The following is a 57,671-nucleotide window of genomic DNA, read 5'->3' as shown; positions in this document are numbered from 1 at the left end:
TTATCAAAGCATGGAATGGCACAGGCAACAAATGGCAGTTCGTCAAAAATAAGCATTATTGGGACAAAAAAGTAGTTAAATTGCAGCAAATCAACTATACGGTGGTTGAAAATCCCACGACTGGGCATGAATTGTACCAGCAAAACAAATTGGATATGACTCCTTTGGCTAATCAGCAAGTTAAAAATTACCAAGGATCATCACAGTTTAAATCTTATCCCTATTCCTACATTTCTTATGTTGCATATAACTTCAAAGATAAAGATGCGGACAAGCGGAAAGCTTTGAATAACCGTAATATTCGCTTGGCAATGTCACTAGCCATTAATCGGCAAGTCTTGACGAAAAAAGTGCTCGGCGATGGCTCGTATACTCCAACAGGATTTGTAGCTTCAGGACTGGCAAAAGATCCTAAAACCAGTGAAGATTTTTCAAAACAACAAGAGGTTAAGGGCACAATCGCTTATGATGCGAAATTAGCGCGGAAGTATTGGGAGCAGGGATTAAAAGAAACAGGATTAAAAGGATTAAAACTGACATTGTTGGCTTCAAATGACGATAGTAGCAGTAAAATTGTTGCACAGTATTTACAGTCACAATATGCTAAAGTACTGCCAGGGCTTTCACTCACAGTACGTAGTATTCCAGGCAACAATGCATTGCAAAACGCGCAAACTGGAAATTTTGACTTGTATTTATCTGGTTGGGGCGGAGATTTCAATGATCCAATCACATTTCTTCAAATTCCATTAACAGGAACTTCTTACAATTACGGTGGTTATTCGAACTCACAGTATGATGCTTTAATACAGAAGGCACAAAATGAGGATGCAAATAATCCTAATAAGCGGTGGGCGGATTTGGTCGCAGCTGCTAAGATTTTTAATGCAGAGCAGGGCGTAACCCCTGTCTATCAGCAAGTTACTTCATATTTGCAAAAATCCAAGGTTAAGGGCATTATTCATAACACAGCAGGTACGCAGTGGAATTATAAGAATGCGTATATTAAATAATTAATGAAAACAATTAAAAAATAAATAATCAGGCTGGGATCAAGTTAATCTTTTGGTCCCAGCCTGATTATTTTATTCGCTGTTTAGAGCGAGTTAAACACATTTATCAATTTTGATACATGCTATTTTTTGTTTTATCTTGCGCACATCAATATAATGAGTTCTCAAAGTCAATTTTTCCGACTGATGTCATACTTTCTCTTACTAAGATGCGTGTTCAACCGGATTCATCAGTGCTTCATAAATATATAAAAATTATGCTTGTTTCACAAGGTCAACAAGTTTGACTTTGCGATTAATGACAGCAAAGATAACGTAGCCAATGATTTGTGAAATTAATTGACCAGCGAACAGGTAAGCATAGGTAAGCCAAAAGGGAACATGCGAGACCGCGTGCAATTCAAGTGCGACAAAAATCATCCCGCATGAGACACACAGACCGACTACCACAGACCGGACTAGTAAATTTTGGGTTCTTTGATTAATTAAAATTGCGACTGCTAAGCCAATACCGGTGACACCTAAGCCCACTAAAATATCAAGCAGCCCGAATGGACTGAAAAGCAGGTTTGCAACTACAACCCCTAAAACCATTCCCCAGTAGAATTTTTTGTCATAGGCTACCAGTTGATAGAGCGCCGTTGAGACTCTGACTTGAATGACTCCAAATGAAAAACTGGCAAACAAAGCCGTGATGACGACATAACATGCGGCTAAGACAGCATTGATAGTTAATATTTTTAAATTTTTATGCATGCTTTATAATTCCTTTTCTCTGTGAGTTATGACCAAGTAATTGAAGTTTGGTAGGCAATCGGATCTTTGAGCTTATTAGCCTTGAAAGCTGCAATCCGATCACGACAAGTTGCACATTTTCCGCAAGCAGCCTGTTGTCCGGCATAACAAGAACGCGTTAAGGCAAAAGGAACGTGCAACGCGATTCCAAGTTTGACAACTCCAGCTTTATTCAACTTGATTAAAGGTGCAGCCAGACTAACCTTTCCTGCTGTTCCAGCGCTAATTGCGGCATTCATTGCGTGATAAAACTCGGGAGTGCAATCCGGATAAGCCTGCCCAGCTGCATCATCTGCGTGCGCACCGTAACAGACTTGGGCAGCTTGTTGGCTGTAAGCTAGGGCAGTAGCTTGTGACAGCATTAGCCCATTGCGAAAGGGAACATAGGTATCAACAGTGCCACTGCCTTGTTCTGCAATGATTGCGGCATAACTCTGCTGTGCGATCGCACCATTACCTGTTAGCAGTGTTGAAGTGGAACCGTTAAATAACTGGTGATCAATGTGAGCAACTACATACTCAACTTGATAATAAGCAGCAACTTTCCGTGCGTTTTCCAGTTCTAATTGGTGTTTTTGACCATAAGCAAATGATAACGCTAAGACATTGTTTTTTCCGTGAGTTGCGACTGCTTGAGCTAAACACACCGCGGAGTCTAATCCGCCTGAAAGTAAAATAATTTCATCCATTAAAAAAGACCTACCTTACAAAATTTTTATACTGCGGTAACTGATTTAAAACATTGACTTTGCGTTGGAAGGCCAGTTCTTTAAGTTCAGGGGTTTCGAACTCCGGGTTAACGCGATTTACGAATGGATAGATTGAAATTCCGCCACGTGGCGTGAATAATCCTAAAACTTCAATATACTTTGGATTCATTAATTGATAGAGATCATTTAAAATAATATTCATGCAGTCTTCATGAAAATCACCGTGATTTCGAAAACTGAATAAATAAAGTTTTAAACTTTTGCTTTCAACCATGTTTTGTGTCGGAATGTATGAAAGATAGACTTTAGCGAAGTCTGGCTGACCGGTCTTAGGGCACAGACTGGTGAATTCATATGCATCAAATGAGACTAAATAATCATTTTCTGGATGTTTATTAACGAAGGTTTCAAGCAGCGTTGGATCATAATCTGCTGCATAAGCGGTGTGGGTGCTGCCCAGGTGAGAAACGTGACCGAATTCGGTTTTAGTGCGAGAGGATTGTGTTGTAGTGTTTTTAGACATAAAAAAACTCCCTTTGTTTTTTTTCGGAGGTTTAAGGATGTACCATACTCCAATATTTTATTTTAACTGTGCTATTCTACTGCAAATAAGAGCACAAAACAATTAAAAATCAAAAATTGTCAAACTTTGAATTCACTAAAGCCTAATCTTAATGCCCAAATGTGCTCGAAGTAAAAAGCTGCCACGACTCTGAGCAAAGGAATGGGAGCTTTTGTTTTTTTTAGCCAAAAGATACAACCGACTGTATAATGAAAAGTATAAAAGGAACTTAAAAGCCTAGGGGGAACCACAATGTTATTTTCTCCAATCATCTCTTTGATAATCGTTATATATTTTGTGTATGATCAGTTCGAATTCTCCAGAGTAACCAAAATCAGATTCTTGTTTCTGCCTTTTTTTTGTTTATACCAATTCATCACTAAGTTTAATTTCACTCATATAATTGATCTTATTAGCATTATTATCATCCTTTTGTTGGCCATTGGAATTGGATTTTACCAAAGTCGCAGCTTTAAAGACAAAGTAATGAAAATAGAGTCCAGGTACTTTTTCACTGATCAGAATGGACAGGAAGTGAATGCTTATCAAAAGGCATTGTATGCTAGAGGTGGAAGAACGTATTTAGTTGGCTGGATACTGATATTTTTGATTTCTTTGTTTTTGAATGGCGATTTTAATGAGAATTTTAATTTTTATAAGTTTGCGCATGCATTAGTCAAAGAAATAATAGCCGATTTAGCTATTTTCACGAAGCTCACTGAGACGGGTGATGATTGGCGGACCTGGGAATTACTAGGTTTTGCCAATCTTGCATACCTGATGTTCATCAGACGCAAGTCAACTGCGATGAATTCTTTCTTTAAGCGCAGGGCTCATGAAGAAATTAAGTCATAATTACGGTCAAAATAATTTTGGGAATCAAACGGGAGCCGAGGAGGTTCTCTTTTTTTTGCTTGAATTTTAAAAATCCTGTTTCAGAAGAAATGCAATAACAGGCGCCGATGAGCGCTAATTATTTATTAAAATTTGCAATTCTGTAATGAAATTTTCTTTTTGAGCGGAATTGTAGTTGTTAGGTAAGGAGACTTCATAAACAAGTGCATTTGGGGGGAGCTTTCTTTTATTGGCAGCCGTTAATAGTTTGGAATAGTACCGATAGTAATGCTCACTTGACCATTCAAAGGCAATACAAAGATACTTTCCGGCTGGGATCAACCCACTGCTAATCTTTGAAGATAAGGGGATGAGCGGCTGGGTTACAACTGAGGTGTAGACGGCCTCGTAATGGATCGCAGCACTGCTTGAATAAGGTTTTAACGGGTAGATGCAGCCATAATGATTATCCACCAGACTACCCGCTTTTTCTAAGAAAGCTGCTAATTCATGCATATAAAGATCTGGTTCATCATAAGGTGTAATCCGCGCGCATGCGACTTTTAGAATCGGGCGTTCTGGGATGGTGCGCGTATACACTTTCCCAAGTTCTTGTTTTTTTAGCAGCAATTGCGCCGCAAGCTGACTTTTTCTCATATTGATCAGTTGTTGACTTCTTTGTAATTTGTCGACTTTTGCACGAATAACAGCTTCTTGAGCATCCAGAAAGGAATACATAGTCTCAGGGCCGCTGTTAATGATGCTTTTTATCTCTGCTAGCGGGGTGTTAATGTACTTTAGATACTTGATAATGTCCAGATAAAAAAATTGTTTGATGTGATAGTAGCGGTAGTGATTTTTAGGATTTATATAATTGGGTTTAAACAGATCAATTTGGTCATAGTAACGCAAGGCTTGAATGGAAATATTATTTATTTTGGACATTTCACCAATTGAAAAATAAGTTTTCATAGTGACCCACTCCTTTGCAGCAGTTGCGAATTTAAGTTTTTTTGAGAGAAAATGTTAATTTTCAAAATATATGTCACTAAATATAACATATAATGCTGTTTATTGCTTTTCAAGCTTGACCCTCTAGGAACTATAGGCTTTATTATACGCCTATAAGTTGTTGGTTGGGTCTTTTTTTTATAATTTCAATGTTGTATGTAACTTAATATAACATTTAGTGGACAACGAAATTCAAACGTCACAGAAGCCAAGGTTGGATCAGGCTTAAAGAAAGGATGTAAATTATGATGAACAGAGGACATATTTTTATTATTTTGCAGGCAGTTTTGTTTGGGATTAGCATTCCGATTGTCCAAGTTTCAGTGGCTACGATTCCCGTGTGGCTATTTACTGCAATGACATTTGGGATTGCTTGTATCGTGATGGTCCCTTTGGCAAGGCACGTAGATGGGATAAAACTAACTGACATCGGTCGGAAAAATATGGTTGGGATTCTGATGTCAAGTTTGTTAGGGGTTGTTTTGTACACCTTGTTCTTACTATATGGATTAAAATACTCAAGTGCAGTTTCTGTTGCAGTGATTAACAGCTTAACGCCAGCGGTGACCTTAATTCTTTCGTTTTTTATTTTACGTGAATCTTTGATTTGGCAGAAAGTATTAGCGATTGGGTTTGCAGTTGCTTCAGTTCTTGTGATGAATGTAAATGGCGCATCCAGTCATGGAGGCAACATTATCGGTTTACTGCTGATGATTTTGGCAGTTGTTTGTGTTTCGCTGTTCTTTATTTATGCAAAACGGTTTTCAGTCGAACTCCCGCCGTTTACGTTAACTGCCGGTTTATTCACCATCAGTTTTATCATCACACTTCCGATCGGGATCTACCAGGCTTTTTCCTTCAACTGGAGTGTAATGAATTTCTCGTTATGGGCGCAGGTGTTTTATTATGGAATTGGAGCAATTTTGCTGCCATACTTATTAACATATATCGGAATTACACAGGTTCCAGCAAGCTTTGCGGGCATCTCAATGGCAGTTGTTCCAGTGGCTTCAACATTAGTCGCAGTGCTTTTTTATCACACCGCGTTAAAAGTGACAGATGTGCTCGCCTTGATATTGGTCATTATTTCCATCGTGGTTTCTGAGGCAAGACGCAAAGCAATTCAAACCCAAACCGAAGTCCTTGAAAAATAAAATATTACTAATAATGCAATTTTTGGAGAACACACAATCAATGCACAAACGTGTAAGTTAAGCTCCTTAGTGTCAGTAACCCTGAAAGTTTTTAAAACAATAAAATTGAAAATGACTCTTAGCTGAATTTTTTCCATGAAGTTTGTTATTGCAGTTTGCATGGAAAGGACTCAAGCTGCGAGTCTTTTTTAGTATTTTCAATGTTAATCTTGGAAGATAAAGCCAGTCGAGAATAATTTGAAGGGCTTTAAAAATTATAATGTTCAATTAGGCAGCACAGTCGGACTTAATGCAACAGTTAAAATGATTTATCAAGTATACTAGGCAGTGAAAGGGGGGGACAACATGACTCTGATTTCAGAGTATATTGAGGCTGCTCCAGCAGAACAAAAACCGCATCTTGAAGCACTTTATCGTCTTGCAAAAGAATTATTACCGGAAGCAACTGAGAAGATCAGTTATGGGATACCTACTTTTTATCAGCATGAAAACCTGCTTCATTTTGCAGGGATGCAAAAACATCTCGGATTTTATCCAACACCAAAAGTAATTGAGCACTTTGCAGCGCAGCTAGTTAGCTATAAAACCAGTAAAGGAGCTGTTCAATTCCCGTACCAAAAGCCGTTACCGGAGGCTTTGATTAGGAAAATGATCTTGGAACGAAAAAAGGAATTACGGTTGAAATGATCAGCATTGCTGAATAATCAGGTTTTAGTTTTTAATTAATAATTATGTGGACAAGTTGTGGGTTAAAATGGTGAAGGGGCTGGGCCAAAAGTTAAATTTTGACTCAGCCCCCTATTTTACTTCGGATAAACGTGTTTCATGAGTCAAAATACTCTGTTTAACTGCGAATGACTCAGCGTAAAAGGCGCATGTTGTTTGTAATTCCATGGTAGTACTCAAGTTTTACTGCTTTATGGAGCATACTCTTTTTGAATCCGTATATCTGTATGCGCTATCAAAAAGATGTTGACGGTTCCACTAAGATACTATATAATCCTGTTGAAACGTTTCAATGAAATGAAAGGAGACTTTTTATGACCGTTAGAATTACCGAGCTAATCGACAAAATGAGCTTGCTGGAAAAGGTTGAACAGCTTTCGCAACTAAGTGCGGATTATTTTCAAGGAGACGAAGTTGCATTGACCGGCCCAACGGATAAAACCAAGGTGACTACTGAAGAATTGTACTCAGTAGGTTCAGTATTGGGAATTTCCGGCGCTGACCGGGCCCGAAAGATTCAAACAGATTATTTGCAGCATAGTCGGTTGAAAATTCCGTTGTTATTTATGGCAGATGTCGTTCATGGATATAAGACGATCTTTCCAATTCCATTGGGACTTGCCAGTTCTTTTGATCCTGAATTAGTGGAACAGGCAGCTAAAATTGCTGCCAAAGAAGCAGCAGCTTCGGGCTTACACGCAGTTTTTGCACCTATGGTTGATTTGGTTCGTGATCCACGATGGGGGCGTGTAATGGAAGCTAATGGTGAAGATCCATTTTTGAATGGTTCTTTAGCTGCAGCAAGTGTTAGGGGCTTTCAAGGACGAGGGGAATCATTGGATGAAAACCACGTTGCGGCTTGTGTGAAACATTTTGCAGCTTATGGTGCGGCTGAAGGTGGACGCGAATATAATACTGTAGATATTTCTGAATGGCAATTCAGAGATCAATACCTAGAAGGCTATCAACGTGCACTTGCAGCGGGCGTCCGCCTTGTGATGACATCTTTTAATACCTTGTTTGGGGTTCCGGCAACTGCTAATCAAGTTTTGATGCGCTCAATTCTTAGAAAAGAACTAGGATTTAACGGTGTTTTGATCTCTGATTGGAATGCGATTGGAGAGCTTAAGGAACATGGAGTAGCTTCTTCACAAACTGAGGCTGCGATAAAGGCTTTGAAAGCCGGAGTTGACATTGATATGATGTCGTTTGCATATCGTGAGCTAGGCCGACAACTCGAAAAAAGAGAACATGTACCGCAAGAATTGATTACTTTGCTTGATGAAGCAGTCTACCGTGTTTTGAAACTCAAAGAAGAGCTGGGATTATTTGCGGATCCTTTCCGTGGAATGGATGCTTTAAAAGAAGAAAAAAATGTTTTCACAGAAGATAATTTAGAAATTGCACAAAAAGCTGCTGAAGAGTCCACCGTGTTACTGGAAAACAAAGAAAATCTGTTGCCTCTATCACCAAATACTAAGATTACGTTATTGGGACCCTTGGCACGAGAAAAAGACCTGTTGGGTAGTTGGTCTTGGAAAGGTGATTCTCATGAAAACATGACGATCGCAGCTGCCTTGCAGAGTAAATTTAAAAAAATGACGGTACTTACAGAAAGTTTTACTGCAGAAGAATTGGATTTAGTTGCTTTAGCGCAAAAAACAGCAGCAAGTCAAATCGTGATTGTTGCGCTCGGCTTGACGAGTGATCAAAGCGGGGAAGCAACTAGCATGACGCACCTTGAGTTACCGGCAGAACAATTGGCCCTTTTGAAAGCGCTTAAAAAGATTGGCAAAAAAGTGGTGACGCTCGTGGTTACCGGCAGACCCTTAGTGCTTACTGAGGTTTCCAAACTGTCAGATGCGGTTTTATTACCTTGGTTTCCAGGAAGCAGAGGAGCTCAAGCGATAACCGAAATTATTGCGGGGGCAATCAATCCAAGCGGCAAATTACCAATGAGCTTTCCAAGAAGCATTGGGCAAATTCCTTTATATTACAACAGTCTGCGTACAGGACGGCCATTGACAGGTGAAGATAGCCTAGACAAAGAAAATAAATATTTGTCTAAATATATTGATGAACAAAACTCACCGTTATATTGTTTTGGCTATGGGCAAAGCTATGCCACGTTTGAAATTAAAGAAGTTGTTCTGGCAAACAATCAGGTAGCTAAAAACGATGAGCTACGTTTAGAAGTTACAGTCGCAAATGAATCGCAGATTGATGGACAAACGGTTATTCAGGGCTACACACATCAATGCGTTGCAGAGACTGCACGTCCTGTTAGAGAGTTAAAAATGTTTAAGAAAATTGCACTTAAAGCTAAGACTGTAAAGAAGGTTGAAATGAGGATTCCAACAGCTAGATTAGCGTACGTGCATCAAGATTTGACGAGCAGTGTTGATCGTGGAGCATACGAGTTATATGTAGGATTTGATGCTAATGCACAGAAAAAGATTTCTTTTGAAATCATTTAAGTTGGGGGAGAACAGAAGATGCATGAGATAAAGAGTAAGGATATTTCGATCAGTTTCCTTGATAATGGTTCGATTGAGCTTATTAAAGCTAAAGATACCATGATCAACCAGGTTAAAGGAAATACGCGTGATGGCAGTCTGATGAATCTATATTTGAGATTAATCGCTGAAGATGGCAGCACTAATTTTCTAGCGCTCACAGGTCCTAAATCCAAGAGTGATTTTTTTGTAGGCGAGCGCACAGCAATCTGGGAAGGAAAGTACGCTGCAGTTTCATATAAAGTAACGCTTACTCTAGTTGAAAGTATGTGGTTTTGGAAAATCAACTTAACAAGTGAAACTAACTGCAATGCCGATTTAACTTATGTGCAAGATTTAGGCTTAGGAGCAGAAGCCTTTGTAACCGCTAACGAAGCCTATTCTTCACAATATATTGATAATTACGTAGTACAAGATGAAGCACACGTGACTGTCTGCTCGCGGCAAAATCAATCTCAAAATGGAAAATTCCCCTATTTGCAGCAAGGTTCTTTGGAACCGCTAGCGAGTTATGCGACTGATGGTTTTCAATTTTACGGCACTGAGTACAAAGCAACAAATATCCCTCAGGGCTTAATCGAAAAAGATTTACCTTCCTGCAACTATCAGTACGAGTTCACGCTGACGGCGCTTAGGACACCAAGTTTTGAAATTGGTAAGCAAGCAGTGACACGGGTCTTCTATGCGGCTTATGTTAATTCTAGGGAGAGCGCAAATACATCAATTTTGCTTGATCTCAACGAACTTAAAGAAAAATATGTTGCGACTGATTCTTTTGGAGGACGTGTTGAAAAGGTTTCTGTCAAGCAACATACTATGGAGCGGCCGCTAGCGGGTGAATCTTTAACAGCTACCGAAATTAATTATTTCTATCCACATAAAAAGCAAGTTGAAGAAAGCGAAGCAGGCGAACTACTCTCGTTTTTCGATGAACGAGATAGACATATTGTCTTACCAACAAAAGAAAAACGGCAGGAACGAATGACAGGCAATATTGTGATGGCTGGAGCAACCTCTAAACCTGGGACAGCTGTGATGGCGACAACTCAGTATATGTGCGGAATCTTTGAGTCTCAAACTGTTTTTGGCAATACCAATATGAACATCTTAACGACTAACGTTCGCAATTCTTTAAACTATTTCAAAAACAGCGGGACACGTATTTTAATTAAAATAAACGGGGAAGACCGTTTGCTAACAATGCCTTCACTTTTTGCGATGAGCTTTAATGGAGCAGATTGGATTTACAAACTTGAAGATGATTTTTTACTTATCAAAGGTGAAGCCGCAGCAGATTCAGATCAATTGAAACTTGAATTCAGTTCGCTGCGCCAAAAAAAGTATGAGCTTAAGATCAGGACACAACTTGAGCTTGCAACTCTTGGGAAAGATGCAGTTGTCACGATTCAAGGAACCCATGTGAAAGTTAAACCTGCCGGTAAATTAGCGGAGAAGCTTCCATATCTACAATATGCGTTATCTTATGAATGTGCAGACTCACCGGATGTCAGACTTGAAAGAAATGGCACGGAGGAGTATCTGGTAGCCGAATTTCAAAGTTGTGCAAACTTAAGTGTGATCACTGGCCTGCAAGGACAAGCTGCTAAGATGCAAGATGTTGAAAATGAGCGGCGTAAAAATGAAGAATTCATTACCAGTTTTGTACGGAAGCTGGAATTAAAGCAGGCTAAAGACCTGCTCCCTGAGTACCTGCAACCTACAGAATTGATCATCAAATGGTACATTCATGATGCCTTGGTGCACCTGCTGTCACCTCATGGACTTGAACAATATGGCGGAGCTGCTTGGGGAACAAGAGATGTTTCTCAAGGACCAGCGGAACTATTCTTGGCTTTGGGAGATACTCAACCGGTGGGGACGATTATTAAAATGATGTATGAGCATCAATTTATAGAAAATGGAAATTGGCCGCAGTGGTTTATGTTTGATGAATATGCCGAACAATTTGCTGCAGAAAGTCATGGAGATATTATTGTCTGGCCGTTGAAAGTTGTTGCTGAATATTTGAAAGCTTCACAGGATACAGCAATCTTGAATACGTCTTTAAGGTATATGTCGCTGAAAGATAAAAAATTCACTTCAAAAAAAGAAAAATTAATCGACCATATTAAAAGGCAAGTTGAGTATCTGAAAAACCATTTTTTGCCGCAAACCTATGTTTCTGCTTATGGGGATGGTGACTGGGATGATACGCTGCAGCCTGCTAATAGTGAACAAAAAAAGACGATGGCAAGTACTTGGACGCAGGAGTTAACCCTTGAAACACTTGAACTAACGGCTGAAGTGACCGCAGATTTTGACCATGAATTTTCACAAGAAATTTTTGAATTGAAAGAAAAGATGAATGCTGATTTTAGAAAGTATTTTATGAAAGACACTGTTTTACCAGGCTTTATTCGCATGGATTCTAAAAATGAAATTCATTATATCATTCATCCAGAAGACAAAATCACACAGATTAAATATAGACTACTTCCCTTACAACAAGGGATTCTCAGTCATGTATTTAATGAACATGAAAAGCAAAGAGCACTTTCTTTAATTAAAGAGCACTTACTCTTTCCTGATGGGGTGAGATTGATGGATCGTCCTGCGACATATCAAGGTGGGATCAGCAAGATCTTCAAAAGGGCAGAACAATCAGCCTTTTTTGGAAGAGAGGCCGGTCTGTTATATGTGCATGCGCATATTAGATATGCGGAAGCTCTAATTGAATGTGGTGATTTACGTGCAGCTTGGGATGCACTGTTACAAATCAATCCGATTGGGATCAAGAAACGGGTTCCTAATGCGGTTTTAAGACAAGCAAATACGTATTTTTCAAGTTCTGATGCTGCATTTTCTGATCGCTATCAAGCACAACAGGAGTTTAGTGAATTGAAACATGGAACAATCCCAGTTAAAGGCGGCTGGAGGTTGTATAGCAGTGGGCCTGGAATTTATGTGGCTGCGGTTAAAAAGCTGCTCACTCATAAAAAGGTTTAACCTGTAAAAAAAGAGTATAAAAACTTTTTTTATAAATTAAAATGCTTTAATTTAAGTATTGTAATCGCTACCAAAAAAGTTATAATACTTATAGAAACGTTTCACAAAAGGGGGATTTATCATGAAAAAATTAAAAAGAACGGTTCTGCTGGTTGGAAGTCTTTTAGCACTATTTTTATTTTTAACAGGGTGTGGCAGTAATAAAGCGGCTGCCAACAAAACTCTAACATTTTGGTATGCAGGTGATGGAGACACGGCAGTTAAGCCGATTATTAATAAATTTACAAAGGAAACAGGGATCTCAGTTAAAATTCAAAGTATTCCATGGAGTCAATATAATGATAAATTATTGACAGCGGCCTCATCTAAAAATGGCCCAGATATCATGTTGATGGGTACGACCCAGATGGCAAATTTTGTCAGTTCTAAGTCGTTGTTGGACATTTCTAAATATGTTAAAAATGACAAAACTTTAAATCCTAATAATTATTTCAGCAGTTCCGAAAAGACAACTAAATTTGGCGGTAAATATTACGCGGTTCCATGGTATGTTGAAACACGTGTTTTGTATTACAGAAAAGATATTCTTCAAAGTGTAGGGTATGACCATGCTCCGAGGACTTGGAGTGAACTTTATGAAGTAGCTGCAAAGCTTGCAAAACGTGGCAAAAATATGTACGGCTTTAACGTCGACAGTAGCGAACCGACCTTTGGGTTCATGTTTGCACGTCAAAATGGAGCACAATTAGTAACCAATGGAAAAACACAATTCAACAGTTCAGAAATGGTAGGATCATTGAAATATTTAAATAGTTTTATTCAAAATGGGCTTTCACCTAAACAAGATCAAAAGCTGACGATTGCGCAGTCATTTGGCGGAAAAGCTCCAATTCCAATGTTCATCTCCGGCCCTTGGATGCTGCCAACTATCGAAAAAGAAGCTGGATTGAAGAATAGTCAATGGGCGGTTGCTGAGCTGCCTAAGGGCAAAACAAGTAATTTATCAGTTACGGGAGGCGGTAATTTAGCAGTCTTTCAGTATAGTAAAAATAAGGCAAATGCGGTTAAACTTTTAAAATATCTTTCTAAGCGTGAAAATCAAATCACATATTACAAAAACAGTAATTCAATGCCGACTTTAAAATCTGCATGGACTGATAGTGCGCTTAAGAACGAAAAGATTCAAGTCTTCAGAAGGCAATTAAATAATTCTGAATCAATGCCATTATTAAAACAATGGGAAGAAATTGGACAGAACTACTTAAAAGCTTGGGAACCGGTGGCACTGGAAAACAGTGATATTCAAAAAGCAATGAATAAGTTTAATAAACAAACTCAGCAGTTGATTGATAAATAAGATCTTAAAACTGCCTTGCCAGTTGTTACCGGTAAGGCTCATTGTAAAGGAGGTAGTTAGATGCAAAGTAATTTTTTAAAAAAAATTGTTCCATATACATTTGTTTTTCCCGCACTGCTTCTTTTGGCAATTTTTTCGCTTGTTCCAATTGTCATCGCATTACTGATTAGTTTTACAGGTCTGGATATTACTGGGTTGGGCGACTGGTCACAGATCAAGTTTGTCGGGCTTTCAAATTATCTACAATTGTTTCAAGATAATGCATTTCTACAATCGATTCTAAATACAGTAGTTTATGTTGTAGTAGGGGTACCTTTGGTGATTATTGTTTCATTAACGATTGCAATTCTAATTAATAGTGGCAGAAATAGTTTCTTCAAAATGATGCGCTTAGTCTTTTATACGCCTTCAATAACTAATACTGTGGCAGTTGCAGTTGTCTGGACCTATCTTTATAATCCGAGTTTAGGGCTTTTCAATACTTTGCTGGCTAAAGTTGGAATTGCTCCAATCGGTTGGCTGACAGATCCCAATGTTGCTAAGTTATCATTGATTATTCTAGCTGTCTGGAAGGCTGTCGGACTTAATATGCTGATTTTTCTAGCTGCGTTGCAAGGGGTCCCACGTTCCTTATATGAAGCTGCTGAACTTGATGGCGCAAATTACTGGGAACAGACACGCCACATCACCTTGCCTTCGCTTAAGTTCTCAATCTTCTTTGTAACTGTTACTACACTGATAGCATGGTTCCAGTTCTTTGATGAACCATTTGTAATGACTAAAGGTGGTCCATTGAATAGTACTAATTCTGTTGCCCTATTTGTCTACCAAAATGGTTTTCAAAATAGCAATTTTGGCTATGCTGCTGCTGGGTCCTTTGTAATGTTTGTGGCGATCATTGTTGCTACAATAATTCAGTTTAAATTACAAGAAAAACAGCGTGGAGAATAGGGGGAAAACAGAATGGATACTGGAATGCAGGATATAAGTAAAATTTCTAAGGTATTGATTGGTGTTGTGTTAACGATCCTTGGTTTTTTAATGATTCTTCCATTTCTTTGGATGTTTTTGTCATCGTTCAAAACTAGTACAGAAATTTCATTATCGCAGAGCTTTTGGCCGCAGCATTGGACAATTGACAACTATAAGAATCTTTTTACAAATGGCAGTTTTGACATTTATGTTAAAAATACATTGATTATTACCGCAGCTTCATTTATCGGTCTGTTTCTAAACGCCATGGCGGGTTATGGTTTTGCTAAGTTTGATTTTAAAGGGCGCAAGTTTTTGTTCATGGCAGTGTTAGCAACCATGATGATTCCGGGGCAAGTAACAATGATCCCTGTTTACCTGATACTTAATCAGATGCAGCTTACGAATACTTTGCTGGGAATTATTTTACCAGGATTAGTTGGGGCTTTTGGCATCTTTCTTTTCAGGCAGTTCATGTCCAATATTCCTGACTCGATTGTTGAAGCTGCTAGACTGGATGGAGCTGGAGAATGGTATATCTTTTTTCACTTAATTTTGCCAATCTCTAAACCGGTTTTAGCGGTTCAAGGAATTTTGACCTTTATTGGCGGTTGGAACGCATTTTTGTGGCCCTTGATTATTGCAAATGATCAGAAGTATTATACATTATCAGTTGGGTTACAATTGTTGCAGGGACAACATACTTCCGATTATGGTTTGCAAATGGCTGGTTCTTCTTTTATGGTTATTCCTATAATAATAATTTTTATAATTTTCCAGAAATATATATTACAAGGGTTTAACATTCAAATGGATAAATAATAATGGGTGAGGAAGAGGATATTATGGCAGGTATTAAAGAAATAGCTGAAAAAGCGGGGGTCTCGATTTCAACAGTGTCATATGCTCTGAATAACAGTGATAAAATCACTAAAGAAACACGTGCGCGGATTTTAAAAATAGCTGATGAACTGCACTATACGCCGAATCTGGCAGGTCGGAGTTTGAAAAAGCAAAAAACCAAAGTAGTTGAGATGTACGTTCCAGATTTTGGCGGCTACTTTTATGGCCACCTGTTGGCAGGTGTTGCAGAAGTCCTGAAGAATAACGGGTATGAATTGATTGTTGCATCAGGGGGAAAACAATCACGAGCTTTTATTTCACAGGGATTAGTTGATGGCGCTATTATCCTCGATCCCACTTTTCCAAATGATTTGATCAAAGAATTGGCCGAAGAAGGCAATAAGTTAGTATTAATGGATAGAAAGTTGGAGCTGCCCTTGGTCAGCCATGTTCTTTTAGACAATGAAAAGGGTGCTAAAGAAGCAGTGGATGCTTTAATTGAGACTGGGACAGAAGTATTTGCAATTTTGACGGGGCCCAGCACGTCTTATGATGGGAAGAAAAGACTTGAGGCAGCTTTGGCTGAATTTCAATTAAAGGATAACCAAACAGTGGTTGTCATTCCGTGTGATTTTACGATCGAAGGTGGAGAAAAAGCAGCTGCTAAAATAGCCAAGATGAAGAGTCGGGATATCGGCGTTTTTGCACTGAATGACGAAATGGCTTTCGGTTTGTATAGAGGATTAAAGCAATATAAGCTTGTTCCTGGAAGAGATGTTAAGGTCGTGGGTTATGATAATGATCTTTTAGGGCAATATCTGACGCCGCAATTAGCGACCGTTGATTATTCAAAACATCAATGGGGCAAAAAGACAGCTGAGGTTCTCTTAGAGATGATTGAAAATGATGTTACGCGAAATGAGATTGTTACAACTAAATTGATTAGAAGGGACTCCCTAAAAATTTAATTTTGGGAGGAATGAAAAATGCTTGCACACATTGATTTTTATTCTAAGTGTTTGCAAATGAAGACGGGCATTAATGTTCTGTTACCTGATGAACCCAAGGAACCCATGGCAGTGTTGGTGTTATTGCACGGCTTAGGCGATGATGAAAATAGCTGGTTTACACAGACTGCACTTGAACGTTATGCAAGCCAGCAATCGCTGGTAATCATTACGCCTCGAGCTGAGCGGAGTTATTATCAAAATAACTTAGCGGGACAACGCTATTTTGACTACCTTTGCACAGAATTGTTGGTTAAATGCCGAACGTGGTTTAATTTGAATGCAAATGTTCAACAGACTTTTATTGGTGGATTATCCATGGGTGGGTTTGGAGCCGCTCAAGCAGCTTTACTACATCCTGAGATATACAACAGCGCTTTCCTTTTGTCAGCGGCACTCGATATGCCTCGAAGCTGGCGGAAAAACAAAGAACGTGAGCTGTGGTATCAAACACTTTTTGGCTCTTTGCAGAAGTTGGAGAATTCTGAAAGCGATTTATTTAATTTGGTTAGAGCCGGTAATCGTGAATCTGAAAAACCATATATTTGGCAACTATGTGGACGAGAGGATCAATTTTATCAAGAAAATTGTGATTTCAGCAGACTTCTTAAGCAAAACGGATACCAGAACCTATTAATTGAAGTTGAGGGTAGCCACACTTGGGATGTTTGGGATCGGGCAATTGTTAAAGTGATTGCAGAGATTAAGAGGCTAGTTTCTGATTCAGAACAATTAAGATAAAGGGCGTGAAAGAATGGTAGAAATAAAATTAGAACATATTTCAAAAAAGTATGTAGGTGCTAAAGGGTACTCAGTAACAGACTTTAACTTGAAGATAAAGGATAAAGAATTCATCGTTTTTGTTGGACCTTCTGGTTGTGGAAAATCTACCACATTGAGAATGATCGCGGGTCTTGAAGGAATTACTCAGGGAGGATTGTACATTGATGAAAAAAAGGTAAACGATGAAGCACCTAAGGACCGCGACATTGCAATGGTTTTTCAAAACTATGCACTTTATCCGCATATGACTGTCTTTGATAATATGGCATTCGGATTGAAATTAAGAAAATATAGTGAAGTAGAAATAGAAAAACGTGTGCAAAATGCTGCTCAGATCTTAGGTTTAGCAGACTTTTTAAAACGCAAACCAGCAGCATTATCAGGAGGACAGCGACAACGAGTTGCCTTGGGCAGAGCTATTGTGCGGGACGCACCGATCTTTTTGATGGATGAACCCTTATCCAACTTAGATGCTAAATTACGAGTGTCGATGCGCGCTGAAATTGCAAAATTGCATAGAAGTCTAAAGACAACAACGATCTACGTAACTCATGATCAAACTGAGGCAATGACGATGGCAGATAGAATCGTTGTAATGCGTGATGGTGAGATCCAGCAGGTTGGAACACCGCGGGAAGTCTATGAAAAACCGGTCAATGTTTTTGTGGCTGATTTTATTGGAGCACCGGCCACCAACTTCTTCGATGTAACTCTCCAAGATGGATATGTCAAGACCGAAGCAAGGACCTTTAACCTTGCTGTTCCAGAAGGAATTAATAAGGTTTTGAAACAGGCAGGTTACGAAGGAAAGAAGCTCATTTTGGGAGTTAGACCTGAACATATCCACACAGAACGAGCTTTTATTGAAACTTTCCCAAGTGCAACCGTTAAAGCCAAAGTAGTCGTTTCAGAATTACTAGGATCGGAATCAATTTTATATACCAAAGTCGGTGACAGTGAATTTGTTTCTAAAGTAGATGCACGTGATTATTTAGATCCTGATCAAATTGTGGAATTAGGATTTGATTTGAACAGATCACATTTCTTTGATCCGGAAACTAAAGAAAGCATCCTTTAGAAGGAAAAAGAAAATTCAAGTGAAATACTAATTTGAATATCAAACCGCAGATATTTAGTGAATATTAGCATGCCAAAAATGGGTTGGTAAGCTGGTATTCACTTTTTTTAAAATAAAAGCGAACATACGTTTGATGATCTTGAAATCCGGGCTTAAGATGAAATCAATCTTAAAGGAAAGGAAGTTTTTTAGATGGAACAATTAGAAATGGAAGCACAAGCTCAGTTTGATGAAGTCCACGCAAAAATAAGGAGGACTCGCGGAAGCGGTCAGCAGCCACATGAGCATAAACATATTGGCAAACGGCAGCAACGAGAAAATTCTACAAAAACCGTTTTTGCTGGAAATAGTCCTGATGTACCCATTATTTTTGGTGGCAGATATGTAGAAGTCAGCGGGACCTGGTTTTATCTCGACAGTCATGGAAACAAGCTCAAGGGGTTGAACAAAGTAGATGGAAACTTACAATACTTTGATCAGACTTCCGGTGCACAGCTTAAAGGTGAATTTGAAAAGGTTGGAGGGGTGACTTACTACTTTGATAAGTCCTCAGGTAATGCAATTCCGTATGTTTTGACAGTCGGCAGTCAAAAAACTGCTTATCAAAGCGATGGTACTCCAGCAGCTTCAGGATTTTTTACCGCTCAAGATGGACACATCTACTACTTCAATAGCATTGGGTCATACGTAACTGGATTACAAACAATTGCGGGGGCAACTTATTATTTTGATGAAGATGGATATTTAGCTAAAGATACACTCGAAACTGTTAATGGCAAAAGTTATTATTCTGATGTCCTAACGGGGCAGGTCGTTGAACTAGTTGCACAAACTATTCCAAGTCAGCCGAGTTCAGCAAAAGCAATCGCAGCCTTTGCAGCTCATAATGTTGCTTATTCTTACACTGCAAAGAGTTTTGAGAATATTGATGGATATTTGACAGCTGATTCATGGTATCGGCCCACAGAAATTTTAAGTGATGGACAGCGTTGGGTCAAAACAACTGAGACTGATTTTCGCCCGCTGCTAATGGCTTGGTGGCCAAGTAAGGCCATTCAAGCTGACTATTTGAACTATCTGGTTGCACAAGGAATTGTGCAAAGTAAGCAGCAATTTTCAGCTAATGATAGTTTCAGAGTACTCGCGAGCGCTGCGCAAAACGTACAAATTGCATTTGAAAAGAATTTGATGCTGACAGCAACCGCCAACTGGTTGCGCCAATTGCTGCATAACTTTATTAAAACAGAAGAGATTTGGAATAAATCTTCTGAAGATGTCAGTTCAGATGGCCTGCAGTCGCTTCAGGGCGGTTTCTTAGCTTATCAAAACAGTAAGCGTACTCCCAAGGCCAATTCCAAAGCTCGTATTCTAGGTTATGTGCCTTCATATATTAAGAATAATGAAAATAAAGGCTCGGAATTTCTCTTGGCCAACGATATTGATAATTCCAACCCGATTGTGCAGGCTGAAGAATTGAACTGGTTACATTATTTAATGAATTTTGGTACCATCACTGCCAATGATGCGACCGCCAATTTTGATGGAATTCGCGTAGATGCAGTTGATAATGTTGACGCGGACTTATTGCAAATCGCAGCGGAATACTTTAAAAACGCTTATCATGTCGATCAAAATGATCAGGCGGCTAATGCACATTTATCGATTTTAGAGGACTGGGGTTCAGACGATCCACAGTATATCTTTGATCAAGGTGCTAACCAGTTAACGATGGACGATTATGTTGTCGGTCAGATGAATTATTCTTTGGAAAGCGGTCCTGAAGCCAACGACAAGATGGCACGTTTCTTACAATGGTATTTGATTAATCGGGCAAATGATAGTACTGAAAATACTGCAATTCCAAACTACACGTTTGTGCGTGCACATGATTCTAATTCACAAGACCAGATTCAAAAAGCTGTTCAAGCAGCTACTGGCGGAGAATACGGAGCCTTTACCTGGGCACAATTACAACAGGGCTTGGAACTCTATTATGCAGATCAAGCCTCAACCACTAAAGAATATAATCGCTATAATATGCCAAGTGCTTATGCAATGCTTTTGACTAACAAGGATTCAATTCCGCGAGTTTATTATGGTGATATGTATCTGGAAGGTGGTCAATATCTGGCTAATAAGACAATTTACTATGACACAATTGCTAACCTATTAAAAACAAGAATCAAGTACGTGGCTGGAGGGCAGACGATGTCTGTTGACAGCAATGATATTTTGACCAGTGTACGTTTCGGTAAAGGAGCGATGACGGCCGCTGATCAGGGAACGGCAGAAACGCGGACTGAAGGAATTGGAGTAGTGATTGGCAATAATACTGCCTTAGAATTAAAAGATGGCGCACAAGTGATTTTGCATATGGGGGCTGCTCATCGCAAGCAAGCCTACCGGGCAGCTGTTTTGACCACCGAAACTGGAGTAATCAATTATCCAACTGATGAAGGTGCACCGTTAGCTTATACTAATGACGCAGGTGATCTGATTTTTACCAATCAGAATCTCGTAGTTAATGGGCAGACCGAAGCTAACACGAGTGTTCAAGGATATGCTAATCCAGCAGTGACTGGGTATCTAGCAGTTTGGGTGCCAGCAGGTGCAAGTGCGACTCAAGATGCGCGGACAACTGCGACAACACTTCCACAAGCTGATGGGAAAATTTTCCATTCAAACGCTGCGTTAGATTCAAATGTTATTTTTGAAGGCTTTTCGAACTTCATTTCTTATCCAGAAACACATGATGAAAATGCCAATGTCGTGATTGCCAAGAAGACAGCACTATTTAAAGCGTTAGGAATTACGAGCTTCGAACTGGCACCACAGTATCGTTCAAGTGGCGATCACACATTCTTGGATGCGACGATTGATAATGGGTATGCATTTACTGATCGCTATGATCTAGGTTTTGGTACACCTACCAAATATGGGACAGTTGATGATCTGCGCAATGCACTCAAGGCGCTGCATGCAGCCGGTATTCAAGCAATTGCTGACTGGGTCCCGGATCAGCTTTATAACCTGCCTACAAAAGAGCTTGTCACGGTTAATCGAACCGATGAACGCGGTAATCAACTGGCTGATTCTAAGATTCATCGTTTGCTCTATGTCGCCAACACAATTGGCGGTGGAGAGTACCAAAAACAATACGGTGGTGCTTTCTTAAGCTTGCTGGAAACCGAATACCCAGATTTATTTACTGCTATTCAAGCTTCAACGCATAAGCCGCTTGATCCGAGTGTTAAAATTACCAGTTGGTCTGCTAAGTATTTAAATGGAACAAATATCTTGGGCCGTGGAATTGGTTATGTGCTGCGTGATGCGCATAACAGTTACTTCTTTGTTGGGGAAGATTCCCCTGTTGCACAGCGACTCTTGCCGGAAACCTTAATCGCCGAGCCTGCGGAGTAATTATTTAACACAATGATGAGTTTACGCTCATAATTGAAAAATACAAAAAACTGGCACCTTTGACGCAGTCTGAGTCGAAGATGTCAGTTTTTTCTGAGATTAAGCTTAAAGCGCTGGATATTACTTAGATTTTAAAGGCATCTTTGATACTGATGGTCCCACCGCCGAGAGTGTAACTTTTACGAAACGTATTGCGATTATTAATAATTGCAGCAATTACCGCTGCGACATCATCTCTAGGAATACTTAAATCCGTTAAAGCGGCATTTTTTGAAACTAACTTAATATTGCCAGTTCCTTGAGAATCTGTGAGCGGACCTGGACGCACGATGGTATAATCTAAGTCAGTTTGAATAAGCGCTTTGTCAGCGTAGTATTTTGCGATCATATAGGGCTTAATACCAGTTTTGTCCCAAAGTTCACGTTGGTTGCTGGCTGCAGAACTGACCATAATATAGCGCGTAATTCCGGCAACTTGGGCAGCTTCCATGGTCTTGATTGCCCCATCTAGGTCAACAATCAGTGTCTGATCATCACCCGTATTGCCGCCAGAACCGGCTGAGAAAACGATCGTATCAGCGCCGCTTTGTTTGAATTGGTGTGCGATGGTTTCGGGTAAGGCTGTTAAATCAAAATGCTGTGGAATGACAAGCGGGCTATCAGGTAAAACGGACGCTTGTGCGAGGTCTCGCAGCCCAGCTGAGACCGTCAGTCCTTGATTAATCAACTTTGGAACTAGCAACCGTCCAACCTTGCCATGTGCGCCAACTAAGAAGACAGATGTCATGTTTAAACCTCCTCAAGATTAAGTGTTACCTAAAAAAAACTCATTCTATGCTTAGATTTTACACCACTTTAGCTTGGAATGAGTAGTTAGATCACTTGTTTGAAAACTGTGGCATTTCTCAATAAAAGGTTAAGTTAGCTGTTATTCAATCTTTTTACACATAAATTTAATATTTTGCTGGTATGGTGTATGATAGTACATTTCCAAATGTCAATGATGAAAGTTATCTACAAGCTGCGTTAAAAGAGAAGGTTTAACGTATAAAACATTTTTAGCGGTAAGCATGAGAGGAATTGAGCAAATTTTAATTTCTGACGCAATGCCCTTGTTTAGATAGCAATTGGCATGAAGACTGTTATAATGTTTAATTGATATAGATTAAAGGAATGACGATTATGGAAATATATGGGGAGTTCAAACCTTATCTCACAAAAATAAGGGACGATGTGTTGGGGAAATTAAACGCCCTTAACCAGAAAGAAATTGCTAATAATAAGACAAAGTTGTATGAACATTTAATTGGGCGTGTTAAGACCGAAGAAAGTATGACAGAAAAGTGTCAGCGTAAAGGTTTTCCACTGTCTCCGCAAGGCGCACTCTATGACTGCAAAGATGCGATTGGGGTCCGAATTGTCTGCAACTTTATTGATGATGTTTATCGTGCTATTGAACTTTTGAAGGCTGCAGATTGGTGTACAGTTGTCAAAGAAAAAGACTATATCACTCACTCCAAACCGAATGGATATCGGAGTTATCATCTTATTTTAAAAGTTGCAACTTCGTATCCAGCAATCGCTGAAGCTACGCCTGGCGGGTACTTTGTAGAGGTTCAGTTACGGACAATTGCCATGGACTCTTGGGCTAGCTTAGAGCATGAGATGAAATATAAACATACGATTGAAAATTCAAAACAAATTGTTAAAGAATTAAAACGGTGTGCAGATCAACTGGCTTCTTGCGATGTCCAAATGCAGACAATTCGGCAGTTGATTCATGAAAATCATTAAGGAGGCTTTTAGCATGCGAATATTACTAGCTGAAGACGAAAAACAACTTTCTAAGGTGCTGGTTACAGCATTAAACAGCAGAGGGTATAGCGTTGTTCCTGTCTATGATGGGCAAGAGGCTGTTGAAAAAGCTAGTCAAGGTGTTTACGATTTAATGATTTTTGATATCATGATGCCGCTTTTGACAGGGATTGAGGCGTTAAAAAGGATTCGGGCTGCGGGGGATCAAACCTATGTAATCATGTTAACGGCAATGTCAGAAGTTGACGATAAGGTCACTGGCCTTGATGCTGGTGCGGATGATTATCTGACTAAGCCGTTTTCACTAAAGGAACTGTTAGCGCGGTTGCGTTCACTCGAGCGAAGAACTGAAGACTATGGCAATGATGTTTTGAACTTTGGTGACATCACCCTTGATAGTAATGAACAGCGGCTTGAGAGTTTTAACTCTATCAGTCTTTCGGCCAAAGAAACGAGGCTGTTGAATCTGCTGATTTTGAATGCCAATAAAGAAATTGCCAGCGATGTTTTGATTGAGCATATTTGGGATAATGATGAAGATGTTGAACAAGAGACGTTATGGATCTATATTTCTTATCTGCGGCAAAAACTGCGTGCGGTGAATGCTCACGTCGAAATTCGGGGAGAAAAGGGTGGCCCTTACCAGCTAGTCAAGACTGATAAAGGGGGGCTTTAAATGATTCAGAAATTTCGATATCGCTTTATTGGACTTTCTACAGCCGCTTTGTTCATTGTTTTATTGACGGTCATTGGTAGCATAATCGGTATTTCAGCATATCGTGCTAAACAACAGATTAATAATGTACTGATTATTCTTTCTCAAAATGATGGACAGATAAATTCACAGATTAATACACAAAATGTAAAAAAACGGTTTGGACCTTCTTTTAACCAAGAAAGTTTGTATCAATACCGCTACTTCAGTGTTTCTTTTGATAAAAAAGGAAAACAAACGGCACTGGATGATACCCATATTATCAGCATTTCTAGAGATACCATTATGGATCTTGGTCGCCGAGTGTACCGCAGTGGACGAAAGGACGGGACAATTCGTTCTGTCATGTCAAATTATTCATATAAAGTTACACACAAACACGGCAAGACGAATATTGTTTTCCTAGATGAGTCAGTTATTATGGAAAGTACTAATAATATTATGGAAATTGGCTTGTTTCTCGGGGCGATCAGCCTATTGCTTTTTACCTTAATCTTAATTGCGTTTTCTAAACGAGCGATTAAGCCGATTGTGCAGGCCGAAAAGCGGCAGAAAGAATTTATTACAAATGCAGGGCATGAATTGAAAACGCCATTGTCGATCATTAAGGCTAACACTGAGCTGCAAGAGTTAATGAATGGAAAATCTGAGTGGACAACTAGCAACGAGCAGCAAGTGGATCGCTTGACCCGCTTGATTAACAATCTAATTTCATTAGCACGGATGGAAGAGCAGCCTAAAGTAACTTTAACTACAATCGATGCTTCCGCGACTTTTAAACGTGCAACAGATAGCTTTAAAGCAATTATAATGCAAGAAGATAAGACTTTTAAAGTTAAGGTCATGCCGGGATTAAAAATTAGGGCTGATGAGAACAGTTTCTACGAGCTATGTAACATTCTTCTCGACAACGCTAACAAATATTGTGATGACAAAGGAACCGTTACCGCATATTTAACAACTGATAAACGGCAAAGAAGAGTGACTCTTTTGGTTGGAAACACTTATGTTGCAGGAAAGAACAGCAACTACAGCCGCTTTTTTGAACGCTTTTATCGCGACGATAAATCACATAATAGTCAGAAAAAAGGGTTTGGAATCGGACTTTCAATGGCACAGAGCTTAATAGCGACTTTCAAGGCAAAACTAAGTGTGCGCTATCGTGACGATCAGCTTTTCTTTAGTGTAAGTTTTAAACCGGTTAAATAAAGTGGATGGATCGTTGGGTAAATGCCTAATGGCAATCAACAGTGTCCCTTTTTTAGAAGTGCTTCTAGCCGCCGCCTAAGCCTAAGCTCGAATTACGCATAACCCCAACCCAGGTTACTTTGTAATTCGCTGTATAGTCTTTGTAGGCTGGGCGCTGCAAGTCGCACTTCTATTTAACGTGTTCCTAGCAGCAGCCGCCTAAGTCTAAGCTCGAATTACGCGTAACCCCAACCCAGGTTACTTTGTAATTCGCTGCATAGTCTTTGTAGGCTGAACGCTGCAAGTCGCACTTCTATTTAATATGCTATGATTGTACATAGTTGAATTTATGTAGAAAATGAAACAGTTGGCGAGCCAGTGAAACTACTGTCTGCCAGCTTTTTTGGAGGAAGAACAAATGAAACAAAAGTCGAATAATGCGCCTGAACTCCAACGCTCCATGACTGCCGGGCAAATGGAGATGATCTCTCTGGGTGGAGCAATCGGAGTCGGCTTATTTATGGGATCAGCCGCAACGATCAAATGGACCGGACCATCCGTTTTGTTAGCTTATATATTTGTGGGACTCATTTTGTATGTTGTGATGCGCGCGCTGGGTGAGATGATCTATGTTAATCCAGGAACGGGGTCATTTGCTGATTATGCCACGGAATATGTGCATCCCTTAGCCGGTTATCTAGCTAAATGGGCAAATGTTTTTGAATACATAATTGTTGGAATGTCAGAGGTTGTTGCCGCAACTGAATATCTCAAATATTGGTGGCCGCAAATCAACCCCTTTGCAGCAGGAATAATCATTATCATATTTTTAGTTCTTGCGAATCTTGCCAGTGCTAAAGCATACGGTTCTTTAGAGTTCTGGTTTGCAATGATTAAGGTAATTACGATTATCTTGATGATTCTTCTAGGATTGATGGTCATCTTTTTTGGCTTTGGCAATGGAGGACACCCGGTCGGCTTTAGCAATCTTTGGCAACATGGGGGCTTCTTTACAGGAGGGTTCAAGGGCTTCTTTTTCTCAATGTCGATCATCGTTGGCTCATACCAAGGAATTGAGTTATTAGGAATTTCGGCCGGAGAAGTCGCCAATCCGCAAAAAGCAATTGTAAAGTCTGTTAAATCAGTGCTTTTTCGTATCTTGATTTTTTATGTAGGTGCAATTTTTGTGATTGTCACGATCTATCCTTGGAATCAATTGAGTGCAGTTGGCTCGCCATTTGTTTCGACTTTTGCAAAAGTGGGGATTACAGCGGCGGCTGCCATAATTAACTTTGTTGTTCTGACAGCCGCCTTGTCAGGAGCCAATTCTGGAATTTATTCTTCCAGCCGGATGCTTTTTAAGTTGGCACATGAGGAAAATGCCCCCAGAATTTTTGGACGATTATCTAAGCGAGTGGTTCCAGATGCTGCAATCTTAGGGATTGCTGGTGGTATCTTGGTTGGTTTTGCAATTAATATGCTTGCAACGATTTACAAGCAGTCAACTGCTGAGCTGTTTGTAGTGGTCTTTAGTTCCTCCGTTCTTCCAGGGATGATCCCGTGGTTTGTGATTCTTTTAGCGGAATTGCGTTTTCGGAGAGAAAATCCAGAATTGATGACAGCCCATCCTTTCAAATTACCGCTGTATCCGTACTCCAATTACTTTGCTTTCGGCATGTTAATTGTAATTGTAATTTTTATGTTCATTAATCCAGATACGCGAATTTCCGTGATCGTGGGGGCAGCAGTCTTACTGGTTGCCACTTTAGTTTATTTGCTGCGGCAGCGAGGTAAAACCATTCACTAAAAATCGTGCATTCTGATGAGGTGTTGGGCACATCGAAAGCTAAAGCTTTGCTATGGAAGTACTGCAGGATATGTTATTCTTATGTTGGAAAACGATTTCATGAAAATCAAAGACACTAAAATAGGATATGCGATTTGAGTGGGAGGGATAACGGTGCTAAGTAGCAGGGTTTTGAATATGCTAAGTACGTTTAATGCAATAGAAGCCGAGCAGCAAAAGAATCATAAGTATGTTGAAGAAATGCCCGCTAGTGCGATTAATAAGGAAGCATCAAAAAAGGATAAGCTGAAAGTCTTGAACGACTATTTTTTTAGGAATAAGGATATCTATATTAGTAAACACAATCGTTTTGCTGCCTACCCTAAACATACGCACATGTTTTTAGAAATTAATTACATGTTAAAAGGAAATGCTAGTCAAGTTGTAGATGGGAATAAGGTAAAACTTGTTCAAGGAGATTTACTATTATTAGATGTTGGTGCCGAACATGCGATAGCAGCTTTGGGTGAGGACGATTTGTTGATTAACATCCTTTTCAGAAATAGTAATATTAATATTGAACTGTTGAAGGATTTACGTAGAAGTCGCAGCGTATTGTATGACTTTTTATTAAAAAGTTCAATGGGTGAAAATAGCAGCAAACAGGATTATCTGATTTTCCGGACGGCGCACAATCATAAAATTTCTGAAATATTAGATGAAATAATAGAGGAATATTTCCGAAAAAGAGAATTTTCTGATTCTGTAATTAAGGCGTATCTGCAAATCTTGATTACTAATTTGGTGAGGGATTATCACATTGCGGATGTCAAAAAGAATAACAAATCACAAAAATTGGTGATAGCAATGTTGGCCGAAATTGATAAAAATTATGCAACAATTAGTTTGGATAAGGTAGCCGGAAAATACAACTATAATAAAAATTACCTTAGCAATATTTTCAAAAGGGAAGTTGGGAAGCCTTTTTCAAAAGTAATTTTACAAAAAAAAATGACTCAAGCACATACTTTGATTACTTCAACAACATTACCCATAAGCAGAATAATCGAGGCAGTTGGAATTACGAACAAAAGTTATTTTTACAAAAAATATTATGAATTTTATAAAGAAAAACCGTTGGCTGAGCGGCAATTCAATAACAATGTATTTTAAAAATAGGCGTGTGGGCAAACATTATTTTTAGTTGCAGCAAGGAATTAAAAAATTACAAGGATAGAAGAGTTTGGGACAAAAAGTCGCGAACTCTTTTTTTGTGTTCTTGGTTTCCAAACAGCTAGTGCTGAAATGTGCACCAAATGTTTTTTGTTACTCTCTTTTGTTAGTCTAGCAGCTGTTTTTAAAAAAATATTTTTGAGGATCAAAATTTTAGCAGATTAAATATGTAAATATGATAGAAAAAAGCTATTTATCTGTCATTGAAAGCGGATACACAAAATGGTGTAATCTATTTGTATACAAGATGGATATCCGAAAAATATGAAGAGGGGTGTCTAAATGGATAACAAGAATTCAACAGCATCTACTTGGGCGGTTTCACTTACAAATTTTTTAGATTCAGGTTCGATTGTTGCAGGTGCCTCAGGATTAACTTTATGGCAAAAATCTTTTGGGTTGAATAATTTTGAAGTTGGTTTATTAGGCGCATTAAGTGCGAATGCATTTGGATCAGCTCTTGGAGCAATTATTGGCGGGCGACTTTCAGACAAATTTGGAAGAAAAATGATTTATACGTATGACATGCTGATTTATATGCTGGGAACCTTAATTGTGGTTTTTTCATTGAATTTTGCAATGTTGCTATTAGGATTTTTAGTGACTGGAATTGCAGTTGGAGCGGGTGTGCCGGCTTCTTGGACTTATATTGGAGAAACTTCTGGAGATACAAGTCGGGCACATAACATTGGGATTTCACAGTTTGCGTGGTCAATGGGTCCAGTTATTATTTTTGTTGCTGGGACTTTGCTTGCGCCACTTGGCTTGGCTGGCAGTCGAATATTATTTGCATTTTTAACAATCGTTGCATTTATCGCCTGGAGCTTGCAAAGAAGGCTGCCAGAATCTCAGGATTGGATTGATCAGAAACAAAGAGAAAAAGAAGCTGCAGTTGAAGTTCACCCCTATCGGGATTTGTTTTCGAATCTTATCTCAGTCAAAAGCATTCTGTTTCTTTGCGGAGTTTACGTTTTTTGGAATTTAGTTGCTGGAGCAATGGGCTTTTTCATGCCATTTGTTTACGAGACTGTCGGAGGACTTAATAATACACAAGCCAATATGCTGCAGGCAGTGCTCTGGATTTTTACAGCACTTGCTGGATATTTTGGATTTGCATTGTTCGGCGATCGAATCAATCATCGTCTCTTCTTTTTTGTAGGAGCCGCAATGGCTGTGATTTCGTGGGTTATTCTAACCTACATCGGCTTTGGTTGGGTAGCTTTATGGTGCTTTGTAATTATTTGGGGTATTTCCGCTGGAATTGGTGCACAAGCATGGTATGCATTGTGGGCAGTGGAGTTATTTCCCACAAAGTTCAGGGCTGGTTCTCAAGGCTTCATGTTTTTTGTGGTTCGTGGCACAGCTGGAATTTGGTCAATTGTCTTTCCGATGATTTTGTCTGGCCTAGGATTTAAGACAGCAGGAACTGCAATGATTGCCTTGTTATTGGTATCCTTACTCGTCGGTTCGATTTGGACACCGAATACACGGCATAAAACATTATCCCAGATCACTAAAGAAAGATATGGTGAGGATCAGGATTAGGAACGATGTTGAGAGGATGAGTGGAATTTATGGAAAAGGTCTATGTGGCGGTTGATATTGGGGCATCAAGTGGTCGGTTAATACTTTCAAAGTTAGTTGATCATAAACTGAAATTGAAAGAAGTGCATCGTTTTAAAAACGGATTTGCGAATGTCCAAGGACATGATCGTTGGGATATTGATAAGTTAATTGCTGAAATTCTAATAGGTTTGGAGAAAATCAAAAAAGCTGGTTATAATGCTGTGACTCTTGGGATTGATACTTGGGCGGTCGATTACGTCTTAGTTGATAGTCAAGGAAAAAAGTTGCAGGATCCAGTCTCATATCGCGATGCTAGGACTGAAGGGAGCATTGAGCGATTGACTACAGATCTACCTAAAAAATATATTTATCAAAAAACAGGTATCCAATTTTTAGATTTTAATACTTTGTACCAACTTTTTGAAGAGGACAAAGAGCTGTTGGCTAAAACGGACAAAATAATGATGATTCCTGATTATATCGGGTATGTTCTAACAGGCACAGCGGTTACAGAAGTTACTAATGCATCAACAACACAAATGCTGAGTTTAAGAGAAGGTTTGTTTGATGACCATCTTTTATCCAAAGTGAATGTAAAGGAATCTCAATTCCCTAAGTTAGTCGAAGCGGGCACAGTACTAGGTAATCTTAAGGAAGAATTGAAGACTACTTACGATTTACCGGAAACAAAGATAATTACCGTTGCAACGCATGATACTGCTTCTGCAGTGGTTGGGACCCCTGGGATTGGGCAACGTTGGGCATATTTAAGCTCAGGAACTTGGTCGCTGATTGGCGCTGAGTTAAATACACCAGAAAATGGGGAACAGGCATTTCGTGAGAATTATACAAATGAATGGGGTGCTTATGGCACCTACAGATTCCTTAAAAACATTATGGGATTATGGATTATTCAAAGTATTAAGCGTGAACTTCACGATCAATACAGCTTTGTGGAATTGGCAAATTTGGCGGAACAGGAACCACCTTTTCAACAATTTATTGACGTAAATGATCAACGCTTTCAAAATCCTGCCAATATGATTAGTGAAATTCAGGCATATTGTCAAGAAACAGGGCAAAGAATTCCTATAACACCTGGCCAACTGACAATGGCAGTCTATTCAAATCTTTCACTATATTATGCAAACGAACTTGCAATTTTGGATACAATTCTTAACTATCGGATTGATAGTCTCAATATTGTCGGCGGTGGATCAAATGTAAAGCTGATGAATCAATTAACAGCAACGATTGCAGATGTAGATGTTTATGCTGGTCCCAGTGAAGCAACAGCAGTTGGAAATATTATTGTTCAGATGATCACGGAAGGTGATATCTTAAATGTTTATTTAGCACGAAGAATAATTAGTCATTCATTTGAGATTAAGAAATTTACTCCTGAGAAAAATAAGTATCCACAAATTTTGCAAAAATACCGTGATTTTTTAGCAAATAAAATTGATATGAAAGGGTGATTAACAGTGGCAATCCGAATTGGACAGTTAATGCATGTGTATCCTAATCAGTATACTGAGTACGAGCGGAGACATAACAATCTTTTTCCAGAAATGAAAGCAGCATTAAAGGATGCAGGGGCACATAACTACTCAATCTTCCTTGATAAAAAAACAGGTAATCTGTTTGCTTATTTGGAAGTAGACAACATTGAAAAATATAATAATATTGCTAATTCTGAAGCATGCAAAAAATGGTGGGCGTATATGGAACCAATCATGGATACTAATCCTGATCAAAGCCCTGTTACCCAGGATTTGCAGCAAGTATTTCATCTAGATTAAAGGAGGACTTTAAAATGGTTAAAACTGAAAATATTGAAAAAGCCTATGAAACAGCTAAGGCACGTTATGCAGAATTAGGGGTTGATACTGACAAAGCACTTGCGCAATTAAAGAATATCAAGTTATCAATTCATTGTTGGCAAGGGGATGATATTCATGGCTTTTTAAATCCAAACCAAGAATTAACGGGGGGAATTGGGGTCAGCGGAGACTATCCGGGGATTGCTCGGACTCCAGATGAATTAACAGCAGACTTGCATGAAGGATTGTCATTAATACCAGGGAAACACAAAGTGCAGTTGCATACACTTTACGCTGTGACAGATAAAAAGAAAGATTTCAACGAGATTGGACCAGAGGACTTTAAATATTGGGTAGATTGGGCTAAAGAAGAACAAATTGGGTTGGATATGAATCCCACCTTCTTTTCACATCCGAAAGTAAAACATAATTTTACGTTGGCAAGTCCTGAAAAGGAAATTCGTGACTATTGGATTCAAGTGGGGAAAAAATCACGTGAAATTTCGAATTACTTTGGTCAAGAGCTTGGACAAAAATCAATTAATAATTTTTGGATTCCAGATGGGTTTAAGGATAATCCAATCGATAAACAGACACCAAGATTGCGCTTATTGGAATCACTTGATGAAATATTTGCTAAAAAATATGATGAAAATAATACAATTGAGGCAGTCGAAGGTAAACTTTTCGGAACGGGGATTGAATCGTATACAGTTGGATCACACTTATTTTATAACAATTATGCGATTAGTCGGGGCAAACTTTGGACAATTGATGCTGGCCACTGGCATCCAACTGAAGATGTTTCCGACAAGTTCTCAGCCTTTATGCCTTTTGGTAAGGGATTAATGTTGCATGTATCACGCCCAGTTCGTTGGGATAGTGATCATGTAGTGATTTTGGATGATGCTTTAAGCAGAATTACCCGTACATTAGTACGTGATAATGAACTTTCTAAGACCAATATCGGCCTAGATTTCTTTGATGCAACGATTGACAGAGTTGCAGCCTGGGTGATTGGTGCACGCGCAACACAAAAGGCGTTATTACAAGCAATGCTTGCTCCAATTGCAGCATTGAAAAAAGCTGAACTAAACTATGATTTTACAACGCGATTAGCGGTAACAGAAGAATTGAAATCATATCCGTTTGGGGCAGTTTGGGACGAGTTCTGCCTTCAAAATGGCACTCCAGTTGGAACAGATTGGCTGGAGAATATTCATCAGTATGAAAAAGATGTGTTATTTAAGCGCAATTAAAACAAATAATTAAAAAATTAAGCTCTAAACAGCAGCGGGAGGAATTTTTGATGGCAGAATTTGGGACCTCGAAATTTGTAAAGAAAATTAGTGAAATCACTCACGAATCTTATGTACATGGTTGGGATGAACGAAATGGTGGAAATGTCTCAGTTCGAATTGACCGCGAAGACTTAACCGGGTTTTCTGATTTAGCTGAAGTTAAGCGGAGCTTTTCTTTAGGTTTTGATGCAAGGCCCTTAGCAAAACAATATTTTTTAGTAACAGGTACGGGGCGCTATTTCCGGAATGTCATTAATCAACCTCAAAAAGATCTTGGACTTGTTCAAATTACTGCAGACGGTCAAAAAGCTGATTTGTTGTGGGGATTTGAAGATGGTGGATTGCCAACTTCAGAATTTCCAAGTCATTTGATGACCCATATTGAACGATTGCAGGTTGACCAAACACATCATGTGGTAATGCACTGTCATCCGACGAATATTATCGCTTTATCATTTACACAGGAGCTTGATGAGGCCAAACTATCGCGATTACTGTGGAAAATGCAGGCAGAATCACTAGTCGTTTTTCCCGAAGGAATTGGTGTTATTCCATACATGACGCCAGGAACAACGAAAATTGGGCGTGCTACTGCGGACAAAATGCAGGAGTTTCGTCTAGTGATTTGGCCACATCATGGCATATTTGGTGCCGGGGCTGATTTGGACGAGACTTTTGGTTTAATTGAGACAGCGGAAAAAGCGGCAACAATTTATTCTCAAATTGGCGCACAAGGAGGGAAAATAAAGCAAGCAATTACTGACGATCAGTTAAGAAAACTTGCAAAAGCATTTGGAGTAGTGGCTAATCCAGAGTTCCTTTAAAAAGTTTATAAATAGCTCTTAAATAAACCGGATTGCATTTTACTGCTCTCCGGTTTATTTATATCTAGTCAACATAAGAATGATGAAGGTTGGTGAGGTTAAAGGATGTCTATTTTTGAAAGTGTAATGTTACCGGTAATCTTTATTTTTGCGACTGGTTTTGTTTTTCAGAAAATTTTCAATCTGGAGATTAAACCCTTATCAACGTTGGCGATATCTTTGCTGTTACCTTTCCTAACTTTTCAGACTTTTTATAAAAATGCAATTAATACCGCTTTTTATTTCATCATAGTTGTATTGCTTTTGAGTTTGATAGCATTGGTAATTTTAGGAATAATTGTTGGAAAAAGCCTGCATTTTAAACGGAGTCAAATAGATGCGCTATTATTGGCAAGCTGTTTTCCTAACAGTGGGAATTATGGAGTTCCAATCGTAATGTTTGCTTTTGGGCATAAGGGATTACTCTATGGGCTGCCAATTATGATTTTCCATAATCTTTTGATGGGAACAGTTGGAGTTTATATTGCTGCTGATAAGCAAGGCAACGTTCTAGGGCCTTTGAAGCAGGTTTTTAAACAACCGATGAATTATGTCATCCTGCCTGCAATTTTGATGAACAAATTTCAGCTAATCCTGCCTGTCAATTTTATGAAGAGCATTACTTTGATTGGCAATACAACAGTCCCTATTATTATGTTGATTTTAGGTATGCAGCTTGCAAGTGTCCAATTAGTCCGAAGTGACTGGAATAAAATTTGGCTGGCTAGTGTACTGCGTTTAATGATTTCACCGCTAATAGTATACTTTATTTGCCAACTGTTACCTATAAATGCCACTTTAACAGCAATTCTTGTTGTGATGTCAGCAATGCCTAGTGCAGCAAATACAACCTTATATGCCATTCAATTTGCAGTTGAACCTCAATTTGTCGCAATTAACACTTTGATAAGTACTCTGTTTAGTATTTTAACTTTAACCGTTCTGCTGAATTTCATAGGGTAGTACTACTTTTTCGTTTAGCGTGTGCACTCAGGTTAAAGTTGGCTAGTCAATTTAAAAGGTGTGATTTTGTTGTTTTTTTGATGTATTTATGATATTGAAAGCGCTTAAATTTGTGACCATAATAAAGTTAGTTAAGAATTTCACTAATAGGAGGAGGAACGTTCTATGAAGATCAGTGCAGCAGTAGTTGAGAAGATTGGTGACCCATTTGTGATTAAAGATGATATTGAATTAGCCAAGCTCGGAGTCACAGATCTACAAATTAAGATGGTAGCCAGTGGAATTTGTCATTCTGACGAGGCTATTCGAAAAGGAGATGCTTCATTAGGATATCCGGTTATCTTAGGACATGAAGGCTCTGGAATTGTTGAACAGGTGGGGGCACAGGTAACGGATTTTGCAGTTGGTGACCATGTGATTCTGTCATTTTACTCTGATGGAACCTGCGATAATTGTTTGAGAGGAATTCCTACGCAATGCAGAAACTACGCAAAGTATAATTTGAGCGGCGTTCGTGCAGATGGAACTGACCATTTTACTGAGGGCGGTCATCATATTAGTGATATGTTTAATCAGTCATCATTTACAACTCATACGGTTGTGAATCAGCGTAATGCAGTTAAAGTAGATAAAGAACTAGATTTACGTAAATTAGGTCCGCTGGGTTGTGGTTACGTAACCGGCAGTGGGACAGTATTTAACACACTTCAGCCTAAACCAGGACAGACAATTGCAGTTTTTGGAACAGGAGCAGTTGGTTTGGCAGCGATGATGGCAGGTAAAATAGCTGGATGTACGCAGGTAATTGCGGTTGATGTCGTTCCAGAACGGCTAAACTTGGCGCAAAATTTGGGCGCTACACACACAATTAATAGCAAAGAAGAAGATGCTGTAGAAAAGATTAAAGAATTAACAAATGGCTATGGCGTAGATTTTACGGTTGACACCACTGGGATTGAAACAGTAATGTTGCAGGCCATTAGTGCGCTGGCTCAGGGAGGAACAGCTGCTTTAATTGCGGTCACTTCTCAAAATATTGCTTTTAGTTCTTGGAATGATCTTTGTACCTCGGACAGAAAAGTGGTAGGTGTCAACATGGGAGATGCGATTCCGCAAATTGATATTCCCAGGTTGATTGAATTCTATAAACAAGGAATGTTTCCATTTGATAAAACTGAAAAATTTTATCAGTTTTCTGAGATAAATCAAGCAAATCAAGACTCTGTAAGTGGTAAAACAATCAAGCCAGTGTTAGTAATTGACACTGACTATCAAAATTAGGGCCAAAGAAGTGTTAGTGCAAGCTATTTAACAGTCGTGATGAATTTTAGAATTGCTTAGCTGACTTGGTCTCCTTGACTAGAAGTGATGTGACCATCAGTTTCAAAAAACGCTGTGGTCGCATTGATGCGGGTAAGCATTTTTCGTTATCTGCGTATTTAAGGGGATCGATCGTCTTTAACATGGAATTAGACCAGGCTTTTGAGCTTTTTTAACGAGGATTGAGCATAAGTATATCTAGGTTAGTAATCGCTATATCAATTAAGATGTCACTACGGCGTGGTTTGATGGGGAACATTGTTTGAAACAAAGAACTTTGTTTTACTTGTGAGCCTAGGCAAATTAAAAATGAAGCCCAAGTATTTCGAAAAATCATATTGGAAAAGCGGAAATGAGTATGCTAGGAGGTCCTAGGATGCCCATTTTTTGATTTGCGCTAAAGTTTTTTGGGGATAAGCTGCTGTCTATCAGCTTTTAATACAGCAATTCGATCTTGAATATAGCCAAATGTACAAATTAAGCAAGCCATTAATAGCGTAAAAAAGCAGCATGTTGGATCTCCTTGAGATTATAGAATCTTGCTGCAATTGCTTTGATGACAGAGTTCAAATGTAATGAATATTTCTTGGACCGTCAATTACAGGTAATTTTTGCAGCTAATAATCATGTGGTCACTCTAATATTACTTGTATCTTTAAAGTATTAGTGATATAGAAATTAAGAAGTGTTGTATTTTAAAAGCTGTGTGAAAAAATTGAGGTGATTGCTTTGATATTAGAAAAAATCAAAGAACATAAAAACTTTACGAAGACTGATGAGGCAATTGCGGCCTTTCTTTTGGAAAACTCTTTTGAGGTTAGCGAGTTGACCGCAAATGAATTAGGTAGAAAAACATTTACAAGCAAAGCTTCTGTATTTAGATTTTGTAAAAAAATAGGTGTGAATGGTTATGAAAATATGCGACGTCAATTTGAAAAAGAGATCACAGAAAGGTCTAGATTAAAAGAATTGTTGAAACAGGAACCGCTGGATAAAAAAAGTTCTCTTAAAGAAGTAGTAAATGGGGTGCATTCTCTATATGAGGCATCTATTAGTGAGACTAAAATGAAATTGGATATGTACTCTTTAAGTCGAATTGTAAGCAAATTGCGTCTGGCAGATACGATTGACATCTATGGCAGTGGGATCACAGAAAGCATTGCCAGCGCCGCAAAGTTTAAGTTTTTGTCAATTGGAAAGGACTGCAATGTCCACACTGGTGTCAATGAACATTATATAATGGCAAATAAGAATAAGCGTACAATCGCTATTTTACTTTCTTTTACAGGTCAAAATCCGGGAGCAATCAGAATAGCAAAATATTTAAAAAAAGTTGGAGTTTTTTTGTTAGGAATTGGAGGAACTGAATCAAGCGATTTTAAAGATTTGTGTGATGAGTATATAGAAACTTTTAATAAGGCTTTAGTAATGAGTATGGAAGTTATCTCACCATACACATCAATGATGTATATTTTTGATATGCTTTTCGCTGCAGTGCTTATTAAGGATTACGAAAGAAATTTTAATAATTCTATCGATGTTATTCAGAATAAGTTTATTGAACAACCAGATAAAACATTCTATAAAGAATATTTAGAAAAAAATACGTCCGCTAAGTAATTAAAAATGATTGGTTTTAAAATTCGAAATGTGCAAGAAGTACCACTAATTGCAGAAATAGGTTACTTCTTTATAAATACCAGCAATAGCTGATTATTTTTTGCTGCAACATGCAAAATAGTCAGCTATTTTTATTATATTATGTTTTTTTGATACTATACTCTGACTTTTAAGAAAATAATCTCAAAAATAACGGCTAAAAATGAAATATTTTGATACTATTGGACCTAAAAAATCAATAAATATTTAAACGGTTAAGCAATATTGATATGCTTTAAGTGTCAAAGAAAGCGCTTTTAAGATAATTCATTGAAAAGTGAGGGAATAAAAATGGATGATAAACAATTAGCCATGGAGATTTTGAGGTTGCTCGGTGGTAAAAAAAATGTTAGCAGTGTGACACATTGTGTTACTCGGCTAAGGGTGTCAGTCAATGACACGAAAAGCATCAAAAAAAATGAAATTCAGTCGTTGAAAAATGTTCTGGGAGTTAACATTGTTGGCAATCAACTACAAGTCGTTTTAGGGGGCAAAGTAGTTGATGTGTATGATCAGTTTGTTCCTTTAGTTGGAAAAGTGGACAGTGATGGTGTTGAAAAAAATAATGGGAACCTCATTGATAGATTTTTAGATACATTATCAGGGATATTTACGCCAATCATTCCGGCAATTGTTGGTGCTGGGTTGTTAAAAGGTATTATGATTTTTCTGATGTTTTATAAATTAGTATCGACAAGTAGTGATCTATATAAATTTTTGAATATTTTTTCCGATTCAGCTTTCTACTTCTTGCCAATCTTATTAGCAATTAGTACAGCTGCAAGATTTAAATGCAATCAATATATTGCGGTGGCAATTGCCGGAATTTTGCTACATCCGAATTTAATAACAATGATGGCACATTCAAATTCGTTAAAATTCATAGGAATTCCAGTCACCAATGCTAGTTATTCGAGTAGTGTGTTACCAATTATCTTTGGGATTTTATTGATGTCGTATGTGGAAAAATGGTTGAACAAAGTCGTTCCTAAGATTTTGAGAATGATTCTTGTCCCAGTCTTAACGGTTTTAATTGTTGCTCCAATTGTTCTCATTGTAATTGGACCAATCGGAACGGTTGTTGGTGACGCAATTGGTCAGGGCTTTATCCAACTGTATTTGAAGTATGGAGTAATTGCTGGAATCCTTTTTGGACTCGCCTATCCTTACTTGGTAATTATGGGAATGCATGTCGGGTTTGGACCAGTGATGGTGCAGTCCTTATCTAAATATGGCGTCGATTATATTATGGGTCCCACAGTTGCGTCGAATTCAGCTGAGGCAGGTGCAACCTTTGCAGTCTTTTTGAAAACTAAAAACGAAGAATTCAAAGCCATCGCGGGGGCTGCAGCTTTGAACGCAATTATTGGAATTACTGAACCAGCATTATTTGGGGTAACTTCTAAGTTAAAACGACCATTAATTGCTGTTTCAGCAGGCGGTGCAGTCGGCGGTGCAATTGCGGGATACTTTAAAGTAACAGCACTAGGAATGGGGACCGGACCAATTGCCGGGATTCCACTATTTTTAGGGGCAACGTTTATTTACTTCATAATCAGTTCCGTTGCGTCCTTTGTAGTGGCATTTGTGCTCACTCCAATAATTGGGTTTGAGGATATTCCTGTGAAAAAGCAGGACGAAAAAGTAGAGCTAGATGAAAAACTAGTGACAAGAATCGCTGCAGATCAAACGATTGACAGTCCAGTCTCAGGTGATGTTATTCAGTTGCAAGATGTCAAAGATGGTGTGTTCTCAGAAAAAATGATGGGTGATGGAATTGCTATCCAACCCACACGTGGCGAAGTTGTGGCGCCATTTGCAGGAGTAGTTAGTGCTACTTTTGCTACGAAACATGCGATTGGGCTGAAAAGTTATGACGGATGTGAAGTCCTGATTCATGTCGGTTTGGATACTGTTAAATTGAATGGTAAAGGCTTTGAAGTTTTAGTTAATAAAGGAGACAGTATTAACAAGGGGGACCTGTTACTGAAATTTGATATGAAAGAAATCAGACAGGCGGGTTATGACATCGTGACGCCAGTGATTATTACTAACACAGACATGTATGAAAAAATTAACAAAACTGCTAAGGATAACATTAATGCTGGTGAGGAATTGTTGAACTTGGTTGCAAAGAAGAAATAGTAGTAAAGGAAGCTGATTGAGAATGAGAAAAGATTATAATAATTGTTTTCCAAAAGATTTTTTATGGGGAGGTGCACTTGCGGCCAATCAAGCAGAAGGAGCGTATTTAGAAGATGGCAAGCAACTGTCTTCTGCTGATATGGTAACCGGCGGAACTAAAGATAAGCCACGAATGTTTGCACCGCGAATTGTTAAAGGGGTTTATTATCCATCACATACTGCGATTGATTTTTATCATCACCACAAAGAAGATATTGCTTTATTCGGAGAGATGGGATTCAAGATGTTACGGATTTCGATTAATTGGGCCCGCATTTTTCCGAATGGTGATGACTTAGAACCAAATGAAAAAGGCTTACAGTTTTATGATGAAATTTTTGCTGAGTGTCAAAAATATGGAATTGAACCGATGGTAACGCTGTGTCATTATGAAATACCTTGGAATCTTGTCAAAAAGTACAAGGGGTTTTATTCTAAGAAAACAATTGAATTTTTTGTCAGGTACGCCAAGACTTGTTTTAACCGTTATAAAGATAAAGTTAAATATTGGTTGACGTTTAATGAAATTAACTGTGCCACAATTGCAGAAGGTGGTTATAACGGTTTAGGCCTTTTACAAAAAAAGGATCTATTAAACGACGAACTGATTCCACTTGCGGATTTAACAGATAATGCACAGGAGAGATTTGAGGCATTGCATAATGAATTTGTAGCTTCGGCCTTAGCAGTCAGTGCGGGTCATAAAATTAAGGCTGACTTTTTAATTGGCTGCATGATTAATCGAATCACATGGTATCCGCTAACCCCGAATCCAGATGATATTTTAGCCTGCCAAACTAAAAATCGAATTTTTAATGATTTTGCTGGTGATGTGATGGTCAGAGGAAGTTATCCCACATATATTTTTTCCTATTTTGAAGATAACAATATTGACTATTCATTTATTACTAAGAAGGATCAGCAAATTCTGGCAGATGGGAAGGTTGATATGTACACATTCTCTTATTATATGTCCAACTGCATCTCAACAGATCCTGAAGTAGAACATGTGGGAGGAAATATTACTGGAGGAGCACGGAATCCGTATTTAAAATTGTCTGAATGGGGTTGGCATATTGATCCACAAGGGTTGAGATATACGCTTAATTTAATTACTGATCGCTATCCACAAGTTCCAATTATGGTGGTTGAAAATGGATATGGTGGGATTGACAAAGTTGAGCCTGATGATAGTATTCATGATCTTTACCGCATTGAATATTTAAAAAAACATATCATTGAGATGCAAAAGGCAATTGTACAAGGAGTCCCATTGATTGGATATACTTCGTGGGGACCTATTGATATTGTCAGTGTGGGTACAGGTGAGATGTATAAACGTTATGGGTATATTTACGTAAAAAGAAACGATGACGGAACTGGGGATTTCAGCAGAAAGAAGAAAGACAGCTTTTATTGGTACAAAAAAGTAATTGCATCAAATGGACAAGAGCTGTGATAAAAAATGGATATCGTAATAATATTTAGAAGGAAAGTATTATGAAAAAAATCATAGTTTTTTTGATAGGTATTATAATTTTAGCTTTTGGCACAGCACTGTGTAACTACACTGGTTTGGGGATTGATCCGTTTAATGCTTTTTGTATTGCGGTATCGCAACAATCGGGAATACAGTTAGGAACTGTTACTTTGCTGATTCAACTGGTAATTGGTGGATTTATCTTTATTTTCAAAAGAGAAAATATCGGTGTGGGCTCGGTCATTCCAATCGTGTCTTTTGGATATATTCTAGAGTTCTTTACTTGGTTAATTGAAAAAAATCTTGAACCAATTACATCAATTCTTACTAATTTATTCGTTTTTATTTTAGGTGCATTGATCATTACGTTTGGAATGTCTATATATATGGAATGCAATATGGGAATGGTACCATATGATTCGATCGCCTATGCCTTAGTAAAATATTTTAAAGGGGAAATGGCAATTTTTAGAATGATTTTGGATACTATAATTGCCGTCACTGCTTTTTTGTTAAATGGACCAATTAATGTCGGGACTGTTATCCTTGCTTTTTCTGTTGGACCGCTGATTAGTTTTTTCAGAGATAAATTTGTCAGGTGTTGTTTTAATCGGCTAGGAATAAAAAGCTGAGAATTGTTGTTGGATTCAGATTTCAAATAGAAATTGCGCCACTCAATAAATTATTAAGCAGGCTTTATGTAGTTCAATATAAGATAGACCACTTATAAAGAATAAAACAGGATTTGGTTTTTTACCGAATCCTGTTTTTTGTGACAGTTAGCAATTACCTGGTAACGTTCAACTCAAAACTGACCAGCAAAAACAAAAATTGCGTTACAATGAATGAGATTGGTAGCATTAGGTGTTGAGAATGCCAATAGTGAAGACGCCGGACAATGAATAGGGAAGCGATGCAAATGGCAAAAAAAATAATTCTTGACCTTGGTCAGATTAGTGTTTCAAAGACACGTGAAGAGCTGATTAAGAGCGGTCAACAAAAATTTCAAGCAGTTTCTGTTGAAAAGTTAACTGCATATCAGGAAGTGAAACGTGATGCAGTTAAGATAATTGAAGCTGTTGAAACTGGCTTAATTCCTGAGTTGTTGCCGCTGCGCAGGGAACGCATGCTTCAGAATACTTTTTCCTTTTACCGTGGGACTGCAGGATTGATGGATTTTGATTTAGCAAATCAGGTGCACACTGGCATTCCAGTTTTGATTTGCGGAGATGCTCATTTAGGAAATTATGGTTTTTATGCATCACCGGAACGCCAGCTTTTGTTTGATCTTAATGATTTTGATGAAGCCAGAATTGATAACTGGGAGAATGATTTGCGCCGCTTATTAGTAAGTGTTTATTTAGCTGGTAATGAAAATGGTTTTAAAAACAAGAAGTTAAGTAAGCTCCTTAAGAAGGTGAGTGCAGCTTATCGTGCGGCTATCACTTATTCAGGTTCGCTGAAATTGATGGACCGTTTTTACCTCTCACCCAAAGTGCAACTGTTAGCTAAAATTGTACGCGAACAAGCGGGCGGCGAGTTTGAAAAACCGCTGACAAGCGTGATTGAGAAAGCTACAAAAAACGATTTGAATAAAGTCTTGCGTAAGTTTACGACGCTTAATGCTGATGGACACAGGGTCTTTATTGAAGCTGCACCGCGTTCAGTTCGAGTAAGTGAAAAAAAGATGGAGCAATTTAAAGCGGCTTTTAGTGAGTATCGCGCGACTGTTCCAGAAAGCGTGCGCGTGCTGTTATTACAGTACCAGATTACAGATGTAATTCGTCACAGTGTGGGTGTCGGCAGTTTTGGAACGCGGTGTTACTTACTGCTACTGACAGCTAATGATGGAAGTCATTTGGTACTGCAGGTTAAGGAAGCTTTGCCAACAAGGGACTCCTTTATTCCGTTGGAGCTGGATCTTGATCTTCACCGCGAAATTGGTGAAGGAAATCGCATTATTAAGGCGCAAAAAATAATGCAAGCAGCCTCGGATCCTTTTTTGGGCAGCCTGAGCAGCGGACAGCGGAGTTATTATGTACGTCAATTCAGGGATATGAAGGGCTCATTTAACCTTGAAAAAATGGATTGGTCTGGTTATAAACTTTATGCTGAGGTTTGTGGCCTTTTGCTGGCTTTCAGTCACTTCCACAGCCCAACTGCTCCAATGCTTCAAGGATACCTTGAAGAGACGGTTGATTTTGACAAGTTAATGGCGAAATGGGCTGTTAGATACGCGCAACAGGTAGAAATTGACTATGAAAAGTATAAGGAGCATGTCAGTCATTAAGCAACTGATTGCACTGAAGTTGTAAATAAAAGCAAAAGAGATTGTATTTCCATCCGTTAATTGTTAACCTTATTAAAAAAGAGGTTTACAATTAATGGATTTTTTTTGTCCAGAACAGCTTTTGGCAAAGTATCAAACACAAATTGCAGTTGTTGGAGCTACAAGACAATATAGATATATTGATTTGGCAAAACGTGTCCATGAAATATTAAGGACAGCCAACTTGGTCAAACCTTATATCGTAGTGGTAGGAGAGCAAAGTATCGATTTTATTTGTCGTTTTTTGGCGATTCACGTGGCTAAAAAAATTCCGATTGTAGTTAATCGACATGACCTAGTGCAAATCGAGCAGCTATTGGAAAAAATTGCGGGATACTGGCAATTCATGGATGATCTTAACGCAGCAGCAATTACTAGGGAAATCCCCAAGGGAAAGCGCGCTGCCAACTTGTTATTTTTAGGCATGACTTCTGGCACAACCGGTAACAGTAAGGTATATCAAAGAGATTGGGCTTCCTGGTGCCATGGGTTCACTGCCTGTCGTGAAGTATTTGCGCTAGACCAATATACGTGTCTTGCGACGCCTAGTCCATTGACGACATCGCTAGGAATGCATACTTTAATTTTAAGTCTGTATTTAGGTAAGCAGTTCTATTTGGATACAACTGTCAATCGTTCGAAAGAAGATGGAAATTTAATCCTATTTACAGTACCAACAATGTTGTCACAACAGCTGGCTTCCAGCTTACAAGTCACAACTAAACATTTTTTCGATATTGCGGCCGGAATTGTAACTTGTGGAGGAGAATTAACTCAAACCCTAGTAACGCAATGGCGTGCTGAACATCCTACTCAGAATTTTTATGAACTTTATGGTTCTTCGGAAACGAGTTTAGTAGCTTGGCAAAAAATTGTTTTTCAAAAACAACCTGGATGTGTCGGGCAGCTGTTTGCAGGAGTCCAGCTTGCGTTTAAAGAAACATGTGTGCAGGTTAAAAGTCCGTATGTATTTCAAGGTTACCTCGGTGAAACACGGCAACGGACAGACTTTGTTCAGACCGATGATGTTGGCTGTTTTAAAAATGAGCGTCTTTTTATCTGGGCACGTAAGAGTGAAGTTATTAATCATGGAGGTAATCGGCTTTACCCACGTGAAATTGAGAACTTGATAGCTGAACTGGTTGAAGAAGTGGTAGTTTTTGGGGTACCTGATGCGGTTTATGGGGAAAAGGTAGTCGCAATAGTCCGCGGTCAAAATTCCCGTAAAAAATTACAGGCACGGCTTGCACGAAGTTTACCTAGTTATAAGCTGCCACAGGAATATTTATTTGTGAAGCACATCCCACGGTCACTAAATCAAAAAATCTCAAGAACAAAATTGGTAAATTTATATCAACAAGGAGAATGGTCATGAAAAAAGAAGAAACATTGGTTAGTATTCTTAGTGCTAAAAGGCTGCCAATTGGAAAGATTCGTGGGATATATGGTGCCCAAAAGCCAGAAGACTTGTTTCAAGCATTAGTTACAGGGCAGTTACAGCAGCTAGAAAATTTTTCTGCGGCGCAAATTGAACAGGTTATTTTAGGCAATGTTACCAACTTAGGCGGCAACTTGGCACGTCGCTGTGCGCTTGCAGCGGGAATCTCGCCATTAATTCCCGCTGTGACAGTTGATTGTCAGTGTGCTTCTGGATTAGTTGCACTTGCCCAAGGAGCACAGCAGATTATAAGTGGTGCGGCCAAAGCTGTTCTTGCAGGTGGGGTGGAAAGCACTTCGACAGCGCTAACAGTGCTTGATCCGCAGACAAAACAGCCACTCAAGCGCTATCCGATGGTTCCAGCAGGGTATCCAGACTTGGAAATGGGAGTTGTTGCTGATTTGATGAGCAAAAAATATCATGTTTCACGATTACAGCAGGATGAATACGCTTATCATAGTCAGCAAAAAGCACGAGTAGCGTTTGAACAAAAACTGATTCAAGCTGAGATTGTCCCTTTTCAAACTGAAATTAAAACTCTTTGGCAGGATGAAAGCCCTCGATTTGAGACTTCACTAGCAAAGTTAAGCCAATTGCAACCAGTTTTTACGGAAGAAGGAACAGCTACAGCAGGGAATAGCTGTCCTATTAATGATGGAGCAGCGACCGTTATCTTAGAAAAATATCAGCAAGGCAAACAGGTTCAGGGATATTTACTTGATCAGGTCATTGTGGGCTTAAACCCAGTTGAGTTTTTGCGGGGACCGATTATTGCGACTGAAAAATTATTAGCCAAGCATCAACTCCAAATTGCTGATCTTGATGTTGTTGAGTTGAATGAGGCCTTTGCGGTTCAAAGTATTTTGTGTCAAAAAGAACTTGGAATTGAAGCGGAACAACTCAATCCACTCGGAGGAGCACTAGCATATGGACATCCATATGGTGCTACGGGGGCGATTTTGATGGCACGCTTGCTAAATAGTTTAAATCGCAAATCAGGTCCTGCCTTAGGACTAGTTACACTTTGTGTTGCTGGGGGAATGGGGATGAGTATGTTAATTGGTAATCAATTTTGGGAAGGTGAATTTAATTGAAGTTATTGAGGAACCAGAAAATTGAGTTTGAGCAGCAACAGTTGAAAACTTACCAAGAGTTCTTTGAAGCTACTGGATGTTTGGGCTGGGCACCGCTGCTCTGGCAAAAATTAAGTTTACCGAAATACTTAAAAAATGCTGCTGCTTATTTGCTAGAAGAAGAGGTTAGTCTGGATAGTGCTAAGCTTGTTTCAAATGCTGCACTAGCCTTGGAGTTGACATTGTTGAATGAACATAAAACGCAACACGGAAAATATATTCCCACACTTGAACTAAAGATCAGACAACAGGAGCAATTAATAGGGACAGTTAAGTTAAAATTATTAACGGAGGAATCGTGGAATGCAGCCAGAATTTAGAATAACCCGGGAAATACTTGCAGACTACTTGGTAATTGCAGGTGACCAAAATCCTAAACATAAGGGAGCCCAAGGGATTGTTCCTGGAAATCTGCTTTTAGGGTACCTAGAAAAGGAATGCAGTGCGCGTTTCTGTAAAAGTCCACAGAAAATGGCGCTTATTTTCCATAATGTAATTAAAGTTAACACGGTTATCAAGCTTAAAATAACGCGTACTCAAGTAGAAGTAACGGACCCAAACGGTTATTCAAAATATATTACAGGAACATGGGAGTAGGAAGATGACAAAGAAAATATTAATTACAGGTGCAACCAAAGGAATTGGCTGGGCACTTGCGCAAAAGGCATATTCATATGGATATGATGTGATTTTACACGGGCGCAATGCTACTGAACTGCAGCAACGCAAGTTGGAATTGGCACCTCAAGGAGAGCGCTGCACAACTGTTTGTTTTGATGTCCGTGACCGTAAAATTTTAGAGCAAGAACTCCAGAAAATCGATCGATTAAATGTCCTTGTTAATAACGCTGGGACGATCGCTGATAACTGGTGGTCAAAGATGACGGATGAACAATGGGATACAGTGATTGCAACCGATTTAACCGGTGTATATAATGTGACCTCAAGATTAACCGCTAAAATTGTTCCTGGAGGACACATTGTCAATATTACTTCACAAGCAGGTCTAAAGGGTAATCCGGGACAAGCAAATTATAGTGCTGCCAAAGCCGCTTTGGTTGGAATGACGTACACACTAGCGGCGGAGTTAAAAAGAAAACAAATTTATGTTAATGCTGTCGCCCCTGCGGCTATAACGGCAATGACGAGGCCAGTTTTAGAGAAATTTAGACAAAAAAATGGAAGTTTGCCATCAATGTGGCAGTTGGGAACGGCTGCACAAGTAGCAGACTTTATCATACAACACGTCCTTTCTACTCAAAAAACAGGGCAAGTGTTGGCAGTAAATGGAACTCGTCAAGGTTACTGGCTACCAGCACAGTATCAAAGGATGGAAGAAAGATGAGTCTTTGGTATCAGAAATTAGGATTGAAATATCCAGTTTTTCAAGGTGGCATGGCTTGGGCTAGTAACCCAGAATTAGTGGCGGCGGTCTCAAATAGCGGTGCTTTGGGAATTATTGGTAGTGGGGGGCGCTCGGCACAACAATTGCAAAAAATGATTACGCAGGTTAAAGAATTGACGAAGTCTGCCTTTGGGGTAAATCTAATGTTACAGGATGATAACATTGAAGAATTGTGTAAAGTTATCTGTTATGAGAAGGTACGGGTTGTCACCACTGGGGCAGGTACACCCAAATTATATTTAGCAGCATTGAACCAAGCAGGTTGCCAAGTTTTCCCAGTTGTTCCTTCTGCAACAATTGCACTGAAGATGTTTGCATTGCCAATTGCAGGTGTAATTGTTGAAGGACAACTAGCTGGTGGACATGTGGGGGATTTTCAGACAAAAGAATTGGTGCAGCAATTGGCGCTAAAGACTGCTAAACCGATTTTAGCAGCCGGGGGGATCTATGATTATCAAGATGCACTAGCAATGTATAACTTAGGGGCCGCAGGAATTCAAGCTGGAACAATTTTTTTAGCAGCACAAGAATGTCAGCTTCATCCCAATTATCGTCAGTTGTTAATTAAAAGTCATCCCAAGGCCACCCTTATTAGAATTTCCCAAAATGGTTATCGAGCCCGTGTTTTAAAGCTTGCTGTTAAGAATCAAAATATGTCGTTGCGCTTAGCGGTTCAAGCAGGGGACTTAGAGCGGGGAGCTTTCATGGCAGGAGAAGTTGCGGCTAGGATTACTAGGATTGAACCAGCAGCAAAGATTGTAGAACGCTTAACAAATGCTAAATGCGATTAAGTAAATTTATAAAGCATGGATAGTAGCACCTTTTTAACTGAAGTCGTATAATGGTTTTAATTCTAAAGAGACTAAAGGAGAAATTATGGCTGAATTGACACGCTTTTATCAGATGTTCCAACCGAAACATTATGATCTTTTTCTAAATATTGATCGCAAGGCAAAACAATTTACCGGCAAGACAACTATTACAGGCGCTGCCAAAGAATCTCAAATTGCTATTCATCAAAAGGATTTGACAATTATTTCTGTGCAAGCCAATGGACAGGCACTCCCCTTTACAACAGATCCAGCTGCAGATGCGCTGCGAATTGACTTGCAGCAAACGGGCAATGTTGAACTGACAATTACTTACAAGGCAGCATTGACGGATACAATGATGGGGATCTATCCTTCGTATTATGAGTTGAATGGAGTTAAAAAGCAGATTATTGGGACGCAATTCGAGACTAACTTTGCGCGTCAGGCATTTCCATGCATTGATGAACCCGAAGCAAAAGCAACTTTTGAGCTTGCGCTTAAATTTGATGAGCAGCCTGGTGAAACTGTTTTAAGTAATATGCCGGAAGCACGGGTTGAAGATGGTGTGCATTACTTTGAAAAAACTGTCCGGATGTCAACTTATTTGGTGGCTTTTGCATTTGGAGAGCTGCAAAGTAAGCTGACAACCACTGAGAGTGGCGTAAAGATCGGAGTTTTTGCTACCAAAGCGCACCAAGCTAATGAACTTGACTTTGCATTGGATATTGCAAAACGTTCAATCGAATTTTATGAAGAATTTTATCAAACACCCTATCCATTACCGCATTCCTGGCAGTTGGCCCTACCTGATTTTTCGGCAGGCGCGATGGAAAACTGGGGGCTGGTAACATACCGGGAAGCATATCTGCTCCTTGATCCGGCAAACACAGCACTTGACATGAAACAATTGGTTGCAACAGTGATTGCACATGAATTAGCACATCAATGGTTTGGTGATCTGGTCACAATGAAGTGGTGGGATGATCTATGGTTAAACGAGAGTTTTGCTAACATGATGGAATATGTCGCAATTGATGCCTTGGAGCCTAACTGGCGTATTTGGGAAAGCTTCCAGACATCAGAGGCTCCGGCAGCTTTACAGCGAGATGCAACTGATGGAGTTCAGTCAGTCCATGTCCAGGTTAATAATCCAGCCGAAATTGATGCGCTTTTTGATGGTGCAATTGTATATGCTAAGGGAGCACGGATGCTCGTGATGGTCCGTGCGCTGATCGGTGACGACGCGCTTCGTACCGGATTGAAGAACTATTTTGCGGCACATCAGTTTGGAAATGCGACTGGTGCTGATTTGTGGGCAGCATTAGGAGCCGCCGCTGGAATTGATGTCGGAGCAATCATGAATTCATGGTTGGAACAGCCAGGCTATCCTGTAGTCACAGCAGCAGTTGAAGAAGGGCAACTAGTGCTCACACAGCAACAGTTTTTCATTGGTGCGGGTGAAGAACAGGGACGCAACTGGCAAATTCCACTCAATAGCAACTATGCAGCTGTTCCAGCTATCTTGACTACCAAGAAGGTTGTCGTCGGTGATTATGCTAAATTACGTGCAGCGGCTGCGGAACCTTTCCGGTTGAATATCGGCAACAATTCACACTTTATTGTTAAATATGACACGACGCTTTTACAGGATATCTTGGATCAAAGCGCTAGCCTTGGAGCTGTTTCGCAGTTGCAGATTTTACAAGATCTGCGCTTGTTAGCAGAGGGACGTCTGCTTTCTTACGTTGCAATCGTTCCGGTTTTAACGCAATTTGCAAACAGCCATTTTGCAATTGTGAATGCTGCGCTATATCAGGTTGCTGGCAACTTGAAAAAATTTGTGACCCCAGACTCAATAGCAGAGCAGAATTTGCGTACATTTTATGATAAGTTGAGTGCAGCTCAAGTCACACGCTTGGGCTGGAATGCAAAAGAAAATGAGACAAACGACGACCAATTGACACGTCCCTATGTATTACGTGCAGCGTTGTATGCACGTAATCAGGCCGCAATTGAGGCTGCACATGTGTTATTTACTAAAAATAAGCACCAATTGGTAGCTTTACCAGCTGCGATCCGTGTCTTTGTATTAGCCAACGAAGTTAAGCACTTCGGCAGCGCTGCTTTATGCGAACAGTTGTTGCAGCAATATCGGCAATCAACGGATGCGAGCTTTAAGTCAGACCTATGTGCTGCGTTGTCAAGCACACCTGATGCTAACTTAATTGCACAGCTAATTGCGCGCTTTGAAGATGCAGATACAATTAAACCGCAAGATTTGCGTGCTTGGTTCCGCAATGTGTTAGCCAATGATGATGGGCAACAGGCGGCATGGGACTGGATTCGCGCTGAGTGGCAGTGGTTGGAAAAAACAGTTGGCGGTGATATGGAGTTCACAACCTATATTACAGTCATTGCAAGTATTTTCCATACGCCAGCGCGCTTAGCTGAATTCAAGGCGTTCTTTGAACCTAAAATTAAGACACCGGGCTTAACACGTGAAATTCAAATGGATATTAAAGTAATTGAAGGACGCGTCAACTTGATTGAAGAAGAAAAGACAGCTGTGAATGACACGATTGCACAACTCGTGAAGTAACAGTGCTGGTTGGAGAACTATTATAAAATAAAATTAGAGAGTGTGACATAAGTCGAAAAATTTGAGTGCTAACTCGAAACTACGAACATAGCGAGTACTTTGCTATGAGTAATTCGAAGTTAGCACTCGAATTTTGACTTATGGAACACGTTTATCCGGAATAAAAGAGGGGCTGTGACAAAATTTAACTTTTGTCACAGCCCCTCTTTGAAAAGGAAGAAGTGGACTAAGTATACCAGACTAGTACATATGAAAACTACAAATGAAAATTAATTTTTTGATAAAGAGTAGGGCAAAAAGAATAAAGAAGAAACGAACTAATATTTTTAATTAAGGTAATTAATTATCTGCTTTTATAAATAAAAATCAGCCCTTTGTAAAGGACCTGTAAAATTAATTGGAGGACGCTGACTGAACGCTAAGGCTAACTTATTTTAAATTATGCAATCAGATGCTGATATAGCAGCCTTTTTTTGAAAAAAATATCCCGATAATGAAGGCTTGAATTTTAGGCGGCACAATAAAAACAATATCTTAATAAGCAATTAAATGCAACCTTAAAAATATTAGACAATTTACATGAAGTTTACCTTATTGTGATTATAAAATTTACAATCATATGATATCTTTGAAATTGTTGTGAAAGGAGATATTATTAATGAAAATCAGCAAGAAAACTAGCATTTTTTTAATCACTGCATTATTAGGGACAACTTTAGTAGGGTGCTCTTCTCAAAGCTCGGCAGGAACTTCAGACAATTGGAATACAATTGTCAAAAAGGCCAAAAAAGAAGGAAAAGTTAAATCAGTTGGGATGCCGGATACTTGGGCAAACTGGGTCGGAACTTGGAATGATATCAAGAGTAAATTTGGAATTTCTCATACTGATACCGATATGTCAAGTGCGCAAGAGTTACAGAATTTTAAGAAGATTGGCAAGAGTTCAAGTGCAGCCGATCTTGGTGATATTGGAATTAACGTTGGGCCGACAGCTGTAAAGCAGAATTTGTTAACCGCCTATAAAACGCAATATTGGGATAAAATTCCTTCATGGGCAAAAGACAAAAAAGGCTACTATGCGGCAGGATACACAGGAACAATTGCATTTATTACTGATACAAAAAATGTAAGTACAAAAGATGCACCAACTTCATGGAAAGATCTGGCTTCTGGAAAGTATAAAGTTTCTGTTGGTGACGTTACAACAGGTGCCCAGTCACAGTATGCAGTTTTAGCTGCAGCTTACGCAAATGGCGGTAATGAAAAGAACATTATGCCAGGAATTAAATATTTTGCAAAACTGCAAAAGGCAAATCGACTTTCATCGGTAGATTCAAGCGTTGAGAATCTGAAAAAAGGTGAAACCCAAGTTTCGATTGTCTGGGACTTTAATGCACTTAATTATAGCAACTTGATTAATGAAAAGGGTCGCTACAAGATTACGATTCCATCTGATGGTTCTGTAATGAGTGGGTACGCAGAGGTTATTAATAAGAATGCTGCACATCCATATGCTGCTAAGCTGGCACGCTCGTACATCCTGTCTAAAGAAGGACAGATCAACTTGGCGAAGGGCTACGCACGACCAATTAGAACGGATATTAAGATTCCAGCGTCTATCAAGAGCAAGCTGCTTCCAGATAAAGATTACAAAAAGATTTACCATGTTAAGAGTAATGAAACTTGGAACAAAACAACTATTAAATTGGCACAATTATGGCAATCCGATGTTCTTGGCTCAAAATAAAGGGTGTTTTTATGAAAACAAAAGTCAAAATTTTATTTCCCTTTAGTCTATTAATTGCACTAGTACTGGTTTTTCCAGTACTTATTATGTTTTTTTCCAGTTTTCAGGGGACTGATGGCGGGATTGGAATTTCAAATTATACAGAGATTTTCAAGAACAATTATTATCGCAAGGCAATCATGAACAGTTTATATATTTCGTTGATTGCAGCAGTAATTGGTGAAATTTTGTCAATCCTTGGTGCATGGGCAATTTCGCGTCTTTCTGAGAAAACGCAAAATACGTTTCTTACGCTGTTCAATATGGCAGCAAGTTTTGCTGGTATTCCGTTGGCTTTTTCCTTGATTATTTTGTTTGGTAATTCAGGAATTTTGAAGGCTATTGCGACAGCTTCGCATCTGAGTTTTTTAGGAGCATTCAATGTCTATTCTTTACCAGGCTTGATCCTAGCGTATACATTCTTTGAAGTTCCGCTTGGGATAATGTTTTTATTTCCACCAATTAAGGAAATCAACTCAGATTGGAAAGAGGCTTCGCAGGTTCTGGGTGCGAATAATTGGTTCTTTTTAAAGAAGATCATTGTGCCCCTTATTTTGCCGAATATCATCGAGACTTTCATTATCCTTTTTGCAAACGCGATGGGAACTTATGAAACTATGTATGCATTAACGGGAAATAATGTTGTTTCTATTCCAATTGTAATCGGGGCGTTGACGAATGGTTCGCTTGATGCAAATATTCCATTAGCATGTGCGCTTTCAACAATTTTTGCTGCGATTATGATGCTGCTTGTTGCCTTAGGTAATAGGCTTACTAGGAGAAGTCGATAAAGAGGTGTCTTTTTGAAAAAAAGTAGTAATTTTGGTGCTAAATTGACCATTAGTTTGATTTCAATTATGTTATTAACACCCATTGTGGCCACGCTGGCCTATTCGCTTTCGACCTCATGGGTAAAGACAATTCTACCAACAGGCTTGACCTTTCACTGGTATGTTGTTTTGACAAGCAGTCCTTCATTTTTACCGGCAGTTTTACGTTCCTTTGGAGTTGGTGTGGCAACAGTGATAGTATCAATGGTAATTTTTTTACCAGTTATTTTTTACATCAATGTATATGAACCTAAATTGAAAGCTAAAATGCGGTTCTTAACGATTATTCCGTTTACTATTCCTGGAATTGTCTTGGTGACTGGGCTAGTACAGTTGTATGCTAATCTGCCGATCCCTAAAATAGTTGTGCTGATCTTGACTTTGACGGCGATTAACTTGCCTTCTTTTTATCAAAGCTTGAATAATGTTTTTATGGGCAGAGATTTTCGGGCAATGTTTGAACAAGCCCAGCTTTTGGGAGAAAGTCCAGTTGGTGCATTTATGCATGTCATTTTACCCAATATTAGATCAGGGGTACTGGTAGGTATGCTATTAACCTTCACGGGAGCTTTCAGTGAGTACGTCGTTACAAATATTTTCTTAGGCGGCGAGTTTGAAACACTGAAAATCTATATGTACCGTTTGATGAGTGTTAATGGAAATGCCGGAAGTGTCTTAACGATTATCTACTTTGGTTTTCTCATGATCATTTCGTTCTTACTTATTAAAACAGTGCACGGTAAAAAAATAGATCAGCGGAAGGAGTAAAAAGATGGATAATTTGGTTAACGTAGAAGATTTAAGTATTAATTTTGGAAAATTAAATGTCATTTCAGAGATGAACTTCAATATCAAGCAAGGCACGTTGACTTCAATTTTGGGGCCCAGTGGTGGCGGGAAAACGACCGTTCTAAGAGCAATTGCGGGTTTAAACCAGAATATTACGGGCAAGATCTTACTGGATGGGCAAGACATTACGCATTTGCCCGCGAATAAAAGAAATATTGGAATGATTTTTCAATCCTACGCGCTTTTCCCAAACCTAAGTGTTTCTGAAAACATTGCTTATGGCTTAAAGGTTCAAAAAAAGCCGCAAGCAGAAATTAATGCCGCAGTGAATGAGATGCTCGCGCTAGTAGGAATGGAGCAAAAAAAAGATACTTATCCAGACGATTTATCAGGTGGGCAAAAGCAGCGTGTTGCGATTGCGCGTGCAATGGTGATGGAGCCAAAGTTGCTGCTGTTAGATGAACCTTTCAGTGCGCTTGATGCTAAGATTCGGGTTGAGTTGCGGAATCAGATTAAGCATTACCAAGAAAAATTAGGGATCACAATGATTTTTGTGACGCATGATCAAGCTGAAGCAATTGCAATTTCTGATGATATCATTGTGATGAATGACGGTCAGGTGCAGCAACAAGGCTCCCCAATGGAAATTTATGCAGCTCCGCAGAATTTGTTTGTCGCTAATTTCATTGGCAATCATAACATCTTGAGTGGTCAAGAATTAGTTAAGCTGGGCTTGAAAAATGTGCAAGGAACATTGAAGTATGTTGTTCGTCCGGAATTGTTTGAAAGAGCAGAGAACCATTTGCAAAGTTCAGATTCGGTTGCAATCACCGGAACAGTGCAAAGTGCCTCTATTTTAGGTGATCGTGTCCAATATCTGTTTGAAAGCGCGCCTGGAATTATGCTGAAAGTTGAGAATTTGAATCACGCTAAACCATTAACGGTTGGAGCAAAAGAGACCTTGTATCTGCACTCCAAGTACGTTAAGGAGGTGGGAGCATAGTTTGTTGGGGCGAGATGATTTAAGCAAAATTGATAGGCGTACGTGGAATGGCCATACACATACTGAATATTGTTCGCATGGGTCAGGCGAAGACAGCGAGCTGTTTATAGAAAAAGCAATTGCTGCAGGTTTCAAAACATATTCGTTCACGGAACACTTCCCAATGCCGCCTGCATTTTATAAAGATGCACAAGGTTCGCGACATGCCATCTATACTGCAGCAATGAGGAGCCATGAACTTCCAGCATATCTTGAAAAAATGCGGTATTTAAAAACAAAATATGAAGAGCAAATTAAAATCTTGGTGGGATTTGAAGTCGATTATTTTGAAAGATATCGGGAATGGACCGCTAGCAAATTGTTGGAATTCGGTGCAGAAATTGATGATGCGATTTTATCAGTACATTTTCTACCTACTAAAACAGGGCTACGAGCGATTGACGATAGCTACACTGATTTTTGTGCAGGCGTTTTAGCTGAATATCAGACACCTGTCGGGGTTGCCAATGCTTACTTGACCACTGTTTTAAATGCAATTAGATGGGAAACCATAAATAAACCAGTACGTTATGGACATATCACATTGTATCGTAAATGGCGTAATGAATTCTCACCAACGGTTCTTTGGCAGGATCAAACCACAGCGAACTTGCAAAGTAAGATCTTGGAAATAATTGCACAAAAAGGTGATTTGTTAGATTGCAACATGTCGGGCTTGGCTAGACAGTCACAGACCGAACCGTCTCCATCGCTGGAACTAATTAAAGCTGCACAAAAAAAGCATATTCCATTGGTGTACGGTGCGGATGCGCATGCAGTTGCTGCTGTCGCGCAAGCATTTGATTATTATATTCAGAAAAAAATGTATTTGTAGAAAGAGGTGTGTGTTGTTGAAACTAAAAGTGGAAGCTAATGCGCCGTTTAGAATCTGTCAATTAACAGATATCCATCTGGGAAAAGCACCGCTTAATGAGGCCGATCAAAAAACACTTGCTAAGTTGGAGCAGCTCTTTAAAAAGAAACAATACAATTTAATCATGCTGACGGGTGACCTACTGTGGGGGAAAGATAATTCTGTTCCCCAAGCGAGTTTGGAAAAATTATTTACAGTGTTGAATGCTACGAAGATCCCCGTTGCGATTACTTATGGTAATCATGATAGTGAAGGTGCTTACGACCGAGCAGAGTTGCGCGCGTATGAAAAACTATTGGAATTTCCAGCAGAAAAAAGCAATGTCTATACCGTTTTTGAGCGTGAAAACTATACGTTGGATGTTTTAACTGCTGCAGATGAAATCAGAAACAGAATTTTTGTATGGGATAGTGGTGCTTATTCCAAGTGGAACCTGGAAGTTGAGTATGCAGCGATTGAACCAGAACAAGTTAATTGGTTTCTTGAAAATGCACGCGAACGCAAGCAAGCAGATTTTGATTTAGGTTTCATGCATATTCCATTACCTGAATACAAGACGACGGAAAGTTCCGTCTTTGTCGGAACCAAGGGCGAAGATGTGTGTTCATCAGAACTTAATTCAGGCCTCTTTTATGCTTTTTTACGCAATCAAAATATTAAAGCTGTTTTTGCCGGCCATGATCACGACAATAACTATCAAAAAACGTTCCATGGAGTACAGCTGACTTACGGGAATGTAACAGGCTACAATTGCTACGGAAGATTGCCAAGAGGCGTTCGGGAAATCACACTTTACGCTGATCATTGCGACACCAAACTGGTTAGTTTTGAGTAAGAAAAATAATTACTGGTGACAAAAATGCGAGTTAATCAGGGAATCTAATCCTTGAAAAGGGACCGCATATTATCTTGTTTATACAAATTAAGTTAGGGGCTGTGACAAAAGTTAAA

Annotated in this window: 48 protein-coding genes (1 of these 48 only partly in view); 43 read left to right on the top strand and 5 right to left on the bottom strand. The window is 39.1% G+C overall.

The features are described 5' to 3' along the window. On the top strand, positions 1 to 1,013 hold the 3' portion of the coding sequence (locus FD50_RS11395; RefSeq protein WP_056961822.1) for a peptide ABC transporter substrate-binding protein. The gene continues 619 nt to the left of window position 1, outside the view; 1,013 of the gene's 1,632 nt are visible here — the last part of the coding sequence; its start codon lies off the left edge, out of view; the stop codon is at positions 1,011 to 1,013. Positions 1,014 to 1,268: 255 nt separating this feature from the next. Here FD50_RS11395 and FD50_RS11390 read toward each other — a convergent pair whose 3' ends face one another. Genes FD50_RS11390 through queF form a run of 3 tightly spaced genes read right to left on the bottom strand, consistent with a single transcriptional unit; the run spans position 1,269 to position 3,041 of the window. Then, positions 1,269 to 1,769 (bottom strand): QueT transporter family protein, encoded by a 501-nt coding sequence (locus tag FD50_RS11390; RefSeq protein WP_056961820.1) that lies wholly within the window; start codon positions 1,767 to 1,769, stop codon positions 1,269 to 1,271. Between the two features lie 26 nt (positions 1,770 to 1,795). After that, complete coding sequence (gene queC / locus FD50_RS11385; protein WP_054755716.1) at positions 1,796 to 2,497, bottom strand: 7-cyano-7-deazaguanine synthase QueC; 702 nt, start codon at positions 2,495 to 2,497, stop codon at positions 1,796 to 1,798. 10 nt (positions 2,498 to 2,507) lie between these two features. After that, a complete protein-coding gene (queF, locus tag FD50_RS11380; protein WP_054755718.1) occupies positions 2,508 to 3,041 on the bottom strand; it encodes a preQ(1) synthase in 534 nt (177 codons plus the stop codon). A gap of 525 nt (positions 3,042 to 3,566) precedes the next feature. Between queF and FD50_RS12970 the strand changes: the two genes are divergently transcribed. Beyond that, positions 3,567 to 3,935: a hypothetical protein gene (locus FD50_RS12970; protein ID WP_235803472.1), complete on the top strand. Its 369-nt coding sequence runs from the start codon at positions 3,567 to 3,569 to the stop codon at positions 3,933 to 3,935. A 114-nt stretch (positions 3,936 to 4,049) separates the two neighbouring features. On the opposite strand, the gene FD50_RS11370 is transcribed toward FD50_RS12970, so the two are convergent. Further along, positions 4,050 to 4,886, bottom strand: coding sequence for a MerR family transcriptional regulator (locus tag FD50_RS11370; RefSeq protein ID WP_056961818.1), 837 nt, complete (start codon positions 4,884 to 4,886; stop codon positions 4,050 to 4,052). A gap of 284 nt (positions 4,887 to 5,170) precedes the next feature. Here FD50_RS11370 and FD50_RS11365 point away from each other — a divergent pair, with 284 nt between their 5' ends. The 11 genes from FD50_RS11365 to FD50_RS11315 all read left to right on the top strand — a co-directional run bounded on the left by FD50_RS11365 (position 5,171) and on the right by FD50_RS11315 (position 21,787). Further along, complete coding sequence (locus tag FD50_RS11365) at positions 5,171 to 6,079, top strand: DMT family transporter (protein ID WP_082610541.1); 909 nt, start codon at positions 5,171 to 5,173, stop codon at positions 6,077 to 6,079. Positions 6,080 to 6,424: 345 nt separating this feature from the next. Next, positions 6,425 to 6,766 carry an iron chaperone gene (locus tag FD50_RS11360; protein ID WP_054755729.1) on the top strand — a complete coding sequence of 114 codons (342 nt, stop codon included), beginning with the start codon at positions 6,425 to 6,427 and terminating at the stop codon, positions 6,764 to 6,766. 353 nt (positions 6,767 to 7,119) lie between these two features. Beyond that, positions 7,120 to 9,282: a glycoside hydrolase family 3 N-terminal domain-containing protein gene (locus FD50_RS11355; protein WP_056961815.1), complete on the top strand. Its 2,163-nt coding sequence runs from the start codon at positions 7,120 to 7,122 to the stop codon at positions 9,280 to 9,282. An 18-nt stretch (positions 9,283 to 9,300) separates the two neighbouring features. Beyond that, the gene (locus FD50_RS11350) at positions 9,301 to 12,327 is read left to right on the top strand and encodes a hypothetical protein (RefSeq protein WP_056961813.1); all 3,027 of its coding nucleotides are present in this window, start codon (positions 9,301 to 9,303) and stop codon (positions 12,325 to 12,327) included. A gap of 121 nt (positions 12,328 to 12,448) precedes the next feature. After that, positions 12,449 to 13,684, top strand: coding sequence for a sugar ABC transporter substrate-binding protein (locus FD50_RS11345; RefSeq protein WP_054755743.1), 1,236 nt, complete (start codon positions 12,449 to 12,451; stop codon positions 13,682 to 13,684). Positions 13,685 to 13,744: 60 nt separating this feature from the next. After that, positions 13,745 to 14,635 carry a carbohydrate ABC transporter permease gene (locus FD50_RS11340; protein WP_056961811.1) on the top strand — a complete coding sequence of 297 codons (891 nt, stop codon included), beginning with the start codon at positions 13,745 to 13,747 and terminating at the stop codon, positions 14,633 to 14,635. A gap of 12 nt (positions 14,636 to 14,647) precedes the next feature. Next, a complete protein-coding gene (locus tag FD50_RS11335; protein ID WP_082610540.1) occupies positions 14,648 to 15,478 on the top strand; it encodes a carbohydrate ABC transporter permease in 831 nt (276 codons plus the stop codon). Positions 15,479 to 15,501: 23 nt separating this feature from the next. Continuing rightward, positions 15,502 to 16,467, top strand: a complete 966-nt coding sequence (locus FD50_RS11330) for a LacI family DNA-binding transcriptional regulator (RefSeq protein WP_056961810.1) — start codon at positions 15,502 to 15,504, stop codon at positions 16,465 to 16,467. A gap of 18 nt (positions 16,468 to 16,485) precedes the next feature. Beyond that, positions 16,486 to 17,247 carry an alpha/beta hydrolase gene (locus FD50_RS11325; RefSeq protein ID WP_054755745.1) on the top strand — a complete coding sequence of 254 codons (762 nt, stop codon included), beginning with the start codon at positions 16,486 to 16,488 and terminating at the stop codon, positions 17,245 to 17,247. Between the two features lie 13 nt (positions 17,248 to 17,260). Further along, positions 17,261 to 18,367, top strand: coding sequence for an ABC transporter ATP-binding protein (locus tag FD50_RS11320; RefSeq protein WP_054755747.1), 1,107 nt, complete (start codon positions 17,261 to 17,263; stop codon positions 18,365 to 18,367). 192 nt (positions 18,368 to 18,559) lie between these two features. Continuing rightward, positions 18,560 to 21,787 (top strand): glycoside hydrolase family 70 protein, encoded by a 3,228-nt coding sequence (locus FD50_RS11315; protein WP_056961808.1) that lies wholly within the window; start codon positions 18,560 to 18,562, stop codon positions 21,785 to 21,787. A gap of 124 nt (positions 21,788 to 21,911) precedes the next feature. Here FD50_RS11315 and FD50_RS11310 read toward each other — a convergent pair whose 3' ends face one another. After that, entirely contained in the window at positions 21,912 to 22,574 is a 663-nt protein-coding gene (locus tag FD50_RS11310) for an SDR family oxidoreductase (RefSeq protein ID WP_056961806.1), read from the bottom strand. A 395-nt stretch (positions 22,575 to 22,969) separates the two neighbouring features. Between FD50_RS11310 and FD50_RS11305 the strand changes: the two genes are divergently transcribed. From FD50_RS11305 to FD50_RS11160, 30 genes are all read left to right on the top strand, one after another. Next, entirely contained in the window at positions 22,970 to 23,581 is a 612-nt protein-coding gene (locus tag FD50_RS11305; RefSeq protein ID WP_056961804.1) for a GTP pyrophosphokinase, read from the top strand. A 13-nt stretch (positions 23,582 to 23,594) separates the two neighbouring features. Continuing rightward, positions 23,595 to 24,278: a response regulator transcription factor gene (locus tag FD50_RS11300; protein ID WP_056961802.1), complete on the top strand. Its 684-nt coding sequence runs from the start codon at positions 23,595 to 23,597 to the stop codon at positions 24,276 to 24,278. Further along, positions 24,279 to 25,526, top strand: a complete 1,248-nt coding sequence (locus FD50_RS11295; protein WP_056961800.1) for a sensor histidine kinase — start codon at positions 24,279 to 24,281, stop codon at positions 25,524 to 25,526. A 397-nt stretch (positions 25,527 to 25,923) separates the two neighbouring features. Next, positions 25,924 to 27,312 (top strand): amino acid permease, encoded by a 1,389-nt coding sequence (locus FD50_RS11290; protein ID WP_056961798.1) that lies wholly within the window; start codon positions 25,924 to 25,926, stop codon positions 27,310 to 27,312. A 153-nt stretch (positions 27,313 to 27,465) separates the two neighbouring features. Continuing rightward, positions 27,466 to 28,464 carry a helix-turn-helix domain-containing protein gene (locus FD50_RS11285; protein ID WP_156653543.1) on the top strand — a complete coding sequence of 333 codons (999 nt, stop codon included), beginning with the start codon at positions 27,466 to 27,468 and terminating at the stop codon, positions 28,462 to 28,464. A 342-nt stretch (positions 28,465 to 28,806) separates the two neighbouring features. Further along, positions 28,807 to 30,069 carry an MFS transporter gene (locus FD50_RS11280; protein ID WP_056961796.1) on the top strand — a complete coding sequence of 421 codons (1,263 nt, stop codon included), beginning with the start codon at positions 28,807 to 28,809 and terminating at the stop codon, positions 30,067 to 30,069. 29 nt (positions 30,070 to 30,098) lie between these two features. After that, positions 30,099 to 31,568 carry a rhamnulokinase gene (gene rhaB, locus FD50_RS11275; RefSeq protein WP_056961794.1) on the top strand — a complete coding sequence of 490 codons (1,470 nt, stop codon included), beginning with the start codon at positions 30,099 to 30,101 and terminating at the stop codon, positions 31,566 to 31,568. A 6-nt stretch (positions 31,569 to 31,574) separates the two neighbouring features. Next, on the top strand, positions 31,575 to 31,892 hold the full coding sequence (rhaM, locus tag FD50_RS11270) for an L-rhamnose mutarotase (RefSeq protein ID WP_082610539.1): 318 nt from the start codon (positions 31,575 to 31,577) through the stop codon (positions 31,890 to 31,892). Positions 31,893 to 31,906: 14 nt separating this feature from the next. Continuing rightward, complete coding sequence (locus FD50_RS11265) at positions 31,907 to 33,172, top strand: L-rhamnose isomerase (protein ID WP_056961791.1); 1,266 nt, start codon at positions 31,907 to 31,909, stop codon at positions 33,170 to 33,172. Between the two features lie 50 nt (positions 33,173 to 33,222). Continuing rightward, positions 33,223 to 34,038, top strand: coding sequence for a rhamnulose-1-phosphate aldolase (gene rhaD / locus FD50_RS11260; RefSeq protein ID WP_056961789.1), 816 nt, complete (start codon positions 33,223 to 33,225; stop codon positions 34,036 to 34,038). A gap of 105 nt (positions 34,039 to 34,143) precedes the next feature. Beyond that, positions 34,144 to 35,040 carry an AEC family transporter gene (locus tag FD50_RS11255; RefSeq protein ID WP_054755761.1) on the top strand — a complete coding sequence of 299 codons (897 nt, stop codon included), beginning with the start codon at positions 34,144 to 34,146 and terminating at the stop codon, positions 35,038 to 35,040. A gap of 165 nt (positions 35,041 to 35,205) precedes the next feature. Further along, positions 35,206 to 36,321 (top strand): NAD(P)-dependent alcohol dehydrogenase, encoded by a 1,116-nt coding sequence (locus tag FD50_RS11250; RefSeq protein WP_056961787.1) that lies wholly within the window; start codon positions 35,206 to 35,208, stop codon positions 36,319 to 36,321. A gap of 768 nt (positions 36,322 to 37,089) precedes the next feature. Continuing rightward, positions 37,090 to 37,980 carry a MurR/RpiR family transcriptional regulator gene (locus FD50_RS11245; protein ID WP_054755762.1) on the top strand — a complete coding sequence of 297 codons (891 nt, stop codon included), beginning with the start codon at positions 37,090 to 37,092 and terminating at the stop codon, positions 37,978 to 37,980. A gap of 330 nt (positions 37,981 to 38,310) precedes the next feature. After that, on the top strand, positions 38,311 to 40,164 hold the full coding sequence (locus tag FD50_RS11240) for a beta-glucoside-specific PTS transporter subunit IIABC (protein WP_056961785.1): 1,854 nt from the start codon (positions 38,311 to 38,313) through the stop codon (positions 40,162 to 40,164). 22 nt (positions 40,165 to 40,186) lie between these two features. Next, positions 40,187 to 41,662, top strand: coding sequence for a glycoside hydrolase family 1 protein (locus tag FD50_RS11235; RefSeq protein WP_056961783.1), 1,476 nt, complete (start codon positions 40,187 to 40,189; stop codon positions 41,660 to 41,662). A gap of 41 nt (positions 41,663 to 41,703) precedes the next feature. Further along, the gene (locus tag FD50_RS11230) at positions 41,704 to 42,315 is read left to right on the top strand and encodes a YczE/YyaS/YitT family protein (RefSeq protein ID WP_056961781.1); all 612 of its coding nucleotides are present in this window, start codon (positions 41,704 to 41,706) and stop codon (positions 42,313 to 42,315) included. A 287-nt stretch (positions 42,316 to 42,602) separates the two neighbouring features. Beyond that, a complete protein-coding gene (locus tag FD50_RS11225; RefSeq protein ID WP_054755771.1) occupies positions 42,603 to 43,973 on the top strand; it encodes a DUF2252 domain-containing protein in 1,371 nt (456 codons plus the stop codon). A 94-nt stretch (positions 43,974 to 44,067) separates the two neighbouring features. Beyond that, entirely contained in the window at positions 44,068 to 45,387 is a 1,320-nt protein-coding gene (locus FD50_RS11220; RefSeq protein ID WP_056961779.1) for an AMP-binding protein, read from the top strand. Further along, on the top strand, positions 45,384 to 46,544 hold the full coding sequence (locus tag FD50_RS11215) for a thiolase family protein (RefSeq protein ID WP_056961777.1): 1,161 nt from the start codon (positions 45,384 to 45,386) through the stop codon (positions 46,542 to 46,544). Before FD50_RS11220 ends, FD50_RS11215 begins: the two co-directional genes overlap by 4 nt. After that, positions 46,541 to 46,903, top strand: coding sequence for a hypothetical protein (locus FD50_RS11210; RefSeq protein WP_054755777.1), 363 nt, complete (start codon positions 46,541 to 46,543; stop codon positions 46,901 to 46,903). Before FD50_RS11215 ends, FD50_RS11210 begins: the two co-directional genes overlap by 4 nt. Continuing rightward, a complete protein-coding gene (locus tag FD50_RS11205) occupies positions 46,887 to 47,180 on the top strand; it encodes a hypothetical protein (RefSeq protein ID WP_054755779.1) in 294 nt (97 codons plus the stop codon). The genes FD50_RS11210 and FD50_RS11205 overlap by 17 nt, the downstream gene beginning before the upstream one ends. A gap of 4 nt (positions 47,181 to 47,184) precedes the next feature. After that, the gene (locus tag FD50_RS11200; protein WP_056961775.1) at positions 47,185 to 47,928 is read left to right on the top strand and encodes an SDR family NAD(P)-dependent oxidoreductase; all 744 of its coding nucleotides are present in this window, start codon (positions 47,185 to 47,187) and stop codon (positions 47,926 to 47,928) included. Further along, on the top strand, positions 47,925 to 48,779 hold the full coding sequence (locus FD50_RS11195; RefSeq protein ID WP_056961773.1) for an NAD(P)H-dependent flavin oxidoreductase: 855 nt from the start codon (positions 47,925 to 47,927) through the stop codon (positions 48,777 to 48,779). The genes FD50_RS11200 and FD50_RS11195 overlap by 4 nt, the downstream gene beginning before the upstream one ends. 85 nt (positions 48,780 to 48,864) lie before the next feature. Then, positions 48,865 to 51,399, top strand: a complete 2,535-nt coding sequence (locus tag FD50_RS11190) for a M1 family metallopeptidase (protein ID WP_056961772.1) — start codon at positions 48,865 to 48,867, stop codon at positions 51,397 to 51,399. 658 nt (positions 51,400 to 52,057) lie between these two features. Beyond that, positions 52,058 to 53,146: an ABC transporter substrate-binding protein gene (locus tag FD50_RS11185; RefSeq protein WP_054755785.1), complete on the top strand. Its 1,089-nt coding sequence runs from the start codon at positions 52,058 to 52,060 to the stop codon at positions 53,144 to 53,146. Between the two features lie 11 nt (positions 53,147 to 53,157). Then, a complete protein-coding gene (locus FD50_RS11180; RefSeq protein ID WP_056961771.1) occupies positions 53,158 to 53,976 on the top strand; it encodes an ABC transporter permease in 819 nt (272 codons plus the stop codon). A gap of 12 nt (positions 53,977 to 53,988) precedes the next feature. Beyond that, the gene (locus FD50_RS11175; RefSeq protein WP_228889093.1) at positions 53,989 to 54,783 is read left to right on the top strand and encodes an ABC transporter permease; all 795 of its coding nucleotides are present in this window, start codon (positions 53,989 to 53,991) and stop codon (positions 54,781 to 54,783) included. 4 nt (positions 54,784 to 54,787) lie between these two features. Continuing rightward, positions 54,788 to 55,807, top strand: coding sequence for an ABC transporter ATP-binding protein (locus FD50_RS11170; RefSeq protein WP_056961769.1), 1,020 nt, complete (start codon positions 54,788 to 54,790; stop codon positions 55,805 to 55,807). A gap of 4 nt (positions 55,808 to 55,811) precedes the next feature. Beyond that, entirely contained in the window at positions 55,812 to 56,681 is an 870-nt protein-coding gene (hisJ, locus tag FD50_RS11165) for a histidinol-phosphatase HisJ (RefSeq protein ID WP_235803471.1), read from the top strand. A gap of 16 nt (positions 56,682 to 56,697) precedes the next feature. Further along, the gene (locus tag FD50_RS11160) at positions 56,698 to 57,555 is read left to right on the top strand and encodes a metallophosphoesterase family protein (RefSeq protein WP_056961874.1); all 858 of its coding nucleotides are present in this window, start codon (positions 56,698 to 56,700) and stop codon (positions 57,553 to 57,555) included. Positions 57,556 to 57,671: the final 116 nt, after the last annotated feature.

Source organism: Liquorilactobacillus satsumensis DSM 16230 = JCM 12392 (assembly GCF_001435195.1).
Classification (GTDB): domain Bacteria; phylum Bacillota; class Bacilli; order Lactobacillales; family Lactobacillaceae; genus Liquorilactobacillus; species Liquorilactobacillus satsumensis.
This window is presented reverse-complemented; position numbering and strand designations above follow the sequence as displayed.

Bases quoted from the DNA above. Each gene is read 5' to 3' on its own strand.
- FD50_RS11390 (WP_056961820.1), bottom strand. From the start codon at position 1,769: ATGCATAAAAATTTAAAAATATTAACTATCAATGCTGTCTTAGCCGCA.
- queC (WP_054755716.1), bottom strand. From the start codon at position 2,497: ATGGATGAAATTATTTTACTTTCAGGCGGATTAGACTCCGCGGTGTGT.
- queF (WP_054755718.1), bottom strand. From the start codon at position 3,041: ATGTCTAAAAACACTACAACACAATCCTCTCGCACTAAAACCGAATTC.
- FD50_RS12970 (WP_235803472.1), top strand. From the start codon at position 3,567: ATGAAAATAGAGTCCAGGTACTTTTTCACTGATCAGAATGGACAGGAA.
- FD50_RS11370 (WP_056961818.1), bottom strand. From the start codon at position 4,886: ATGAAAACTTATTTTTCAATTGGTGAAATGTCCAAAATAAATAATATT.
- FD50_RS11365 (WP_082610541.1), top strand. From the start codon at position 5,171: ATGATGAACAGAGGACATATTTTTATTATTTTGCAGGCAGTTTTGTTT.
- FD50_RS11360 (WP_054755729.1), top strand. From the start codon at position 6,425: ATGACTCTGATTTCAGAGTATATTGAGGCTGCTCCAGCAGAACAAAAA.
- FD50_RS11355 (WP_056961815.1), top strand. From the start codon at position 7,120: ATGACCGTTAGAATTACCGAGCTAATCGACAAAATGAGCTTGCTGGAA.
- FD50_RS11350 (WP_056961813.1), top strand. From the start codon at position 9,301: ATGCATGAGATAAAGAGTAAGGATATTTCGATCAGTTTCCTTGATAAT.
- FD50_RS11345 (WP_054755743.1), top strand. From the start codon at position 12,449: ATGAAAAAATTAAAAAGAACGGTTCTGCTGGTTGGAAGTCTTTTAGCA.
- FD50_RS11340 (WP_056961811.1), top strand. From the start codon at position 13,745: ATGCAAAGTAATTTTTTAAAAAAAATTGTTCCATATACATTTGTTTTT.
- FD50_RS11335 (WP_082610540.1), top strand. From the start codon at position 14,648: ATGGATACTGGAATGCAGGATATAAGTAAAATTTCTAAGGTATTGATT.
- FD50_RS11330 (WP_056961810.1), top strand. From the start codon at position 15,502: ATGGCAGGTATTAAAGAAATAGCTGAAAAAGCGGGGGTCTCGATTTCA.
- FD50_RS11325 (WP_054755745.1), top strand. From the start codon at position 16,486: ATGCTTGCACACATTGATTTTTATTCTAAGTGTTTGCAAATGAAGACG.
- FD50_RS11320 (WP_054755747.1), top strand. From the start codon at position 17,261: ATGGTAGAAATAAAATTAGAACATATTTCAAAAAAGTATGTAGGTGCT.
- FD50_RS11315 (WP_056961808.1), top strand. From the start codon at position 18,560: ATGGAACAATTAGAAATGGAAGCACAAGCTCAGTTTGATGAAGTCCAC.
- FD50_RS11310 (WP_056961806.1), bottom strand. From the start codon at position 22,574: ATGACATCTGTCTTCTTAGTTGGCGCACATGGCAAGGTTGGACGGTTG.
- FD50_RS11305 (WP_056961804.1), top strand. From the start codon at position 22,970: ATGGAAATATATGGGGAGTTCAAACCTTATCTCACAAAAATAAGGGAC.
- FD50_RS11300 (WP_056961802.1), top strand. From the start codon at position 23,595: ATGCGAATATTACTAGCTGAAGACGAAAAACAACTTTCTAAGGTGCTG.
- FD50_RS11295 (WP_056961800.1), top strand. From the start codon at position 24,279: ATGATTCAGAAATTTCGATATCGCTTTATTGGACTTTCTACAGCCGCT.
- FD50_RS11290 (WP_056961798.1), top strand. From the start codon at position 25,924: ATGAAACAAAAGTCGAATAATGCGCCTGAACTCCAACGCTCCATGACT.
- FD50_RS11280 (WP_056961796.1), top strand. From the start codon at position 28,807: ATGGATAACAAGAATTCAACAGCATCTACTTGGGCGGTTTCACTTACA.
- rhaB (WP_056961794.1), top strand. From the start codon at position 30,099: ATGGAAAAGGTCTATGTGGCGGTTGATATTGGGGCATCAAGTGGTCGG.
- FD50_RS11265 (WP_056961791.1), top strand. From the start codon at position 31,907: ATGGTTAAAACTGAAAATATTGAAAAAGCCTATGAAACAGCTAAGGCA.
- rhaD (WP_056961789.1), top strand. From the start codon at position 33,223: ATGGCAGAATTTGGGACCTCGAAATTTGTAAAGAAAATTAGTGAAATC.
- FD50_RS11255 (WP_054755761.1), top strand. From the start codon at position 34,144: ATGTCTATTTTTGAAAGTGTAATGTTACCGGTAATCTTTATTTTTGCG.
- FD50_RS11250 (WP_056961787.1), top strand. From the start codon at position 35,206: ATGAAGATCAGTGCAGCAGTAGTTGAGAAGATTGGTGACCCATTTGTG.
- FD50_RS11240 (WP_056961785.1), top strand. From the start codon at position 38,311: ATGGATGATAAACAATTAGCCATGGAGATTTTGAGGTTGCTCGGTGGT.
- FD50_RS11235 (WP_056961783.1), top strand. From the start codon at position 40,187: ATGAGAAAAGATTATAATAATTGTTTTCCAAAAGATTTTTTATGGGGA.
- FD50_RS11230 (WP_056961781.1), top strand. From the start codon at position 41,704: ATGAAAAAAATCATAGTTTTTTTGATAGGTATTATAATTTTAGCTTTT.
- FD50_RS11225 (WP_054755771.1), top strand. From the start codon at position 42,603: ATGGCAAAAAAAATAATTCTTGACCTTGGTCAGATTAGTGTTTCAAAG.
- FD50_RS11220 (WP_056961779.1), top strand. From the start codon at position 44,068: ATGGATTTTTTTTGTCCAGAACAGCTTTTGGCAAAGTATCAAACACAA.
- FD50_RS11215 (WP_056961777.1), top strand. From the start codon at position 45,384: ATGAAAAAAGAAGAAACATTGGTTAGTATTCTTAGTGCTAAAAGGCTG.
- FD50_RS11205 (WP_054755779.1), top strand. From the start codon at position 46,887: ATGCAGCCAGAATTTAGAATAACCCGGGAAATACTTGCAGACTACTTG.
- FD50_RS11200 (WP_056961775.1), top strand. From the start codon at position 47,185: ATGACAAAGAAAATATTAATTACAGGTGCAACCAAAGGAATTGGCTGG.
- FD50_RS11195 (WP_056961773.1), top strand. From the start codon at position 47,925: ATGAGTCTTTGGTATCAGAAATTAGGATTGAAATATCCAGTTTTTCAA.
- FD50_RS11190 (WP_056961772.1), top strand. From the start codon at position 48,865: ATGGCTGAATTGACACGCTTTTATCAGATGTTCCAACCGAAACATTAT.
- FD50_RS11185 (WP_054755785.1), top strand. From the start codon at position 52,058: ATGAAAATCAGCAAGAAAACTAGCATTTTTTTAATCACTGCATTATTA.
- FD50_RS11180 (WP_056961771.1), top strand. From the start codon at position 53,158: ATGAAAACAAAAGTCAAAATTTTATTTCCCTTTAGTCTATTAATTGCA.
- FD50_RS11170 (WP_056961769.1), top strand. From the start codon at position 54,788: ATGGATAATTTGGTTAACGTAGAAGATTTAAGTATTAATTTTGGAAAA.